54 protein-coding genes, 1 tRNA gene and 1 riboswitch (2 of these 56 running past the window's edge) are annotated in these 54730 nt (G+C 69.9%); of the genes, 27 read left to right on the top strand and 28 right to left on the bottom strand.

The genetic code is table 11. The features are described from left to right. The 3 genes in view from EDC36_RS08405 to EDC36_RS08395 are tightly spaced (at most 56 nt apart) and all read right to left on the bottom strand, a layout consistent with a single transcriptional unit that may run on beyond the window. Positions 1 to 135, bottom strand: the start of a protein-coding gene (locus EDC36_RS08405) for a type III pantothenate kinase (protein ID WP_132962810.1). It extends 708 nt beyond the left edge of the window; only the first 135 of its 843 coding nucleotides appear in the window; the start codon lies at positions 133 to 135; its stop codon lies off the left edge, out of view. A gap of 56 nt (positions 136 to 191) precedes the next feature. Continuing rightward, positions 192 to 1316 (bottom strand): MBL fold metallo-hydrolase, encoded by a 1125-nt coding sequence (locus EDC36_RS08400; protein ID WP_132962809.1) that lies wholly within the window; start codon positions 1314 to 1316, stop codon positions 192 to 194. Positions 1317 to 1344: 28 nt separating this feature from the next. Continuing rightward, a complete protein-coding gene (locus tag EDC36_RS08395; RefSeq protein ID WP_132962808.1) occupies positions 1345 to 1590 on the bottom strand; it encodes a metal-sensitive transcriptional regulator in 246 nt (81 codons plus the stop codon). 274 nt (positions 1591 to 1864) lie between these two features. On the opposite strand from EDC36_RS08395, the gene EDC36_RS08390 reads away from it, so the two are divergent. The 5 genes from EDC36_RS08390 to EDC36_RS08370 all read left to right on the top strand — a co-directional run bounded on the left by EDC36_RS08390 (position 1865) and on the right by EDC36_RS08370 (position 10064). After that, positions 1865 to 2989, top strand: coding sequence for a TRAP transporter substrate-binding protein (locus EDC36_RS08390; RefSeq protein WP_132962807.1), 1125 nt, complete (start codon positions 1865 to 1867; stop codon positions 2987 to 2989). 89 nt (positions 2990 to 3078) lie between these two features. Then, positions 3079 to 3705, top strand: coding sequence for a TRAP transporter small permease subunit (locus tag EDC36_RS08385; RefSeq protein WP_132962806.1), 627 nt, complete (start codon positions 3079 to 3081; stop codon positions 3703 to 3705). After that, positions 3705 to 5657, top strand: a complete 1953-nt coding sequence (locus EDC36_RS08380; RefSeq protein WP_132962805.1) for a TRAP transporter large permease — start codon at positions 3705 to 3707, stop codon at positions 5655 to 5657. The genes EDC36_RS08385 and EDC36_RS08380 overlap by 1 nt, the downstream gene beginning before the upstream one ends. A 122-nt stretch (positions 5658 to 5779) precedes the next feature. Further along, positions 5780 to 9085: a fused isobutyryl-CoA mutase/GTPase IcmF gene (gene icmF / locus EDC36_RS08375; protein ID WP_132962804.1), complete on the top strand. Its 3306-nt coding sequence runs from the start codon at positions 5780 to 5782 to the stop codon at positions 9083 to 9085. 49 nt (positions 9086 to 9134) lie between these two features. Next, entirely contained in the window at positions 9135 to 10064 is a 930-nt protein-coding gene (locus EDC36_RS08370) for a DMT family transporter (RefSeq protein WP_243646531.1), read from the top strand. A 27-nt stretch (positions 10065 to 10091) separates the two neighbouring features. Here EDC36_RS08370 and EDC36_RS08365 read toward each other — a convergent pair whose 3' ends face one another. Next, positions 10092 to 10730 carry a 5-formyltetrahydrofolate cyclo-ligase gene (locus EDC36_RS08365; RefSeq protein WP_132962803.1) on the bottom strand — a complete coding sequence of 213 codons (639 nt, stop codon included), beginning with the start codon at positions 10728 to 10730 and terminating at the stop codon, positions 10092 to 10094. A 10-nt stretch (positions 10731 to 10740) separates the two neighbouring features. On the opposite strand from EDC36_RS08365, the gene EDC36_RS08360 reads away from it, so the two are divergent. Both EDC36_RS08360 and EDC36_RS08355 read left to right on the top strand, forming a co-directional pair. Further along, positions 10741 to 12741, top strand: coding sequence for a lytic transglycosylase domain-containing protein (locus EDC36_RS08360; RefSeq protein ID WP_132962802.1), 2001 nt, complete (start codon positions 10741 to 10743; stop codon positions 12739 to 12741). Between the two features lie 45 nt (positions 12742 to 12786). Then, the gene (locus EDC36_RS08355; RefSeq protein WP_132962801.1) at positions 12787 to 13743 is read left to right on the top strand and encodes a complex I NDUFA9 subunit family protein; all 957 of its coding nucleotides are present in this window, start codon (positions 12787 to 12789) and stop codon (positions 13741 to 13743) included. A 163-nt stretch (positions 13744 to 13906) separates the two neighbouring features. Here the strand turns inward: EDC36_RS08355 and EDC36_RS08350 are convergent, their stop codons facing one another. Together EDC36_RS08350 and EDC36_RS08345 are read right to left on the bottom strand one after the other, a co-directional pair. Beyond that, positions 13907 to 15172 (bottom strand): OmpP1/FadL family transporter, encoded by a 1266-nt coding sequence (locus EDC36_RS08350; protein ID WP_132962800.1) that lies wholly within the window; start codon positions 15170 to 15172, stop codon positions 13907 to 13909. A gap of 39 nt (positions 15173 to 15211) precedes the next feature. Beyond that, positions 15212 to 15802 carry a DUF302 domain-containing protein gene (locus tag EDC36_RS08345; protein ID WP_243646530.1) on the bottom strand — a complete coding sequence of 197 codons (591 nt, stop codon included), beginning with the start codon at positions 15800 to 15802 and terminating at the stop codon, positions 15212 to 15214. A gap of 227 nt (positions 15803 to 16029) precedes the next feature. Between EDC36_RS08345 and EDC36_RS08340 the strand changes: the two genes are divergently transcribed. Then, on the top strand, positions 16030 to 16362 hold the full coding sequence (locus tag EDC36_RS08340) for a metal-sensitive transcriptional regulator (RefSeq protein ID WP_132962799.1): 333 nt from the start codon (positions 16030 to 16032) through the stop codon (positions 16360 to 16362). Further along, positions 16363 to 17682 (top strand): multifunctional CCA addition/repair protein, encoded by a 1320-nt coding sequence (locus EDC36_RS08335; protein ID WP_132962798.1) that lies wholly within the window; start codon positions 16363 to 16365, stop codon positions 17680 to 17682. It abuts the gene before it with no gap. 13 nt (positions 17683 to 17695) lie between these two features. Here EDC36_RS08335 and trxC read toward each other — a convergent pair whose 3' ends face one another. The 3 genes from trxC to EDC36_RS08320 form a co-directional block, all read right to left on the bottom strand. Next, entirely contained in the window at positions 17696 to 18151 is a 456-nt protein-coding gene (trxC, locus tag EDC36_RS08330) for a thioredoxin TrxC (RefSeq protein WP_132962797.1), read from the bottom strand. Between the two features lie 157 nt (positions 18152 to 18308). Then, entirely contained in the window at positions 18309 to 18503 is a 195-nt protein-coding gene (locus tag EDC36_RS08325; RefSeq protein ID WP_132962796.1) for a DUF2905 family protein, read from the bottom strand. A 25-nt stretch (positions 18504 to 18528) separates the two neighbouring features. After that, positions 18529 to 19674 (bottom strand): class I SAM-dependent methyltransferase, encoded by a 1146-nt coding sequence (locus tag EDC36_RS08320; RefSeq protein ID WP_132962795.1) that lies wholly within the window; start codon positions 19672 to 19674, stop codon positions 18529 to 18531. A 116-nt stretch (positions 19675 to 19790) separates the two neighbouring features. On the opposite strand from EDC36_RS08320, the gene EDC36_RS08315 reads away from it, so the two are divergent. From EDC36_RS08315 to EDC36_RS08295, 5 genes are read left to right on the top strand one after another with little or no spacing between them, the layout of a single operon-like run. Then, the gene (locus tag EDC36_RS08315) at positions 19791 to 20594 is read left to right on the top strand and encodes an SDR family NAD(P)-dependent oxidoreductase (protein WP_132962794.1); all 804 of its coding nucleotides are present in this window, start codon (positions 19791 to 19793) and stop codon (positions 20592 to 20594) included. Continuing rightward, a complete protein-coding gene (locus EDC36_RS08310) occupies positions 20591 to 21007 on the top strand; it encodes a dihydroneopterin aldolase (RefSeq protein WP_132962793.1) in 417 nt (138 codons plus the stop codon). Before EDC36_RS08315 ends, EDC36_RS08310 begins: the two co-directional genes overlap by 4 nt. Continuing rightward, positions 21004 to 21387, top strand: a complete 384-nt coding sequence (locus EDC36_RS08305; RefSeq protein WP_132962792.1) for a dihydroneopterin aldolase — start codon at positions 21004 to 21006, stop codon at positions 21385 to 21387. Before EDC36_RS08310 ends, EDC36_RS08305 begins: the two co-directional genes overlap by 4 nt. 33 nt (positions 21388 to 21420) lie before the next feature. After that, a complete protein-coding gene (ttcA, locus tag EDC36_RS08300; RefSeq protein ID WP_132962791.1) occupies positions 21421 to 22332 on the top strand; it encodes a tRNA 2-thiocytidine(32) synthetase TtcA in 912 nt (303 codons plus the stop codon). A gap of 2 nt (positions 22333 to 22334) precedes the next feature. Further along, a complete protein-coding gene (locus tag EDC36_RS08295) occupies positions 22335 to 22988 on the top strand; it encodes a hypothetical protein (RefSeq protein ID WP_132962790.1) in 654 nt (217 codons plus the stop codon). A 61-nt stretch (positions 22989 to 23049) separates the two neighbouring features. Here the strand turns inward: EDC36_RS08295 and EDC36_RS08290 are convergent, their stop codons facing one another. Further along, positions 23050 to 24039: a chemotaxis protein gene (locus tag EDC36_RS08290; protein ID WP_132962789.1), complete on the bottom strand. Its 990-nt coding sequence runs from the start codon at positions 24037 to 24039 to the stop codon at positions 23050 to 23052. Positions 24040 to 24126: 87 nt separating this feature from the next. On the opposite strand from EDC36_RS08290, the gene EDC36_RS08285 reads away from it, so the two are divergent. Further along, positions 24127 to 24783: a histidine phosphatase family protein gene (locus EDC36_RS08285; protein ID WP_132962788.1), complete on the top strand. Its 657-nt coding sequence runs from the start codon at positions 24127 to 24129 to the stop codon at positions 24781 to 24783. Between the two features lie 22 nt (positions 24784 to 24805). Here EDC36_RS08285 and ruvB read toward each other — a convergent pair whose 3' ends face one another. Next, complete coding sequence (gene ruvB / locus EDC36_RS08280; protein WP_132962787.1) at positions 24806 to 25876, bottom strand: Holliday junction branch migration DNA helicase RuvB; 1071 nt, start codon at positions 25874 to 25876, stop codon at positions 24806 to 24808. Between the two features lie 6 nt (positions 25877 to 25882). Beyond that, positions 25883 to 26467 (bottom strand): Holliday junction branch migration protein RuvA, encoded by a 585-nt coding sequence (gene ruvA, locus EDC36_RS08275; RefSeq protein WP_132962786.1) that lies wholly within the window; start codon positions 26465 to 26467, stop codon positions 25883 to 25885. Between the two features lie 48 nt (positions 26468 to 26515). Here ruvA and EDC36_RS08270 point away from each other — a divergent pair, with 48 nt between their 5' ends. Together EDC36_RS08270 and ybeY are read left to right on the top strand one after the other, a co-directional pair. Next, positions 26516 to 27460 carry a PhoH family protein gene (locus EDC36_RS08270; protein ID WP_132962785.1) on the top strand — a complete coding sequence of 315 codons (945 nt, stop codon included), beginning with the start codon at positions 26516 to 26518 and terminating at the stop codon, positions 27458 to 27460. Positions 27461 to 27470: 10 nt separating this feature from the next. Next, entirely contained in the window at positions 27471 to 27944 is a 474-nt protein-coding gene (gene ybeY / locus EDC36_RS08265) for an rRNA maturation RNase YbeY (RefSeq protein WP_132962784.1), read from the top strand. A gap of 270 nt (positions 27945 to 28214) precedes the next feature. Here the strand turns inward: ybeY and EDC36_RS08260 are convergent, their stop codons facing one another. After that, the gene (locus tag EDC36_RS08260; protein WP_132962783.1) at positions 28215 to 29147 is read right to left on the bottom strand and encodes a cation diffusion facilitator family transporter; all 933 of its coding nucleotides are present in this window, start codon (positions 29145 to 29147) and stop codon (positions 28215 to 28217) included. Positions 29148 to 29158: 11 nt separating this feature from the next. Further along, complete coding sequence (gene tyrS, locus EDC36_RS08255) at positions 29159 to 30418, bottom strand: tyrosine--tRNA ligase (protein WP_132962782.1); 1260 nt, start codon at positions 30416 to 30418, stop codon at positions 29159 to 29161. Between the two features lie 228 nt (positions 30419 to 30646). On the opposite strand from tyrS, the gene EDC36_RS08250 reads away from it, so the two are divergent. Together EDC36_RS08250 and EDC36_RS08245 are read left to right on the top strand one after the other, a co-directional pair. Then, positions 30647 to 31981 (top strand): M23 family metallopeptidase, encoded by a 1335-nt coding sequence (locus EDC36_RS08250; protein WP_132962781.1) that lies wholly within the window; start codon positions 30647 to 30649, stop codon positions 31979 to 31981. Beyond that, positions 31978 to 33141, top strand: a complete 1164-nt coding sequence (locus tag EDC36_RS08245; protein ID WP_132962780.1) for an anhydro-N-acetylmuramic acid kinase — start codon at positions 31978 to 31980, stop codon at positions 33139 to 33141. Before EDC36_RS08250 ends, EDC36_RS08245 begins: the two co-directional genes overlap by 4 nt. A gap of 6 nt (positions 33142 to 33147) precedes the next feature. Here the strand turns inward: EDC36_RS08245 and erpA are convergent, their stop codons facing one another. The 3 genes from erpA to rplM all read right to left on the bottom strand — a co-directional run bounded on the left by erpA (position 33148) and on the right by rplM (position 34606). Next, positions 33148 to 33528 carry an iron-sulfur cluster insertion protein ErpA gene (gene erpA / locus EDC36_RS08240; protein ID WP_132962779.1) on the bottom strand — a complete coding sequence of 127 codons (381 nt, stop codon included), beginning with the start codon at positions 33526 to 33528 and terminating at the stop codon, positions 33148 to 33150. A gap of 241 nt (positions 33529 to 33769) precedes the next feature. Then, positions 33770 to 34162 (bottom strand): 30S ribosomal protein S9, encoded by a 393-nt coding sequence (gene rpsI / locus EDC36_RS08235; RefSeq protein ID WP_132962778.1) that lies wholly within the window; start codon positions 34160 to 34162, stop codon positions 33770 to 33772. A gap of 12 nt (positions 34163 to 34174) precedes the next feature. Continuing rightward, positions 34175 to 34606, bottom strand: coding sequence for a 50S ribosomal protein L13 (gene rplM, locus EDC36_RS08230; protein WP_132962777.1), 432 nt, complete (start codon positions 34604 to 34606; stop codon positions 34175 to 34177). Positions 34607 to 34798: 192 nt separating this feature from the next. On the opposite strand from rplM, the gene EDC36_RS08225 reads away from it, so the two are divergent. Then, positions 34799 to 35722, top strand: a complete 924-nt coding sequence (locus EDC36_RS08225; RefSeq protein WP_132962776.1) for a 23S rRNA (adenine(2030)-N(6))-methyltransferase RlmJ — start codon at positions 34799 to 34801, stop codon at positions 35720 to 35722. 78 nt (positions 35723 to 35800) lie between these two features. On the opposite strand, the gene EDC36_RS08220 is transcribed toward EDC36_RS08225, so the two are convergent. The 4 genes from EDC36_RS08220 to ahcY all read right to left on the bottom strand — a co-directional run bounded on the left by EDC36_RS08220 (position 35801) and on the right by ahcY (position 40239). Further along, positions 35801 to 37072, bottom strand: coding sequence for an O-acetylhomoserine aminocarboxypropyltransferase/cysteine synthase family protein (locus EDC36_RS08220; protein ID WP_132962775.1), 1272 nt, complete (start codon positions 37070 to 37072; stop codon positions 35801 to 35803). Between the two features lie 124 nt (positions 37073 to 37196). Next, entirely contained in the window at positions 37197 to 38033 is an 837-nt protein-coding gene (metF, locus tag EDC36_RS08215; RefSeq protein ID WP_132962774.1) for a methylenetetrahydrofolate reductase [NAD(P)H], read from the bottom strand. Further along, complete coding sequence (locus EDC36_RS08210) at positions 38018 to 38785, bottom strand: TlyA family RNA methyltransferase (RefSeq protein ID WP_132962773.1); 768 nt, start codon at positions 38783 to 38785, stop codon at positions 38018 to 38020. The genes metF and EDC36_RS08210 overlap by 16 nt, the downstream gene beginning before the upstream one ends. A gap of 17 nt (positions 38786 to 38802) precedes the next feature. Then, a complete protein-coding gene (gene ahcY, locus EDC36_RS08205) occupies positions 38803 to 40239 on the bottom strand; it encodes an adenosylhomocysteinase (protein WP_132962772.1) in 1437 nt (478 codons plus the stop codon). A gap of 105 nt (positions 40240 to 40344) precedes the next feature. Continuing rightward, positions 40345 to 40431, bottom strand: a riboswitch (S-adenosyl-L-homocysteine riboswitch). Between the two features lie 50 nt (positions 40432 to 40481). On the opposite strand from ahcY, the gene EDC36_RS08200 reads away from it, so the two are divergent. Both EDC36_RS08200 and EDC36_RS08195 read left to right on the top strand, forming a co-directional pair. Next, on the top strand, positions 40482 to 41534 hold the full coding sequence (locus EDC36_RS08200; protein WP_132962771.1) for a polyprenyl synthetase family protein: 1053 nt from the start codon (positions 40482 to 40484) through the stop codon (positions 41532 to 41534). Positions 41535 to 41562: 28 nt separating this feature from the next. Beyond that, positions 41563 to 41639 (top strand) — tRNA-Pro (locus EDC36_RS08195). A 57-nt stretch (positions 41640 to 41696) separates the two neighbouring features. Here EDC36_RS08195 and EDC36_RS08190 read toward each other — a convergent pair. Next, on the bottom strand, positions 41697 to 42911 hold the full coding sequence (locus EDC36_RS08190) for an HD-GYP domain-containing protein (RefSeq protein WP_132962770.1): 1215 nt from the start codon (positions 42909 to 42911) through the stop codon (positions 41697 to 41699). Between the two features lie 126 nt (positions 42912 to 43037). Between EDC36_RS08190 and EDC36_RS08185 the strand changes: the two genes are divergently transcribed. Both EDC36_RS08185 and EDC36_RS08180 read left to right on the top strand, forming a co-directional pair. Further along, complete coding sequence (locus tag EDC36_RS08185; protein WP_132962769.1) at positions 43038 to 44309, top strand: HD-GYP domain-containing protein; 1272 nt, start codon at positions 43038 to 43040, stop codon at positions 44307 to 44309. Beyond that, complete coding sequence (locus tag EDC36_RS08180; protein WP_243646528.1) at positions 44306 to 46744, top strand: sensor domain-containing protein; 2439 nt, start codon at positions 44306 to 44308, stop codon at positions 46742 to 46744. Before EDC36_RS08185 ends, EDC36_RS08180 begins: the two co-directional genes overlap by 4 nt. Here the strand turns inward: EDC36_RS08180 and EDC36_RS08175 are convergent. Both EDC36_RS08175 and EDC36_RS08170 read right to left on the bottom strand, forming a co-directional pair. Further along, complete coding sequence (locus EDC36_RS08175; RefSeq protein WP_132962768.1) at positions 46736 to 47269, bottom strand: TlpA family protein disulfide reductase; 534 nt, start codon at positions 47267 to 47269, stop codon at positions 46736 to 46738. The two genes, EDC36_RS08180 and EDC36_RS08175, sit on opposite strands and share 9 nt — an antisense overlap. Beyond that, positions 47266 to 47874, bottom strand: a complete 609-nt coding sequence (locus EDC36_RS08170) for a hypothetical protein (RefSeq protein WP_132962767.1) — start codon at positions 47872 to 47874, stop codon at positions 47266 to 47268. Before EDC36_RS08170 ends, EDC36_RS08175 begins: the two co-directional genes overlap by 4 nt. Before the next feature lie 55 nt (positions 47875 to 47929). On the opposite strand from EDC36_RS08170, the gene mpl reads away from it, so the two are divergent. Then, a complete protein-coding gene (mpl, locus tag EDC36_RS08165; RefSeq protein WP_132962766.1) occupies positions 47930 to 49375 on the top strand; it encodes a UDP-N-acetylmuramate:L-alanyl-gamma-D-glutamyl-meso-diaminopimelate ligase in 1446 nt (481 codons plus the stop codon). On the opposite strand, the gene EDC36_RS08160 is transcribed toward mpl, so the two are convergent. The 4 genes from EDC36_RS08160 to rodA form a co-directional block, all read right to left on the bottom strand. Then, complete coding sequence (locus tag EDC36_RS08160; protein WP_132962765.1) at positions 49369 to 49689, bottom strand: hypothetical protein; 321 nt, start codon at positions 49687 to 49689, stop codon at positions 49369 to 49371. The genes mpl and EDC36_RS08160 overlap by 7 nt on opposite strands. Positions 49690 to 49802: 113 nt before the next feature. Then, positions 49803 to 50939 (bottom strand): 3-deoxy-7-phosphoheptulonate synthase, encoded by a 1137-nt coding sequence (locus tag EDC36_RS08155; RefSeq protein WP_132962764.1) that lies wholly within the window; start codon positions 50937 to 50939, stop codon positions 49803 to 49805. Positions 50940 to 51198: 259 nt separating this feature from the next. Next, positions 51199 to 52665: a metalloprotease TldD gene (tldD, locus tag EDC36_RS08150; RefSeq protein ID WP_132962763.1), complete on the bottom strand. Its 1467-nt coding sequence runs from the start codon at positions 52663 to 52665 to the stop codon at positions 51199 to 51201. A gap of 57 nt (positions 52666 to 52722) precedes the next feature. Continuing rightward, the gene (rodA, locus tag EDC36_RS08145; protein WP_132962762.1) at positions 52723 to 53880 is read right to left on the bottom strand and encodes a rod shape-determining protein RodA; all 1158 of its coding nucleotides are present in this window, start codon (positions 53878 to 53880) and stop codon (positions 52723 to 52725) included. 24 nt (positions 53881 to 53904) lie between these two features. Between rodA and EDC36_RS08140 the strand changes: the two genes are divergently transcribed. Together EDC36_RS08140 and radA are read left to right on the top strand one after the other, a co-directional pair. Next, complete coding sequence (locus tag EDC36_RS08140) at positions 53905 to 54525, top strand: YqiA/YcfP family alpha/beta fold hydrolase (protein WP_132962761.1); 621 nt, start codon at positions 53905 to 53907, stop codon at positions 54523 to 54525. A gap of 7 nt (positions 54526 to 54532) precedes the next feature. Next, a protein-coding gene (gene radA, locus EDC36_RS08135) for a DNA repair protein RadA (RefSeq protein ID WP_132962760.1) crosses the window boundary here: on the top strand, positions 54533 to 54730 show its beginning. 1212 nt of this gene lie beyond the right edge of the window; the window shows 198 of its 1410 coding nt (coding positions 1-198); its start codon is at positions 54533 to 54535; its stop codon lies off the right edge, out of view.

The following is a 54730-nucleotide window of genomic DNA, read 5'->3' as shown; positions in this document are numbered from 1 at the left end:
ATTTTCGAGGAACTGCACGCCGTGGGCCAGCAGCCGCGCCCCGGGCAGGGGGGCGTCGTACAGCGCCCACTTCAAGCGCGTGTTGCCGACGTCGAGCGCCAGCAGCGTGGAGTCATGCGGGGCCACCGGTGTCATGTGGCCATCATAAACCGGCGCGCAGCCCGGCCTGCGCCGGCTGCTGCTGGGGCCGCTCAGTTCTGCCGCCAGGGCAGGCCACGCTTGCGCCAACCGCCCAGCGCGCCGCGGTGGCCGTCGGTGTCCAAGTCGCCTTCGAACCCCTCGAGGATGTTGTACGCGGTGGCGCCCAATTCGGTGGCCCGCCGCGCCGCGGCGATCGAGCGCGCCCCGCTGCGGCACAGCATCAGCAGCGGCTTGCCTTGCGGCAGCAGCGCGCGCACCCCATCGTCGAAGCCGGGGTTGGGCTGCATGCCGGGCCACTGCTTCCACGCCAGCGCCACGGCGCCGGGCACGTAGCCGACCCACTCGCGCTCGGCGTCGGTGCGCACATCCACCAGCAGCGCCTGCCCCTGCTGCACCCAGGCCCAGGCCAGCTCCGGCGCGACGTCGCCCGCATACCCTTGCGCGGGCCGCGGGACTTCGCGCTCGGCGCCGTCGGCGTCGTGGCGCACGCCACCACGCAGGTTGGCCGGCACCGCTTCGTCGATGCGGCGCGGCTTGGGCAGGTTCAGGTTGGCCATGATGGCCACGAACTCAGCCATCGATTTGCCCGCGACGCGGGGGTTGTGCGCTTTTTCGTGGCCGATGGTGGAGTGGGTGCGGCCATGGTAGTCGTGCCCCGGCCACACGATGGCGTCGTCGGGCAGCGCGAACAGCACCTCGGTGATGCTGCGGTACAGCGCCTCGGCGTTGCCCGACTGGAAGTCCGTGCGGCCGCAGCCCCCGATCAGCAGGGTGTCACCGGTGAACACGTGCGTGCGGCCCTGCACTTGCCACACGTAACTCATGCTGCCGGCGGTGTGGCCCGGCGTGGCCAGCGCGCGCAAGCGCTGCGCGCCAAACGGCAACTCGTCGCCGTCGCGCAGCGGCTGGTGCACGGTGGCGATGCCGCACGCCGCTGGCGCCGCGGTGCGCGCGCCGGTGTGCTCGGCCAACCGCAGCGCGCTGGTGATGTGGTCGGCGTGCGCGTGCGTCTCCACCACCCAGCGCAGGCGCAGCCCGTACTCACGCAACACCTGCAGGTCGCGCTCCAGTTGCTCGTCCACCGGGTCGATGATGACGGCTTCGCGCGTGTCGGCGTCGAACAGCACGTAGGTGTAGGTGCACGAGTCGGGGTCGAACAGTTGGATCGGTCGCATGGTCACCATCGTAGCCGCTGGCGGCGCGTCAGGCAAAACGGGCCAGCAGGTCGGCCACGTCGTCAGGCGGGGTGTCGCCCTGCGCCATCACACAGCCCACCATGGCGTAAAAGGTTTTGTCCAAGGCCTTGCGGGCGGCGGCCAGTTGCTGCGCCACCTGCTCGCAGTCGGCGTCACCTTCGATCAGGCGCTGAATGCCGCGCAACTGCCCCTCGACGCGCTTGAGGCGCAACAACAAGGCTTTTTTGCGCTCGGGGTCGTGCACGGTGGTCATGGGCAGTGGTGTCAGCGTCGCGATAGATACTCCATATGGTATCCAGCGAGGCCGATCCGGTCAAGACCGATCCGGGGCGAGCACCTCGGTTTGCACGTATTTCAACGTCGGTTTGAGTTTTTGACATATCGCACCCGGTTCGCGTCACCCAGGTGACTGGATGGCCTCGGGTGATTGGTGAAAACCCGTATCCACGTCGGCCCCAATACCCCCCACGATAAGGCTTACCGGTGCAGCCGGACCACCCGTTGTTGAGACGACCAGGAGACACGCAATGACCCAGCAACAAGCTACCCCAACGAACCGCCGCCGCTTGCTCAAGGGCGCCGTCGTGGCCGCGGGCGCCATGGCCGCCCCCATGGTGGCGGTGGCCCAGACCACCACGCTGCGCTTCCAGTCCACGTGGCCGTCGAAAGATATCTTCCACGAGTACGCCAACGACTTCGCCAAGAAAGTCAACGACATGGCGGGCAACCGGCTCAAGATCGAAGTGCTGCCCGCGGGCTCGGTGGTGCCGGCGTTCCAACTGCTGGAAGCGGTATCCAAAGGCACGCTGGACGGCGGCCATGGCGTGGTGGCCTACCACTACGGCAAAAACTCGGCGCTGGCGTTGTGGGGTTCGGGGCCGGCGTTTGGCATGGACCCCAACCTGGTGCTGGCCTGGCACTACTACGGCGGCGGCAAGGCGCTGCTGGAAGAGATTTACAAAAGCCTCAACATGGAGGTGGTGTCGTTCCTGTACGGCCCCATGCCCACGCAGCCGTTCGGCTGGTTCAAAAAGCCGATCGCCAAAGTCGACGACCTCAAGGGCACCAAGTTTCGCACCGTGGGGCTGGCGGTGGACATCTACACCGAGATGGGCGCCGCGGTCAACCCGCTGCCGGGCGGCGAAATCGTGCCGGCGCTGGACCGCGGCCTGATCGACGGCGCTGAGTTCAACAACGCCTCGTCGGACCGCTTGCTGGGCTTCCCCGACGTCGTCAAACACTGCATGCTGCAAAGCTTCCACCAGTCGGGCGAGCAGTTCGAAATCCTGTTCAACAAGGGCAAGTACGACGCGCTGCCGGCGGAGCTGAAGTCGATCATCGACTACGCCGTGCAGGCCGCCAGCGCCGATTTCTCCTGGAAGGCGGCGCACCGCAACTCGCAGGACTACATCGAACTGAAGAAAGCCGGCGTCAAGTTCTACAAGACGCCCGACGCGATCCTGCGGGCTCAACTGGCGGCCTGGGACAAGGTCATCGCCAAAAAGAGCGCGGAAAACCCCATGTTCAAAAAGGTGCTTGACAGCCAGCGTGCGTTTGCCGAACGCGCCGGTGGCTGGTGGAACGACTACACGGTGGACTTCAAGATGGCGTGGAACCACTACTTCCGCGCCCGCGCAGGCGGCAAGGCCTGACGTCCCGACCGCGGGCCGCCGCGCTGGCGCGGGCGGCGGCCCGTGCGGCCCCCTTGTCACCCGATGCCGCGCCCCACTTGTCCTTGACCATGACCCCACGTTGGCTGTTGACGATCGATCGCCTCTCAGGCGTCGTGGGCCAGGCCTTTGCCTGGCTCATCGTCGTGTTGACCCTGAGCATCACCTACGAAGTGTTCGCGCGCTACGTGCTCAACGATCCCCATGACTGGTCGCTCAACGCCCAGGTGATGATGTACGGCACGCTGTTCATGATGGCCGGCGCGTACACGCTGTCCACGGGTGGGCATGTGCGGGGCGACGTGCTGTACGGTTTTTTCCGGCCACGCGCGCAGGCCGCCATCGACCTGTTGCTGTACGTGGTGTTTTACCTGCCCGGCATCGTGGCGCTGACGTGGGCCGGTTGGACCTATTTCCAAGATGCCCTGGCCATCCGTGAGCAGACCTTCTCCGCCACGCCGCTGCCGCTGTACCCGTTCAAATTCGTCATTCCGTTGGCCGGCGCCTTGCTGCTGGTGCAGGGGTTGGCCGAAATGACACGCTGCGTGCTGTGCCTGCGCCGCGGGCAGTGGCCGCCACGGTTGCACGACGTCGAGGAAGTGGACGTGGACAAGCTGCGCGCCATGGTGCACGTGGACGATGCCGCGCCGAGCACAGGTGCCAGCGCCACCCACGGCGCCGCCCAAGGAGACCGTTGATGCGCCGCGAATTGTGGTTCGGCTTCACGCTGATGGCCTTGATCGTGGCCGGCACGGGCTGGATGGTGCTCAGCGTCGACACGCTCACCAATGGGCACTACGGGCTGATCATGCTGGCGCTGGTGGTGGTGGCCATCATGCTGGGTTTTCCCACGGCGTTCACGCTGATGGGCATGGGCATCATCTTCACCTTCTTCGCCTACCACTCCGGTGGGCAAAGCGCCGCCGGCGCCGTGCGCCAGACGCTGGACCTGATGGTGCAGCGCGCGTTTTCGGTGATGAGCAACGACGTGCTGATCTCGATCCCGTTGTTCGTCTTCATGGGGTACCTGGTCGAGCGCGCCAACCTGATCGAAAAGCTGTTCAAAAGCCTGCACCTGTCGCTGGCGCGTGTGCCGGGCTCGCTGGCGGTGGCCACGTTGTTCACGTGCGCGGTGTTTGCCACCGCCACCGGCATCGTCGGCGCTGTGGTCACGCTGATGGGCTTGTTGGCGCTGCCGCAGATGCTCAAGGCTGGCTACGACGTGCGCGTGTCGGCCGGCGCCATCACCGCCGGGGGCTGCCTGGGGATCCTGATCCCGCCGTCGGTGCTGTTGATCGTCTACGGCGCCACGGCGGGCGTGTCGGTGGTTCAGCTGTACGCGGGGGCGTTCTTCCCGGGGCTGATGCTGGCGGGTCTGTACGTGCTGTACGTGATCGTGCTGGCGCGGCTGCGGCCGCACACCATGCCGCCGCTGACCCCTGAGCAGCGCCAGGTGCCGCTGCCGGCCTACGCCCAGCAGCTTGCCCGCACGTGGTCGCAGGTGGCGGTGCCGGCGCTGCTGCGCGCGCTCAAGGGGCGGCGCAACGCCACTGTGCCGACGCGCTGGATGCTGCAACAGCTCGGGGTGGCGCTGCTGCCCGCGTTGGTGTTTGCGTTGGTGGCCGCGTGGACCTGGCACCTGGACACCCGAGCGGCGGTGCAAGCGGCCGCGCCGGCACTGGGCATGCAGTCGCTGGAGGATGACAGCGCCGCGTCCACCGAGACCGACGGCGGCCTGGCCGAACCGCCCGGGGCGCAGGACGACGCGGATGACGGTGGGCTGCGCCCACCCCCAGGCAGCGACGAAGCCGCTGACGCCGACCGCGCGGTCAACCAAGGCGAGATTGCGGCGCCGGCGCGGCCCAACCCGGCGGGCGAGGCCAGCGCCGCGCGCAACCCAGCCAGCACCGGTTGGTGGGTCGGCTTCGGGGTGGGTGTGGCGGCGATGGTGGCCTTTTACGCCGTGCTCACCTGGGCCCGCTTGGAAGTTTTCAAGATGCTGCTGGGCAGCTTTTTCCCGCTGATGGTGCTGATCCTGGCGGTGCTGGGCTCGATCGTATTCGGTCTGGCCACCCCGACCGAAGCCGCGGGTGTGGGTGCCTTCGGGGGCTTTTTGCTCGCGGTGGCGTACCGCCAGTTCAACTGGGGCGTGCTCAAGGAATCGGTCTTTCTGACGGCCAAGACCACCGCCATGGTGTGCTGGCTGTTCGTCGGGTCGGCCATTTTTTCGGCGGCGTTCGCGCTGCTGGGGGGACAGGAGCTGGTCGAGCAGTGGGTGATGTCGCTCAACCTGAGCAAAACCGAGTTCCTGATCCTGAGCCAGGTGATCATCTTCATCCTCGGCTGGCCCCTGGAGTGGACCGAGATCATTGTCATCTTCATGCCGATCTTCATCCCGCTGTTGGACAACTTCGGCGTCGATCCGCTGTTTTTCGGCCTGCTGGTGGCGCTCAACCTGCAGACCGCTTTCCTGAGCCCACCGGTGGCGATGAGTGCGTTCTACCTCAAGGGGGTGGCGCCACCGCACGTGACGCTGAACCAGATCTTTGCCGGCATGCTGCCGTTCATGGGCATCCAGATCGTGGCCATCGTGTTGCTGTACCTGTTCCCCGACATCGGGCTGTGGCTGCCCAAGGTGCTGTACGGCTAACCCCGCGTGGGCCAAGAAGCGGCGGGCCGCCCACGCGGCCCGCTTTTTTCCCGCTAACATTGACGTTTACGTAAACGTCAAACTAAACTTGCGCCCCACCCCACCAGCCGCAGGAGACCGCCGTGACCCAACTGAGCGCCGACTACCAAGCCCTGGCCCAGTACCGCCCGACGCACAAGGTGCGCTTCGTCACCGCCGCCAGCTTGTTCGACGGGCACGACGCCGCCATCAACATCATGCGCCGCATCCTGCAAAGCATGGGGGCCGAGGTCATCCACCTGGGGCACAACCGGTCGGTGGACGAGATCGTCACCGCCGCGCTGCAGGAGGACGTGCAGGGCATTGCCGTCAGTTCCTACCAGGGCGGGCACATGGAGTTTTTCACCTACATGGTGGACCAGCTGCGCGCGCGCGGCGCCGGCCACGTGCTGGTGTTTGGCGGCGGCGGCGGCGTCATCGTGCCCAGCGAAATCCGCGCGCTGATGGACTACGGCGTGGCCCGGATCTACAGCCCCGAGGACGGCCAGCGCATGGGCTTGCAGGGCATGATCGGCGAGATGGTCATGCGCTGCGACCATGACCTCTCGGACTACGCGCCGCGCTCGCTGGAGGCCATTCAGGGCCACAGCGACACTGCGTGGCGGGCGCTGGCGCAACTGATCACCGCCCTGGACAACGGCCGGGCCGACCCTGCGCTGCTGCAAGCGCTGCGCGCGCAAGCCCAACAGGTGCGTGTGCCGGTGCTGGGCATCACCGGCACCGGGGGTGCGGGCAAATCGAGCCTGACCGACGAGCTGATCCGCCGCCTGCGGCTGGATCAGGACGACGCGCTGCGCGTGGCCGTCATCAGCATCGACCCCAGCCGGCGCAAAAGCGGCGGCGCGCTGCTGGGCGACCGCATCCGCATGAACGCCATCGGCCCGTGGCGGCAGGGCCCGCGTGTGTACATGCGCAGCCTGGCCACACGCGACTTCGGCAGCGAAATCTCGGCCGCGCTGCCGGACGTGATCGCCGCGTGCAAGGTGGCGGGCTTTGACCTCGTGATCGTCGAAACGTCCGGCATCGGCCAGGGCGACGCCGCGATCGTGCCGCACGTGGACGTGCCGCTGTACGTGATGACGCCGGAGTTCGGCGCGGCCAGCCAGCTCGAAAAGATCGACATGCTGGACTTTGCCGAGTTCGTCGCCATCAACAAGTTCGACCGCAAGGGCGCGCTGGACGCGCTGCGCGACGTGTCCAAGCAGGTGCAGCGCAACAAGGAGGCGTGGGGCAAGCGCCCCGAGGACATGCCGGTGTTTGGCACGATGGCGGCGCGCTTCAACGACGACGGCGTCACGGCGCTTTACCAGGCGCTCAAGGTGCGGCTGGCCGAGCTGGGGCTGCACCTGCCGCTGGGCGTGGACGGCGGACGGCTGCCGCGCGTGCACACGCGCCACAGCTCCAACCTGCACGCGATCGTGCCGCCGCAACGCAGCCGTTACCTGGCCGAAATCGCCGACACCGTGCGCGCCTACAAGCGGCGCGTGCACGAGCAAGCCCGGCTGGCGCGTGAAATCCAGCAACTGCGTGCCGCCGCGGCGATGCTGGCGGTGGACAAGCCCCACCGGCCCAAAGCCGCCGAAGCCACGCTGGACCTGGCCGCGCAGCGCGAGCAGCGCCTGCACCCCGACGCACGCAAGCTGCTGGCGCAGTGGCCCGACATGCAGAAAGCCTACGCCGGCGACGAGTACGTGGTCAAAATCCGCGACAAGGAGGTGCGCACGCGGCTGGTGCACACGACGCTGAGCGGCAACAAGATCCGCAAGGTCGTGCTGCCCAAGTACGAAGACCACGGCGAGCTGCTCAAGTGGCTGATGCTGGAAAACGTGCCCGGCAGCTTCCCGTACACCGCCGGGGTGTTTGCCTTCAAGCGCGAAAACGAAGACCCCACACGCATGTTCGCCGGCGAAGGCGACCCGTTTCGCACCAACCGCCGCTTCAAGCTGCTGTCCGAAGGGATGCCCGCCAAGCGGCTGTCGACGGCGTTTGACTCGGTGACGCTGTACGGCCACGACCCCGACCCGCGCCCGGACATCTACGGCAAGGTCGGCAACTCGGGGGTGAGCGTGGCCACGCTGGACGACATGAAGGTGCTGTACAGCGGCTTTGACCTGTGCGACCCCAGCACCAGCGTGTCGATGACCATCAACGGCCCCGCGCCGGCCATTCTGGCGATGTTTTTCAACACCGCCATCGACCAGCAGATTGACAAGTTCCGCGCCGACAACGGCCGCGAGCCCACCGACACCGAAATCGCCAAAATCAAAGAATGGGTGCTGGCCAACGTGCGCGGCACCGTGCAAGCGGACATTCTGAAGGAAGACCAGGGCCAAAACACCTGCATCTTCTCCACCGAGTTCAGCCTCAAGGTGATGGGCGACATCCAGGAGTACTTCGTCCACCACAACGTGCGCAACTTCTACTCGGTGTCGATCAGCGGCTACCACATCGCCGAAGCGGGCGCCAACCCGATCAGCCAACTGGCCTTCACGCTGGCCAACGGTTTCACCTACGTGGAAGCGTACCTGGCGCGCGGCATGCACATCGACGACTTCGCGCCCAACCTGAGCTTTTTCTTCAGCAACGGCATGGATCCCGAGTACACCGTGCTGGGCCGCGTGGCGCGGCGCATCTGGGCCGTGGCCATGCGCGACAAATACGGTGCCAACGAACGCAGCCAAAAGCTCAAGTACCACATCCAAACCAGCGGCCGCTCGTTGCACGCACAGGAAATCGCCTTCAACGACATCCGCACCACGCTGCAGGCGCTCATTGCCATCTACGACAACTGCAACAGCCTGCACACCAACGCTTACGACGAAGCCATCACCACGCCCACCGAAGACTCGGTGCGCCGCGCCATGGCCATCCAGCTCATCATCAACAAGGAGTGGGGGTTGGCCAAAAACGAAAACCCGAACCAGGGCGCGTTCATCATCGAGGAGCTGACCGAGCTCGTCGAGGAGGCGGTGCTGGCCGAGTTCGAGCGCATCGCCGAGCGCGGTGGCGTGCTGGGCGCGATGGAAACCGGCTACCAGCGCAGCAAGATCCAGGACGAGAGCATGCACTACGAGATGCTCAAGCACACCGGCGAGCTGCCCATCATCGGCGTCAACACGTTCCGCAACCCGCACGGCGACCCCATCCCCGAATCGCTGGAGCTGGCCCGCTCCACCGAGGAAGAAAAGCAGTCGCAACTGCAGCGGCTGCAGGCGTTCCACGCCCGCCACGCGCACGAGGCCCCAGCGATGCTGCAGCGCCTCAAAGACGCCGTCATCGACAACCGCAACGTTTTCGAGGTGCTGATGGACGCGGTGCGTTGCTGCTCGCTGGGGCAGATCACCCAGGCGCTGTTCGAAGTCGGCGGCCAGTACCGGCGCAACATGTGACGGCACCAGTGGCACCTGCGCCGGCAGCGCGCGCCGCTACAGTGGCGGGGTGAACCGCTCTGCCTCGACCGCCCCGGGCGCCGCGCCCGGCCATGGCAACGCCCGCAGCATCGCCGCCATGCTGGTGGCGGTAGCGTTTTTCGCGCTGATGGATGTGGTGCTCAAGCTGCTGGGGCAGCACTACCCGGCCGTCCAGGTTGCCGCGCTGCGCGGCTGGACCGCGCTGCCACTGGTGCTGGCCTACCTGGCAGCGCGGCGCAGTTGGGCGCATGTGTGGCGCGTGCGCTGGCCGCTGCACGCGCTGCGGGGCGTGCTGGCCGTGGTGATGCTGACCAGCTTCACCTGGAGCCTGCAGACGCTGCCGCTGGCCAACGCGTACACGCTGTTTTTCGTGGCGCCGCTGCTGATCACGCTGCTGGCCATTCCCCTGCTGGGCGAGCGCGTGCCGCGCGCGCACCTGGGCAGCGTGGTGGCGGGGTTGGTGGGCGTGGTCATCGCGCTGCGGCCGGTGCCAGGGGCCTTTTTGGGTTGGGCGGGGCTGGCGGTGCTGCTCAGCGCCGCGTGCTACGCGGCCTCGGTGGTGCTGGGGCGGCTGGCGTGCCGCACCGACGCCCCCGACAGCCTGGTGTGGTGGTCGATGGTGGCGCTGGCCGTGGGCGGCACCGCGTTGGCCTGGCCCCACTGGCAGCCGGTGCAGGCGCAGCACGCCGGCTTGCTGGTGGCGCTGGCCGTCACCGGTTTCATCGCGCAATTGGCCATCACCGAGGCGTTTCGCCACGGCCAAGCCAGCGCCGTGGCGCCGTTCGAATACAGCGCGCTGCTGTGGGGCGTGGCGCTGGACGCGCTGCTGTGGCGGGTGTGGCCCGACGGCTACACGCTGCTGGGCGCGGCGGTCATCGTGGCCGCGGGCCTGTACCTGCTGCGCCACGAGCGGCTGCACGCCCAGCGCGACGTGCACACCGGCACCCCCCACCCCTGAGGTTGCCCGCAGGCCGCGGACCTTGGCTCAGTCCTCCGTCACCGGCCACGCCACACCCTGATCGGTCAGGATCGCGTCCAGCGGCACATCGTGCGGCTCCGGTTGCAGCCAAGGCACGAAGGCGCAGGCGTAGGCCAGGCCCACCGTCACCGGGCGTGGCTGCAGCGCGGCCAGCGTGCGGTCGTAAAACCCGCCGCCGTACCCCAAGCGGTAGCCCGCCGGGCCATAGCCGACGCAGGGCACGAACAGCAGCGTGGGCTGCACCACCTCGGTGTCCTTGGGCTTGGGGATGCCGTAGGCGTCCTCTTCCATCGGACAGCCCGGGTACCAGACGTGAAAGCGCAGCGTCTTGGCCACCTTGTCGATGACCGGTAGCGCGATGCGACGACGCTGTCGCGCCACCCGCGCATCCTCGACGTCGGCCGCCTCCTGCCAACGGTGCAGTGCCGGCAGCGGGTCGAACTCGCCCTTGATTGGCCAGTAGGCCCCCACCACCGTGTCGTCGCGTCCGACCATCCACACCCGCATGACGCGCTGCAGGGCCTCGTTACGCGCCAGCCGGTCGCCCAAGCGCTCACGCTCGGCCACCAGTTTGCGCCGCCAATAGGCCTTGCGTTCAGCCGGGTCGTGCGGTTCAGGCTGGCGCGCGGGGTCAAGCTTGTCCATAATCACCCTCATGGCTGGCTGCTGGGTTCGCTCCATCTTAACCGCGTGCCGCGCCGCGCTCGTGGGCTTGGTGGGTGCGGTGTGGCTGGCCGCCCACGCCACGCCCCCCGATGACGACGCGGTGCGCCAGGCGCTGCTGGCGATGCGCGACGCCGCCGCCCGCGGTGACGTGGCCCGGCTGGACGCACTGCGCCCGCAGGTGCACGGTGACCTGACCGAGCCGCTGGCCGATTACTGGTGGATGCGCGCCCAGCTCGACCGTGCCAACCCCGCCGACGTACGCGCGGTGCTGCAGCGCTGGAGCGGCACCTACTGGGAAGACCGGCTGCGCAACGACTGGCTGCGCGTGCTGGGCGCGCGCGCCGATTGGGACACGCTGCTGACCGAAGCCGGCGCCTACCGCATGAACGACGACGCCGAGGTGCGCTGTTATGTGGCGCTGGCGCGGCTGGAGCGTGGCTTGGCGCCGCCGCAAGAGCTCGCCCCGGTGGTGCAGCAGGCCTGGCTGGCGCAGCGCAACGCCGAGCCAGGTTGCGCCCAGGCCGCCGGGCGGCTGATCGCCATCGGCGCGCTGCCGGCCGAGGTCGCGTGGCAGCGCGCGCGCCTGGGCGTGGAGGCCGGCCGGCTGGCGGTGGCGACCCAAGCCGTCGCGTTGCTGGAGCCGGCCTGGGTACCGGTGGTGCAACAGGCCTACAACCAGCCGCAGCGCTACCTGGACGACAAAGTGACCGCGGTGCGCCAGCGCACCAAAGAGGTCGTCACGTTGGCGCTGATCCGGCTGGCCAGCCTCGACCCCCAGGCGGCCGCGGACGAGGCCCAGCACCTGCGCTGGCGCGCCCAGCTCACGCCGCAGGAGCGCGGCTGGGTGTGGGGCGCGATTGGGCGGCGTGCCGCGCTGCGGCTGGACGGCCAAGCGCTGTCGTACTTCGAGCGCACGTGGGAGGTGGAGCTGCCGGCTGAATGGCGCGCGTGGCACGTGCGCGCGGCGCTGCGCGCGCAGGCCTGGCCCGTGGTGCTGCGCGCCATCGAGCGGTTGCCGGCGGCACGGCAGGAGGAGGCGGTGTGGACCTACTGGCGCGCGCACGCCCTGCAGGCCACCGGTCAACCCGAGCAGGCGCGCGCGCTGCTGCAGCGCGTGGCGGGGCCCGAAGGCTTTTATGAACAACTGGCGCTGGAAGCCCTGGGCCAGCCCGTGACCTTGCCCGCCACACCGCCGCCCCCCACCGCCGACGAAGCCGCCACGGTGCGCGCCAACAGCGGGCTGCAGCGGGCGCTGCGGCTCATCGAGTGGGGCCTGCGCAACGAGGGTGTGCGCGAATGGCACTACGAAGTCGCGCTGCACACGCCGGGCGGGCTGCCCGAGCGTCTGCTGCTGGCCGCGGCCGCCTGGGCGTGCGAGCGCGCCGTGTGGGACCGCTGCATCAACACCAGCAGCCGCACGCGCCAGCAGGTCGACGTGGCGCAGCGCTACCCCATGCCGCTGCGCGACCTGGTGGAGCCGCGCGCGCAGACCGTGGGGCTCGACCCCGCCTACGTCTACGGCCTGATCCGGCAGGAAAGCCGCTTCGTCACCGACGCGCGCTCCGCCGTCGGCGCCAGCGGACTGATGCAGGTCATGCCCGCCACGGCGCGCTGGACGGCGCGCAAAATCGGCCTGCAGGGCTTCGAGCCACAGCACCTGCACGACCCCAGCACCAACGTCACCATCGGCACCGCGTACCTGAAGCTGGCGCTGGACGAGTTCGAAGGCTCGATCCCGTTGGCCGCAGCGGCCTACAACGCCGGCCCGGGACGCGCGCGCCAGTGGCGTCAAGGCCCGGTGCTGCCGGCGCCCATTTGGATCGAAAATATCCCCTTCGACGAGACACGGGACTACGTCCAGCGGGTGGTGGCCAACACCGTGGTGTACGCCGCTCGGTTGACCGGGCAGCCCCAACGGCCCTCCGAGCGGCTGGCGCCGATCGGGCCGCGGCTGACCACGGCGCGCGGCTTCGACCCCAGCATGCCGTGAACGGACAGGTCCCGTGCCATCATCCCACAACGCCGTGAGGACACCATGAAGAAAGTGCTCGTGCTGGGCGGCACCGGATTCGTCGGCCGCCACGTTTGTGAACACCTCAACCGCCTGGGCGTGCGCGCCACCGTGCCCACGCGCCATCCCGAGCACGCCAAGGCCGTGCAAACGCTGCCGATGGTGGACGTCATCCACACTGACGTGCACCACGACCGCTGCCTCGAGTGTCTGCTGCGCGGCCACGATGCGGTGGTCAACCTGATCGCCATCCTGCACGGCAGCGCGCGCCAGTTCGAGCAGGTGCACGTCGCGCTGCCGCAGCGCGTCGCCGAGGCCATGCTGGCCGCCGGTGTGCCGCGGCTCGTGCACGTCAGCGCGTTGGGGGCCAACCCCCACGGCCCTTCGCGCTACCTGCGCAGCAAGGGCGAAGGCGAAGCGGCGCTGCAGGCCATGGCCTCGGCGGGGCTGCACCTGACGGTGCTGCGCCCCAGTGTCATTTTCGGGGCGGAAGACCGCTTCCTCAACCTGTTTGCCCGGCTGCAGCGCACCCTGCCGCTGGTGCCGCTGGCCGGCGCCGACGCCACGTTCCAACCGGTGTGGGTGGGCGATGTGGCCCAGGCCATCGTGACCTGCCTGCAGCGCCCCGACACCATCGGCCAAACCTACGAGGCCGTGGGTCCGCAGGTTTGGACCCTGGCGGAGCTGGTGCGGCTGGCGGGACGGCTCAGTGGCCACGAACGCGCGGTGCTCCCGCTGCCGCGGGCGCTCGGGTATTTCCAAGCGCTGCTGATGGAGCTGCTGCCGGGCGAGCCGCTGTTGACCACCGACAACCTGCGCTCGATGGAAGTGCCCAACGTGGCCAGCGGCACCTTGCCCACGCTGACCGCGCTCGGGCTGCAGCCGGCGGCGGTGGAACCGGTGGCGGCGCGTTACCTGGACGACGACGGCGCCGCCGACCCCTTGATCGGCCTGCGCCGCACCGCGCACCTGCGACGCTGAGCGCCGGCGCAGCCACGCCCCCCAAAAAAGAAGCCCGGGGTGCGGCGAGCGCCGCACCACCGGGCCGGACCCACGCGGGTTACCCCCACGCCAGAGAGAGCGCCGCGCGACATCCCCATACCGCGCGGCGTCCTGCCACCCCACCCCCCAAGGGGTGGGCGCGTCAGAACTTGCGGCTGTACTGCAGCCCGAAACCGTTTTGGTGCATGCCGATGCGCGTGCCGGTCGGGTTCATCGCGCCAGACATGAAGTCCACGCTGGGCCCCACCACGTTCTCACGCTTGCCATGCCACAGCGCGAACGTCCACTCGCTGGCCTTGTCCGGCGCGTAGGTGGCCCCGAAGGTGATGTGCTTGCGGATCACGCCTGGCGCCAGGATGTTGAACATCGCGTCCTGCGCGCGGATCGGGTTGTCGCCTTGGTTGTAGCCGGCGCGCAGCGTCCACTGCGGGTTGAGCTGCCACTGCACACCCAGCTTGACGACGTTGACGTCACGCCAGCCAAAACCGGGGCCGTCTGCCGCGCCCAGCGGTTTGCCCGCCATCACCTGGCTCAGGCTGCCGTTGGCAATCGAGGGCACGCCGCCGTAGTTGATGCGCGTGGCGTCCAGCGCCACCGTCACCGCGGGCGTCACCTGCACGGCCACGCCCACGCCAAAGTTTTCGGGGATGTCAAAGTCACCGCCGCCGGCGAACAAGCCCTTGTACTTGTCGAACTTGCTCATGCTGACCTTGGGCGAGTACGCCACCCCGACGTTGACACGGTCGCCCAGCTTGCCAAAGTACCCCAGGCGCACGCCGACGCCAGTGCTGCTGTCTTTGCCGCGGTTGCTCACGTCCCCAGGGGACTGCGACATCATCGCAAAGCCTTGGATGCCGTAGGCCTCGAAGCGCTGCAGCACCAGCAACGGCGAGATGCCCAGCGCGTGACCCTCGGCGACCTGGTACGCCAGCGTCGGCGCCACGATCAGCTGCATCAGGTCCACGCCCAGCTTGCCCTGCCCACCCAGCAGGTTGACACCGTTGGGAAACGGTGCGTACGAGGTGTTCATGCCACCGTTGCCGTACACCGTCAGCCCCAGCGCCAGGCGCTCGGACAGCTTGACGTTGTAGCCGAACTCGGGGATCAGGAACGCGGTCTTGCCGCTTTCCACCACCGGCGTTTGGCCAACGAACTGCGCATCGCGGTACGGCCGGAAAATCTCCGCCCCGACGTCCCAGCGGTTGCCCACAAACGCCGCGGCGGCCGGGTTGTTGACGCCGGCAAAGCCGTCCTGCGCCATCGCGATCGAGGCGCCCCCCATGCCTTTGGCCTTGAGTCCAAAGCCGTGCGGGAAGTAGCCGTTGGTGGCATGCGCCCACGGCGCAGCCACCAGCAGCGCGGCCAAGGCGATGGAATGGCGCACAGGCCAGCGGTTGCATGTCGTCATCGATGTCTCCTCGGTGGTTGGGGTGGGTTGGTCTCTCGGTCAGAATTCACCCTTGGCGGCGCGGTCGATGATCTGGTACATCGCTTCGCGCACGCTCCAGGCCTCCTCCTTCAGCGGCGATGGCAGCTTGCGGCCCATCTTGACCATCATGTCCATGTTGAGGGTGTACAGGTACAGCCCGTCGGGGCGTTCCACCAACGACACACGGCACGGCATGTAGGCCGACATGGCCGGACTGAAGTCCGCCATACGGCGCGCGATCGTGGGGCTGCAAAACTGGTAAATCGTCAGCACCGGTTCCTTCTTGCCCGAACGCGCTTCCAACTCCTTGGACAGCGGCAGCGTGCCAACATCGCGGATGTTGTGCTCGGTGGCCACCATCTTGATGATTTGCTCGACCTCGGCAACAGTCAGACCCGGCTTGACCTTGCGCTCCCACGTCGTGGCCACCGCGATGTCGCCTTCGCCCTCGATCCAGCGGTCCCACATCCTCATCGCCTCGGCACCGGCGCCATCCTCCAGCTTGCCGATCGTGGCCAGGGTGCCGCACCCTCCCAAGGTCAGCGTCGTCGCCAAAGCCCCCAAACCCAGCGCCACGCGGCGCCATCCTGTCGATCGTGTCAGCATCATCACGCACTCCTCGCCCCCCGGTGGGGCTTTGCGAAAAATCAAACGATGCCCGCAGCGTAAGGGGATAGAGCCCGCCATGCCATCCGGTTTTACCCTAGGGGGTAGGGTGTTTACAACACAATGCCGGCGCAAGCGCCCAGCGGCGTCGCCGACGACCACGCAAACGCCGGTTTTTTTTGGCACACTGCCGCGGTGTCCATTCGCACCCTGCCTTGGGGAACCACGATATGAGCGATCAGCCCAGCACCGGCTCTTGCAGCCCCGCCCCTCAACCCAGTGGCGCGGGCCATGGCGGCTCGCGCTACCGCAGCGAGCACCAGCGCGACGTCATCAACCGCTTGAAGCGCATCGAAGGCCAGGTGCGCGCGCTGATCGAGATGGTCGAAGCCGGGCGCCCTTGCGAGGACGTGGCGCAGCAAATGTCCGCCGCGCGCAAAGCCATGGACAAGGCATTTTTCCGCATGATGGCGTGCTCGGTGATGGAATCGGTCGCCGTGGCCGACGACGAGACGCTGCGCGAGGTCGAGCGCTCCACGCGCATCCTGGAAAAGTACGCCTGAATGCAAACCTACCTGGTGGGTGGCGCGGTGCGCGATGGCCTGCTGGGCCACTTTCACCGCGTGCACCGCCTGCCCGACGGCAGCGTGCACGCCGACCGCGACTGGGTGGTGGTGGGCGCCACACCCCAGCAGATGGTGGCGCAAGGCTACTTACCGGTCGGGCGCGACTTTCCGGTCTTTTTGCACCCGCGCACGCGCGAAGAGTACGCGCTGGCGCGCACCGAGCGCAAGACCGCGCGGGGCTACCACGGCTTTGCCTTTTACGCCGCGCCCGACGTGACGCTGGAGCAGGACTTGGCGCGGCGCGACCTCACCATCAACGCCATCGCCTTGCCCGCCGAGGCGCTGCGCCCGGATGGCAGCTTCGACCCCGACGACCCGCGGCTGGTGGACCCCTACGGTGGCCGGCGCGACCTGGCCGCCAAGGTGCTGCGGCACGTCACCCCCGCGTTTGCCGAAGACCCGGTGCGCATCCTGCGCATCGCGCGCTTCGCCGCCCGCTGGCCCGACTTCGGCATTGCGCCCGAGACGCTGGCGCTGATGCAAACGATGGTGGCGCACGGCGAGGTGGACCACCTGGTGCCCGAGCGGGTGTGGCAGGAGCTGGCCCGCGGCCTGATGGAGCAGCGCCCCAGCCGCATGTTCGAGGTGCTGCGCACCTGTGGGGCGCTGGCGCGTCTGCTGCCGGAGCTGGACCGTCTGTGGGGCGTGCCGCAACGGGCCGACCACCACCCCGAGGTCGACACCGGGGTGCACGTGATGATGGTGCTGGACATGGCCGCGCAGTTGCGCACACCGCTGGCGGTGCGCTGGGCCTGCCTGTGCCATGACCTGGGCAAGGGCACCACGCCGCCCGACGTGCTGCCGCGCCACCTCGGGCACGAAGGCCGCAGCGTGCAACTGGCGCGCGAGGTGGGCCGACGCTGGCGTGTGCCACGCGAATGCCAGGAACTGGCCGACGTGGTGGCGCGCGAACACGGCAACATCCACCGCTGCGAGGCGCTCAGCCCCGCGGCCACGCTGCGCTTGCTGCAGCGCTGCGACGCGCTGCGCCGCCCCGACCGCTTCGAGCAGGTGTTGCTGGCGTGCGAGTGCGACGCGCGCGGCCGCCTGCACCATGCCGAGCGCGCCTACCCCCAGGGCGCGCACCTGCGCCGCGCGCTGCACGCGGCGTTGGCGGTGGACACGGCCGCCATCGCGCGCGACGTGCAAGCGCGTCACCCCCAGGCGCGCGATCAAGGACTGCGCATCGGCGCGGCCATCGACCACGCGCGCCAGCAGGCCATCGCGCAGGCGCTGGGCAAGCCGACCGGGGGATGACGCGGTTGGCCACTCACCGCCGCGACGCCAGCGCCGCTTGCACCCAGCGCACGATGTCGGCTTGCCCCATCGCACCCGGCTGGCGCGCCACCTCGCGGCCGCCGACGAACAGCGCCAGCGTCGGGATGCTGCGGATGCCCAACTGCGCCGCCAACGCCTGCTCCTGCTCGGTGTTGACCTTGGCCAGGCGCACGTGCGGCTCCAGGTGGCGTGCGGCGGCCTCGAAGTGCGGCGCCATCATGCGGCATGGCCCACACCAAGGGGCCCAAAAGTCGACCAGCACCGGGATGTCGCTGCGGGTGACGTGACGCTCGAACGCCGCGGCGTCCAGCGACACCGGGTGGCCGGTGAACAGGGCCTGGTGGCAGCGCCCGCAGTCCGGCGCAGACCCGAGTTGGTCGGCGCGCACGCGGTTGGTGGTGTGGCAGTGGGGGCACACGATGTGCAGGGTGTCGGCGGTGGGGTTCATGGCGGGTTCTCCAGCGGTTCGATCGGGCGGCGCGCCCGGGGGGGCGTCAACCGGTACGCCCGTGCAGGTGGGGACGGTTGGCGCTGGCTTCAAGAGATACCCACCCGGGTAACAAGAACCAGATCGAAGGTTCTGCGGGGCCGCCGCCGCCCTGCCGTCACAACCAGCGCGCCAGCGCCGCCGCCAGCAGGCTCAGCAGCAACGTGCTGGCCAGCGGGATGAACCAGGTGCGCCCGAACAACTGAAATTCGAAATCGCCCGGCAGACGGCCCAGCCCCAGACGCCGCAACCACGGCCACAGGCCGTTGATCAGCACCAGGGCGAGCAACGTAACCAGCAGCCAGCGCAGCATCGGCGGACTCCCCGGGGTCGGGCGCTCATAACGTGTGGGTGCGGTCACCCGCCGCGAACCCCATGGGCACCCAGCCCGCGCAACAGGCCGACGGCGCCACCATGATGGCCTTGAACAGCTCGCCCATCTCGTGCTCGTGCACCAGTTTGAGCGTCATGGCACGCTCGGCCAGCGGCGCATCGTCCAGCCCGTCGAGCACGCCCGCGTTGAGCAAAAAGCGCCCCTGGCTGGTGTAGCCCAGCACCTCCAAGCCGGCGTCCTGCGCCGCCAGCGCGATGCCGGTGAAGTTGACGTGCGCGGTGATGTCCTTGGCCCCGACGTCCACCAGCGGCTCGGCGTCGGCGCGGTGGGCGCGGTGGCACATCAGCGTGCCTTGGCTGCGCTGCGGGTGGTAGTACTCGCGCTCGGGAAAGCCATAGTCGATGAACAGCGCCACACCGCGGCGCAACCGCTCGGCCAGCGAGCGCACGAACGCCTCGGCCTGGGGGTGGATCTCGGTCAGGTAATCGTGCTCGCCGTCAACCTCGACGGGCGGGCGCAGGTCGGTGGGACGGTCGGACCATACGAAGCGGCCAGCCGGCGTGTCCCAGGTCACCCCTCGTTCGTGCCATACACCCCCACGGCGGTGCAGCAACGTCACCGGCATGGCGTCCAGCACCTCGTTGCCCAGCACGACGCCCTCGATGGCCGCTGGCCAGCGCGTGTGCCAGTGCACCCGCGCGCGCCAGGGCGCCAGGCGCTGCGCCTGGCGCGCCTGCAGCCCGCCCGACACTTCCACGATGTGGTACGTCACGTGCGCCAGCCCCGCCGCGTCCAGACCGGCGAGCAACTGCGCCGCCAGCGTGCCGTCACCGGCGCCAAACTCCCACACGTCGTGGGTGCCGCTGGCCTGCAGCGCCTGCGCCACCTGCCGCGCCAGCGCCGCGCCAAAGCGCGCACTGACCAGCGGCGCGGTGACGAAGTCGCTGCCATCGTGCGGGTGGGCACCGAAGATGCGCGCGCCGCGGGCGTAGTAGCCCACCCCCGGGGCGTAGAGCGCCAGGGCCATGAAGCGCTCGAACGGCAGCCAGCCACCCGCCTCGTGCAGCGCGGCCCGCACCACCCCCGCGGCAGGGGCTTGCGCGGGGTCGGCACACGCCCCGTCGCCCTCATTCGCTATAGTCAATGGCATGTTGTGTTCATCCAGCAGTACCCGACGCTTGCGGACCGCACCAACCCCGATTGTGCGCGACAACGCCGCCGGCGGACCACCCACCCGCCACGCCCAACGGCCCACCGGGAGGCACGATGGACGCTGAGCACGAGCGCCCGCGGTGGGTGCTGATCACGGGAGCGGCCGCGCGGCTGGGACGCGAGCTGGCGCTGGCGTTCGCGCAAGCCGGTTGGTCGGCCGTCGTGCACCACCGGCACTCGCACGCCGCGGCCGAGCAGTTGGTGGCGCAGCTCCACGCGATGGGCGGGCAGGCGCTGGCCGTGCAAGCCGACCTGGCCGACGCCCACCGCACCGACCGGCTGCTGGACGAACTGCCCGACGACGTCGGCACGCACCTGTACGCGCTGATCAACAACGCCTCCGAGTTCACGCCCGACACCGGCTGGGACGAGGGACGCGAGCGGCTGCAGCGCTTGCTGGACGTCAACCTGCTGGCGCCGCTGTCACTGACGCAGCAACTGGCGCGCCGCATCCGTGCGCGGGGTCAACCCCACCCCTGGGCGTGCGCCGTGCACATCCTGGACCAGAAGGTGCACAACCTCAACCCCGACTATTACAGCTACACCCTGACCAAGCTGGCCCTGGAGCGCGCGGTGGGGCTGCAGGCCCAGGCGCTGGCGCCGTGGTTGCGGGTGTGCGGCGTGTCGCCGGGGCTGTGCTACGTCAGCGGCCCGCAAACCGAGGACAACTTCGAGCGTGCGCGCCGCGTGAATTTGCTGCGCCAGCCGCTGCAGCCGGCCGCCGTGGCCGCGGCCGTGGTGCACATGGTGCACAACCCGGCGCTGACGGGCTGCGTGCTGCCGGTGGACAACGGCCAGCACCGCCTGGGGTTGGCGCGCGACGTGATGTTCGCCGTGGACCTGGGGCTGGCGCCATGAGCACGACGTCCGCGTTGCTGGCTTTTGCCGCGCTGCGCCCCGACCTGGCCCAGCGCGGTCGGGTGCTTTCGCTGCAGGGGCTGCAACTGCCGGTGCGCATCGGGGTGCACGATTTCGAGCGCGGTGGCCCGCAACGCATGCGCTTCGACGTCGATGTGTGCGTGGACCTGCAGCGCGCGCACGCCCGCACCGACCGCTTGTCCGACACGTTCGACTACGATGCCATCCGCGACATGATCCGCCACCTGGTAACGCAACAGCACTTCGAGCTGCAAGAAACCCTGTGCGACGCCATCCTGGCGTGGCTGTTGCAGCAGCCGGGCGTGTTGGCCGCGCGCGTGCGCACCGCCAAGCCCGACGTCTACCCCGACTGCGAAGCGGTGGCCGTCGAACGCGTCGGATTGCGACCATGACCGAACCCGTGCAACACAAAATCGGCCGCCAGGTGCTGGCGCTGACCGGCCTGCGCTTTCACGCCAACCTGGGCATCCTGGCGCACGAGCGTCAGGGCCCGCAGCCCATCCAGGTGGACGCCGAGCTCAACCAAGGCTGGCAGCCGCTGCAGCCGCACGACGACGACATCCACCACGTGTTGGACTACCGCAAGGTGCGCCAGATCATCATCGACGAGTGCACCGCCGAGCATGTCAACCTGCTGGAGACGCTCATCGGCAAGCTGGCCACGCGGCTGCTGCAGTTGCCCGGCGTCATCGGGGTGCGGGTGCGCATCGCCAAGCTGGAAATCTTCGACGACTGCGAGGTCGCCATCCGCATGGAATGCGGGCAGTGGTGAGCGCCCCGGCACGGTTTGCGGGACAATGCGCGCATGGACATCGCGTTTGAAAACCGCAAGCTCGAAAAGCGCTTGTGCCGCTTGGTCGGCCAGGCCATCGACGACTACCGCATGATCGAAGATGGCGACCGCGTGATGGTGTGCCTGTCCGGCGGCAAGGACAGCTATGGCTTGCTGGACATCTTGATGCGGCTGCAGCGGCGCGCGCCGGCGCGCTTTGAGCTCATCGCGGTCAACCTGGACCAGCGCCAGCCTGGCTTTCCGGCCGACGTGCTGCCCAACTACCTGCGCACGCTGGGGGTGCCGTTCCACATCGAAACGCAGGACACCTACTCGATCGTCAAAAAGGTCATCCCCGAAGGCAAGACCATGTGCAGCCTGTGCAGCCGGCTGCGCCGTGGCATCCTGTACCGCGTGGCGCGCGAGCTGGGCGCGACCAAAATCGCGCTGGGGCACCACCGCGACGACATCCTGCAAACGCTGCTGCTCAACATGTTTTTCGGCGCCAAGCTCAAGGGCATGCCGCCCAAATTGGTCAGCGACAACGGCGAGCACGTCGTCATCCGGCCGCTGGCCTACGTGCCAGAAAAGGACCTGATCCGTTGGGCCGAGGTGCGCCAATTCCCCATCATCCCGTGCAACCTGTGCGGCAGCCAACAGCACCTGCAGCGCAAGCAGGTGGGTGACTTGCTGCGCGAGTGGGACAAGCGCTACCCTGGCCGCATCGACAACATGCTGCGCGCGCTGCAAAACGTGGTGCCCAGCCACCTGATGGACCGCGGCTTGTACGACTTTGCCGCGGTGCGCGCCACCGGCCGGCCCGAGGCGGAGGGCGATCTCGCGTTCGATGACGAGCCGCTGACCATGCCCGACGCGCACGACGCGACGGACGAGGCGCCCATGGCCGCGCGGCGCATCGTGACCCTTACCCCGCAGGACGCTTGACGATGGGCGGTTGGCGACCCTCGGTGCGCAGCGCGCTGGCCGCGGGCCTGGCGCTGGCGCTGCTGGCGCTGGGCGGTTGCGCCAGCACGCTGCGGCTGGAACACACCGTCAACAGCCAGCCCGCGTGGCGCGCCGACGCGCGGCCGGCCCCCGGCGACCGCTACGTGTTCGAGCGCCTGCCCTCACAGCGCAGCGGCGACACGGCGCGCGAGCAGGACCAGCTCGAAGCCATCGCCACCGAGGTGCTGGCCGGCCACGGCCTGCAGCGCGACGAAGCGGCCAGCGGCGCCGCCGCCAGCGCCGTGCCCTGGGGCGTGCAGCTCGTGGCGCGCTCGGTCAAGTACCCCTACGCGCCGTGGGACGCGCCCGACCTCCGTCCCGGGTGGGTGCCCTACGGGCAGGTGATGGTGGGCCGCGGCGTCGTCAGCTCGATCGGGTTGCAGTGGCACCTGCGCCCGCCGTACTACGTGCGCGAGGTCGCGCTGACCGTGCGCGACCGCCGCAGCGGTGAAGTGGTCTATGAAACCCGCGCCACCCAGGATGGCCCGTGGGCCGACACGCCGACGCTGTGGCGTGCGCTGTTGAGCGCCGCGCTGGACGGGTTTCCGCAGCCGCCCAGCGGGCCGCGGCGGGTGGTCATCGAGCAACCTCGCTAGCAAACGCTGCCAAGCCCGCCGCCGGAGCGAGGCTACCCCGCGCCGGCAGCCCCAGGCAGGGTCACGCCACCGCCAACGCCTCGCTGCCCGCCAGCACCTTGCGCAGCGTGTCGGCCAACTCCTTGGCCGCGAACTTGGCCACGTAGGCGTCGGCCCCGGCGCGTTGCACGTGTTTTTCGTTGGTGTCGCCGGTCAGCGACGAATGGATCACCACCGGCACCGCGCGCAGCAGCGGGTCGGCCTTGATGTTGCGCGTCAGCGTAAAGCCGTCCATCTCGGGCATTTCCAGGTCGCTGAGCACCACCGCCACGCGCTCGTGGATCGGCTGGCCCTTGGCGCGGCAGTCGGCCGCGATCTCTTGCAGCACGCTCCACGCCTCCTGGCCCGACTTGGTCATGATGAAGGGCAACCCCAGCGCCTTGAGCTCGGCTTCGATCATGCTGCGCGCGACGAACGAGTCGTCCGCCGCCAGCACCACCGCGCCCGGCCGCAGCCGCACCGCCGGGCCAACCTTGTCCTGCGCCACCTCGACCGCGTCGCTGGGCATGACCTTTTGCAAAATGGACTCCACGTCCAGGATCTGCACCAGCTTGGTGCCCCCCTGGCCGTCGTCGATGCGGGCGATGCTGGTCACCAAGCCACGCGCCACCGACGCCGTGTTGTCCGCCGACAGAATCTGGTTCCAGTCCAGCCGCACGATATCTTCCACCGACTCGGCCGCAAAGCCCTGGGTGGAGCGCGCGTACTCGGTCACCAGCATCAGGTTGAGGCCCGTCTCGGGCGTGCAGCCCACCACCGCCGGCAGGTCGATCACCGGGATGACCTGCCCGCGCAGGTTGACCATGCCCAGCACGTGCTGCGGCGCGCCCGCCATCGCGGTGATCTGCGGCATGGCCACGATCTCGCGAATCTTGAACACGTTGATGCCGAACAGCTCCGACTGCTCCTTGCCCGGCGCCTTGCCAAGGCGGAACAGGAGCATCTCGAACTTGTTGGAGCCGGTCAGGTTGGTGCGTTCGTCGACTTCTTTTTGAAATGCGCTGCTGCTCATGGGGCGGCCCGAAGGGGTGACGAAAAACCGGCAACCGCCGGCACGTTACCATTCTAGGCTGCGACAACAGGCCACGTAAACCCCACGATGCACGCCACCCGTATTTTGGCCATCCGCCATGGCGAGACCGCCTGGAACCGCGACGCGCGCATCCAGGGGCAACTGGACATCCCCCTCAACGACACCGGGCGCTGGCAGGCCGCGCGGGTGGCCTCGGCGCTGCGCCACGAGCCGATCACAGCCGTCTACAGCAGCGACCTGGGCCGTGCGCGCGACACCGCCGCACCGCTGGCGCAGGCGCTGGCGCTGCCCCTGCGGCTGGACGAAGGCCTGCGCGAGCGCTGCTTTGGCGCCTTCCAAGGCCGCACCTGGGCCGAGCTGGAGCAGGAGCACCCCGACGTCGTGCGCGCCTGGAAAACCCGTGTGCCGGACTACGCGCCCCCCGGCGGCGAGTCGCTGCTGGCGCTGCGCGAGCGCGTCGAAACCACCTTCGCGCGCCTGGCGGCGCAGCACCTGGGCGAGCAAATCGCCGTCGTGGCGCACGGTGGGGTGCTGGACATCCTGTACCGTGCCGCCGCCCGCGTCGACCTGCAGGCGCCACGGGCGTGGGCCATGGGCAACGCCGCCATCCACCGCGTGCTGTGGAGCCCCGACGGCGGCTTTGCGCTGCTGTCGTGGGGCGACACGCGCCACCTGGACGAGGCCGACGAAGCCGGCCCGCTGGACGAGCGCGCCGCCGCCTGACGACCTGCGCACGGGATCGGCGTTAGGGACCGCCGGTGTCGTCGAACAGGCCACCCGCCTGCGCCGGCGGCGCCACCCCCAGGTGCCGGTACGCCGCCAGCGTGGCGCAGCGCCCGCGCGGCGTGCGCTGCAAATAGCCTTGCTGGATCAGGTAGGGTTCGATGACGTCTTCGATCGTGCCCGGCTCTTCGCCGATGCTGGCGGCGATGTTGTCCAGCCCCACCGGGCCGCCGTCGAATTTGTGGATGACCGCCTCCAGCAGACGGCGGTCCATCAGGTCCAGCCCCAGCGGGTCCACATCCAGCATCGCCAGCGCCCGGCGCGCGATGTCCTGCGTGATGACGCCGCGGCCCTTGACCTCGGCGTAGTCGCGCACCCGGCGCAGCAGCCGGTTGGCGATGCGCGGCGTGCCGCGCGAGCGGCGCGCGATCTCCAGCGCCCCCTCCGGCTCGATCGGCGCACCCAGCAGCCCTGCCGAGCGCGTCACGATGCGCGCCAGCTCCTCGGCCGTGTAAAACTCCAGCCGCGCCACGATGCCGAAGCGGTCGCGCAGCGGGTTGGTCAGCATGCCCGCGCGCGTGGTCGCCCCCACCAGCGTGAACGGCTGCAGGTCCAGCTTGATCGAGCGCGCCGCCGGCCCCTCGCCGATCATGATGTCGATCTGGTAGTCCTCCAGCGCCGGGTACAGGATCTCCTCCACCACCGGCGACAGGCGGTGGATCTCGTCGATGAACAGCACGTCGTTGGGCTCGAGGTTGGTCAGCAGCGCCGCCAGATCCTTGGGCTTTTCCAGCACGGGGCCGCTGGTGACGCGCAGGTTCACCCCCAGCTCGTGCGCGATGATGTGCGACAGCGTCGTCTTGCCCAGCCCCGGCGGCCCGAACAGCAGCACGTGGTCCAGCGCCTCGCCGCGCTTTTTGGCCGCCCCGATGAAGATCTCCAACTGCTCGCGCACCTTGGCCTGCCCGACGTACTCGTCCAGGCCTTTGGGCCGCAGCGCGCGCTCCAGCGCCTCTTCGCGCGCCGACTCCGGCACCGCCGCCACCAACCGCTGGCGCGGCGCCAGACCAAAGTCATCGGTTTCGATGGTCATGCCGCCTTACCCCTTGGACAGCGCCTTGAGCGCGAGTTTGATGCCCTCGCTAACCCCCACGTCCGCCGGCAGGGCCTTGAGGGCCGCCGCCGCTTCACGTTCGCTGTAGCCCAACGCCAGCAGCGCTTGCTGGATGTCGGTGTGCGCGTCGCCCACCGGGGCGGCGGTGGCGCCGGCGTCGGCCAGGTCCGGCGCGAGTTTGCCGCGCAACTCCAGCAGCAGCCGCTCGGCGGTTTTTTTGCCGATGCCGGGGATGCGCGTCAGGCGCGCCGCCTGCTGCTGGGCCACGGCCTGCGCCAGCTCCGCCACGCTCAGGCCCGACAGCACCGCCAGCGCCGTGCGCGGCCCCACGCCACCGACCTTGATCAGCTCCCGAAAGGCGCTGCGCTCGGGCGCGCTGGCAAAGCCGTACAGGATGTGCGCGTCCTCGCGCACCACCAGGTGCGTCAACAGCACCACCGGCTGCCCCGTGGCGGGCAAGTTGCAAAAGGTGCTCATCGGCACTTCGACCTCGTAGCCCACACCGTGGCAGTCCACCACGATCATCGGGGGCTGCTTGTGCAGCAGCGTGCCGCTGAGTTGGCCTATCATGGATGCTCTTTCACACGTGCTTTGCCAGTCCAACGGGGATTATCCGCTTTGATCCTGCGCCACGCCTTCGCCCCCGCCGACAGCACCCGCCTGGCCCACCTGTGCGGGCCGCTGGATGCGCACCTGCGCACCATCGAGGCCGCGTTGCAGGTGCGCGTGCAGCACCGCAGCGGGCATTTTCGTGTCGAGGGCCGCAAGGCGGCGGCCACCCAGGCCATGGAGGTGTTGCAGGCGTTGTACGAGCTGGCGCGCGACCCCATCGCGCCGGAAACCGTGCAGTTGATGCTGGTGGGCGACGGCCCCGACGCCGCGCCCGACCCCACGGTGCCGGTGCTGCACACCCGCCGCGGCGACGTGCGCGGCCGCACCGCCAACCAGCAGCGCTACCTGGCCGCCATCGCGGCGCACGACATCACGTTTGGCATCGGGCCGGCGGGCACCGGCAAAACGTACCTGGCCGTGGCCTGCGCGGTGGACGCGCTGCAGCGCAGCGCCGTGCAACGGCTGGTGCTGACCCGCCCCGCGGTCGAGGCGGGCGAGCGGCTGGGCTTTTTGCCGGGCGACCTGGCGGCCAAAGTGGACCCGTACCTGCGGCCGCTGTTCGACGCGCTGTACGACCTGATGGGGTTCGAAGCGGTGCAAAAGGCGCTGGAGCGCCAGCAGATCGAGATCGCGCCGCTGGCCTTCATGCGCGGTCGCACGCTCAACCACGCCTTCGTGATCCTGGACGAGGCGCAAAACACCACGCCGGAGCAGATGAAGATGTTTCTGACGCGCATCGGCTTTGGCTCCAAGGCCGTGGTCACGGGCGACGTCAGCCAGATCGACCTGCCGCGCTCGCAACTGTCGGGCCTGATCGACGCCGAACGCGTGCTCAAGCGCGTGCCTGGCATTGCGTTTGCACGCCTGACCAGCGCCGACGTCGTGCGCCACCCGTTGGTGGCGCGCATCGTCGATGCCTACGAAGCCCGTCCCCCCGCCACCGCCCTGTGAAGGCCACCCCATGCCACGCGCCCTGCCGCCGCTGACATTGTCGCTGCAATTCGCCCGCTTCGAGGGGGTGGAGGCGCACCGCGCCGCGCTGCCCCGCCACCAGGTGGCACGCTGGCTGCGCCACGCGCTGCAGGGGCCGGCCGAGCTGACCGTGCGCATCGTCGACGAGGACGAAGGCCGCTCGCTCAACCGCACCTGGCGCCACAAGGACTACGCCACCAACGTGCTGACGTTCGATTACGAGCGCGCGCCGGTGGTGCTGGCCGACCTGGTGCTGTGCGCCCCGGTGGTGGCGCGCGAAGCGGCGGCGCAGGGCAAAACGTTGGCGCAGCACTACGCCCACCTGCTGGTGCACGGTGCGCTGCACGCCCAGGGCTGGGACCACGAAACCAGCGAGGCCGACGCCGAAGCGATGGAAGCGCGCGAGATCGCCATCCTGGCCGGGCTGGGCTTGCCCAACCCGTACGGCCAGCGCAGCTGTTGAGCCGGTCTCTGGATACGCCGGGACAAGCGGGGGCCGGGTGGCTCATGGCTCCCTCGCGGGCAGGCCGTAAAGCTCGCGGGCGGCCGCCCGCAAACTCGCTTCGCTCGGACATGCGGGCGGCTAGTCGCCCGCTTCGCTAACGGCCTGCGCCGCTCGTCCGCAAATCGCCGCCCGGCCCCCGCTTGCCCCGGTGTCGTCGGCCTCACCAACGCGTTGGAGGGCCGACGGGCCAAGCCGCGCCGGCTGCGGCCCAGCGCGGCGCGTGCCGCGTCAAAGCAGGTCGCGCGGGTCGTCGAAGTGCGCCTCGACGTCGCCCGGCAGCAGTTGGATCGTGGCGCGCAGCCCCGGCACTGCGCTCATCAGCGCCTGCTCGACGCTGGCGCGCAGCGCCGCCGCGCGGCGCAGGCTCCAGTCGGGCGGCAGGTGCATGTGCACGTCCACGTAGCAGCGCTGCCCGGCCTTGCGCGTGTGCAGGTGATCAAAGCGCACGATGGTGCTGCCGCCACGGCGGTGTTCGAACCCGCGCAGCACCTGCTCGATGGTGGCGCGCACCTCGGGTTCGACCGCCTGGTCCATCAGCCCCTGCCCGGCCCGCCACACCAGGCCCACGCCTTCGCGCACGATGTTGGCCGCCACCGCCAACGCCAGCACCGGGTCGAGCCACTCCCAGCCGGTCAGCGCCACCAGCGCCAGCCCACCGATGACGCCGGCCGAGGTCCACACGTCGGTGAACAGGTGGCGCGCGTCGCCCTCCAGCGCCTGCGAGCGGTGCACGCGCGCGGCGCGCAGCATCACCGCCGCCAGCAGCCCGTTGAGCACGGAGCTGGCCACCGACAGCGCCAGCCCCCAGTCGAGCTGCTGCAGCGGCTGCGGGTGCAGCAACCGGTCCACCGCGGTCCAGCCGATGGCCAGCGCCGCCACGACGATCAAAATGCCCTCGAACCCGGCGGAAAAATACTCCGCCTTGTGGTGCCCGTAGGGGTGGTCGTCGTCCGGGGGCGCGGCCGCCACCGTCACCATCCACAGGCCGAAGGTGGCGCCAGCCAGGTTGACCAGCGACTCCAGCGCGTCCGACAGCAGCCCCACCGAGCCGGTCAGCCACCACGCCCCGGTCTTGAGCGCGATGGTGGCCAGCGCCACCGCCACCGACGCCGCCAGCAAACGCTGCGGGGTCAGGCGCTGCCACAGGCCGGTGGCTGCCATCACATCCCCCTTCAGGCCAACGTGACGCGGGCGAACTTGCGCTTGCCCACCTGCACCACGTAGGTGCCGGCAGCCAGCTTGAGCGCGCGGTCGGACACCACCGCCCCGTCCACGCGCACGCCCCCGCCGTCGATGAGACGGTTGGCCTCGCTGGTGGACGGCGCCAGCCCCGCTTGCTTCAGCAGCACCCCAATGCCCAGCGGCGCGCCCTGCAGCGACACCGAGGGGATGTCGTCGGGCACACCACCGCGCGCGCGCAGGTGAAAGTCCTCCTCGGCGCGCGCGGCCGCCGCCGTGCCGTGAAAGCGCGCGGTGATCTCGCGCGCCAGTTCGAGCTTGGCCTCCTTGGGGTTGCGCCCTTGCGCCACCTGCTGCTTGAGCGCTTCGATCTCGGCCAACGGGCGCAGCGACAGCAGCGTGTACCAGCGCCACATCAGCTCGTCGCTGATCGACAGCACCTTGGCGAACATCGTGTTGGCGTCTTCGGTGATGCCGATGTAGTTGCCCTTGGACTTGGACATCTTCTCGACACCGTCGAGCCCCTCCAGCAGGGGCATGGTCAGGATGCACTGCGGCTCCTGCCCGTACTCCTGCTGCAGGTGGCGGCCCATCAGCAAGTTGAACTTCTGGTCGGTGCCGCCCAGCTCCAGGTCGGCGCGCAGCGCCACCGAATCGTAGCCTTGCATCAGCGGGTACAAAAATTCGTGGATCGAAATGGGCACCCCGGCCTTGAAGCGCTTGGTGAAATCGTCGCGCTCCATCATGCGCGCCACCGTGTACTTGGCCGCCAGTTGGATCATGCCGCGCGCGCCCAGCGCGTCGCTCCACTCGCTGTTGTAGCGGATTTCGGTGCGCGCCGGGTCCAGCACCAGGCTGGCCTGCCGGTAGTACGTTTCGGCGTTGGCCTTGATCTGCTCGGGCGTCAGCGGCGGGCGCGTGCTGTTGCGCCCGGACGGGTCGCCGATCAGGCTGGTGAAGTCGCCGATCAAAAAAATCACCTGGTGGCCAAGGTCTTGCAACTGGCGCATCTTGTTCAGCACCACCGTGTGGCCCAGGTGGATGTCGGGCGCGGTGGGATCCAGCCCCAGCTTGATGCGCAGCGGCTGCCCCGTGGCTTCGCTGCGGCGCAGCTTGCGCACCCAGTCGGCCACGGGCAACAGCTCTTCGCAGCCGCGCAGCGTCGTGGCCAGCGCGGCGTGCACAGCGTCGGAAGCGCCTTGCAGCGCCTCGGCGGCGGCCGCGTCGGCGGCCAACACTGTTGAAATATCCATGAGGGTTTACCCAGATGACGGCCGGCGGTCCCCGGCTATACTTGCGCGATCGGCCGGCGCCACGCCGCGCCGCGTGGCTGGCCCAACGGCGCCAGCTGCGTGCGCCCGATTGTAGTCGGCCACCTCCCCGTCCCCCTAAGCCGCCGTGGATGCGCGCTCCACCACGCACCCTAGGCCGCTGCGTGGGGGCTGTCACCGCACGCCCCCCGCGACGACGAGACGTTGTGCATGAAAGAAACAATCGAGTTGCTACGCCGCTGGCTGCAACGCCACCCCCGTGCCGGTGTGGCGGCGCTGGCGGTGCTGTTGATGGGCACCGGGGTCACCGCGTTTGGCACCGACTCGCTGGACACCGCGATCGAGCGGTTACCGCAGCAGCAAGTCACCGAGGCGCTGCCGCTGACCCCGGACGTTGCCGCGGCCGCCGAAGCGCCCGCGCCGTTTGTGCTGTACCGCACCGAGCTGACCCGACACGACGACACCCTGGCCACGCTGCTGCAACGCCTGGGCGTGCGCGACAGCGCCGCGGCCGAGTGGCTGCGCCGCGACGCGCGCATCGCGCAACTGTGGGGCGGCCAGGCGGGCAAGCGCGTCAGCGCCGAAGTCGACGACGACGGGCGGCTGCTGCGCCTGAGCGCGCGCTGGCTGCCCAAGACCGACGCCACGCGCTACGAACAGTTGGTCGTGCAGCGGGACGGTGCCGGGTTTGTCGTGCACCAAGATAGCCTGGCACCACAGGCCACCGTGCGGCTGGCCAGCGGCGTCATCCGCAGCTCGCTGTTTGCCGCCGCCGACGCGGCCGGTCTGCCCGACAGTGTCGCCAGCCAATTGGCTGATTTGCTGGGCGGCGAGATCGACTTTCGCCGTGACCTGCGCGCGGGCGACCGCTTCGAGGTGGTTTACGAGGCCCTGGAAGCCGACGGCGAGGTGCTGCGCTACGGCCGGCTGCTGGCAGCGCGCTTCGTCAACGCCGGGCGCGAACATGGCTTGGTGTGGTTCGAGCCGCCCTCGGGTGGGCGCGGGGCTTACTACAACTTCCGCGGCGAAAGCCTGGCACGCGCGTTTTTGCCCTCGCCGCTGGCGTTCACGCGTGTCAGCTCCGGCTATGGCATGCGCTTTCACCCGGTGTACGGTGACCGCCGCGCCCATATGGGCGTGGACTACGCCGCCCCCACCGGCACGCCGGTGCGCAGCGTGGCCGACGCGGTGGTGGCGTTCGCTGGCTGGCAGCGCGGCTACGGCAACGTCGTCATCCTGCAGCACAAAAACAACCGCAAGACGCTGTACGCACACCTGAGCCGCATCGACGTGCGTAAGGGTCAGCGCGTCGAGCAAGGGCAAACGGTCGGCGCCGTCGGTGCCACCGGCACCGCCACCGGCGCGCACCTGCACTTCGAGTACATGGTCGGCGGCCAGCACCGCGACCCACTGACCATCGCGCGCGACAACCCCAGCGGTGAGCCGCTCGAAGCGCGTCACCGCCCAGCGTTCCAGCAAACCGCCAGCGCGATGCAAAGCAAGCTCGACGCGGCGCGCTGGATCGTGCAAGCCAGCGCCGAATGAGTGCCGCGCCGCTGCGGTGCATCGGGTTGATGTCCGGCACCTCGCTGGACGGGGTGGACGGTGTCATCGTCGCGTGGGACGCCCAGGAGGGCGGCTCGGCAGGGCGCGTCGTCGCGCACGTGCATCAACCGATGCCCGAGGCGCTGCGCGCGGCGCTGCTGGCGCTGCAAACCCCGGGGCCCAACGAGCTGCACCGCGCGCAGCAAGCGGGCGTGGCGCTGGCCGAGGTGTACGCCGGGGTCGTGCATGCCCTGCTGGCCCGCAGCGCGCTGCCGGCGTCGGCCATCGCCGCCATCGGCGCACACGGCCAAACGGTACGCCACCTGCCGCCAGGTCACCCAGCGCTGGGCACCGACGAGGCCCCGTACACGCTGCAACTGCTGGCGCCGGCCTGGTTGGCCGAGCGCACCGGTATCGCGGTGGTGACCGATCTGCGCAGCCGCGACATCGCCGCGGGTGGCCAAGGCGCGCCGCTGGTGCCTGCGTTTCACCGCGCGGCCTTTGGCACGCCGGGGCAGGCGGTGGCGGTGGTCAACATCGGCGGCATCGCCAACGCCACGCTGCTGCGCGCCAACGGCACGGTAACCGGCTTCGACACCGGTCCCGGCAACGTGTTGCTGGATGGCTGGTGCCAACGCCACACGGGCCAACCCTACGACGCCGACGGTGCCTGGGGCCGCCAGGGCCACCCCGACGCGGCGCTGCTGCAAGCGCTGCTGGCCGACCCCTGGCTGGCACGCCGCGGCCCGCGCAGCACCGGGCGCGACCGCTACCACCTGGACTGGCTGGACACCGTGTTGCGCCAACACCCCGGCCTGCGCCCCGCGGATGTGCAGGCCACGCTGGCGGCGTTCACGGTGGGAACGGTGGTTCAGGCGCTGATGCACGCCGACTGGGGCCCCGACGGCCCCGGCAGCCTGCAGCGGGTGCTGGTGTGCGGCGGTGGTGCGCGCAACCGGCAGCTGATGAACGGCTTGTCCGAGCGGCTGTCGCCCGTGCCGGTGGAACCCACCGACCTGCACGGCTGGCCGGCCGAGCAGGTCGAAGCGGCGGCGTTCGCGTGGTTGGCGGCCCAGCACCTGCGCGGCGCCGCCGGCAATGTGCCCGAGGTCACGGGCGCCGCCGGCCCACGGGTGTTGGGCGCGCTGTACCCCACCTGAGCTGGCTCAGCCGACGCTGAAGCTGGAGCCGCAACCGCAGGTGGTCACCGCGTTGGGATTGCGGATGACGAACTGCGCGCCTTGCAGATCTTCCTTGTAGTCGATTTCGGCGCCCATCAGGTACTGCAGGCTCATCGCGTCGATCAACAGGGTGACGCCCCCACGCTGCATTTGCGTGTCGTCCTCGTTGACGGTTTCGTCGAACGTGAAGCCGTACTGGAACCCCGAGCAGCCACCGCCCTGCACGAACACGCGCAGCTTCAGGTCGGGGTTGCCCTCTTCGGCGATCAGCTCGGCCACCTTGGCCGCCGCCGCGTCGGTGAACACCAGCGGTGCGGGCATCTCTTGGGTGGTGTCGGGGGTGGCGGCATCGGCAACGGCGCTCATGGCAATCCTCTCGAAAATGGGTTGGGTGCAAGCTTAGCGCATCCGGGCGCGCCAGGGGGCGCACCCGGGGCGCCAAACCCCTACTGCGCGCAGTGGTTTGTGCCGCCGCTGGCGGCCCCAACCCGGCAACAAAAACGCCTGCCTCCCCGAGCGCGGGACCGGCAGGCGGTGGCGGGTCGCTGCGGCCCGGGCACGCGGCGGGGACTGCCCGCGCCACGCGCACCCAGGGCCTGGCGCCGGATCAGCGCTTGCTGAACTGCTTGGCGCGGCGGGCCTTGCGCAGACCCACTTTCTTGCGCTCGACTTCACGCGCGTCGCGCGTGACGTAGCCCGCGGCGCTCAGTTGCGGCTTGAGGCTGGGGTCGTAGTCGATCAGCGCACGCGTGATGCCGTGGCGCACCGCACCCGCTTGCCCCGACTCGCCGCCGCCGTGGACGTTGACCATGATGTCGAACGTCTCTTCATGACCCGTCAGCACCAGCGGCTGGCGCGCGATCATGATGGAGGTCTCGCGACCGAAATACTCGCGGATGTCACGACCGTTGATCGTGATCTTGCCCGAGCCCTTTTTGAGGAACACGCGGGCGACGCTGGTCTTGCGCCGGCCGGTGCCGTTGTTCCATTCACCGATCATGCTGCCGCTCCTTTAGATTTCCAGCACCTTGGGTTGCTGGGCACCATGCGGATGCTCCGGGCCGGCGTAGACCTTGAGCTTTTTGATCATGGCGTAGCCCAGCGGCCCCTTGGGCAGCATGCCCTTGACGGCCTTTTCCAGCGCGCGGCCCGGGTGCTTGGCCTGCATGTCGCGGAAATTGATCGAGCGAATGCCACCGGGGTAGCCGGTGTGGCGGTAGTAGATCTTGTCCTGGGCCTTGTTGCCCGTGACGCGGATCTTGTCGGCGTTGACGACGATGATGAAGTCGCCCGTGTCGACGTGAGGGGTGTAGATGGCCTTGTGCTTGCCGCGCAGTCGGCGTGCCACTTCGCTGGCGACACGTCCGAGCACCTTGTCGGTGGCGTCAATCACAAACCACTCATGCACCACCTCAGCGGGCTTGGCGCTGAAGGTCTTGGTCATGGTTTGGGTTCCTGTGGTTTGGCCGGCTCTTTTCCACGGTCGGAGCCGCTTCTGCTGGCGGCCTCTGAGGTGGTGTTGCTGCTTCGCCGCGGAGCCTGGCGTGGCGCTGCGAAACAGGGCATTATAGCCCATAGACGACAGCGCGCCAGCGCCACGCCGGCTGCGCGGACGCCTCGGCTACGATAGCGCACGATGTTCAGTTACCGACACGCCTTCCACGCGGGCAACCACGCCGATGTGCTCAAGCACCTGGCGCTGCTGGCCGCCCTGCAGCACCTGCAGCACAAGGACACCGGCCTGTGGCTGGTGGACACGCACGCCGGCGCCGGCCAGTACCGGCTCGACCACGACGCCGCGCAAACCTCGGGCGAGGCCGCAGCCGGCATCGGCGCGCTGTGGCGCCACGCCCAGGGGCAGGCCGACACCCCACCACCGGTGCGCGCCTACCTGGAGGCCGTGGCCGCGTGCAACCCCGACGGCGCGCTGCGCCACTACCCCGGCTCGCCAGCGCTGCTGGCGCAACGGCTGCGGCCCCAAGACCGGCTGGCCCTGTTCGAGTGGCACCCCACCGACGGAAGGCTGCTGGACCGCCAGGTGCGCGCCTGGAGCGAGCAATGGCCGCACGCCCGCATCACGCTGCGGCGCGACGACGGGCTGCGCGGCCTGCGCGCGCTGCTGCCACCACCCACGCGCCGTGCGCTGGTGCTGATCGACCCCAGCTACGAACTCAAGACCGACTACGCCGCCGTCGTGGCCACCGTGGGCGAGGCGCTGCACCGCTTCGCCCAAGGGTGCTACCTGGTGTGGTACCCGCTGATCGGGCGCGAGCAGGCGCACGCGCTGCCCAAGCGGCTGCGTGCGTTGGCGCAGCACCATGGCCGCGCCTGGTTGCAGGCCGAGCTCAACGTCGGCACGCGCCCCGACCCGCAGCGCAAGGCCGCCGCCGCACGCGGGCGCGTCACCACGGGGCTGCGCGCCAGCGGCATGCTGATCATCAACCCGCCCTACACGCTGGCCGAGCAGTTACGCACCGCGCTGCCCTGGGTGCTGGACGCGCTTCGCCAAGGCCCTGGCGCCGCGTGGCGGGTGGACGGCGGCGAGCCCCCGCGCGCCTAAGACGCCGGGTCCCCAACGCCCCCGCCCCGGCGGCTCAACCCGTGGGGGGCTGCGCCCGGCCCAAGCGGCTGCGTCCGCTCACGCGGCCGCCAGCGCCTGCTCCAAATCGGCTTTGAGGTCGTCGATGTGCTCAATGCCAACGCACAGGCGCACGGTGTCTTCGGTGACACCCGCCTTGGCCAGCTCCTCGGGCGACAGTTGCCGGTGCGTGGTGCTGGCCGGGTGGGTGGCCAGCGAGCGCACGTCGCCGATGTTGACCAGCCGCGTGAACAGTTGCAGCGCATCCAAAAAACGCTCGCCGGCCGCGCGCCCGCCTTCGATGCCAAAGGTCAGCAGCCCCGACGCGCGCCCGCCCAGGTAGCGCTGCGCCAGCGCGTGGTACGGGTCGTCGGGCAGGCCGGCGTAGCGCACCCAGCGCACCTTGGGGTGCGCGCGCAAAAACCGCGCCACCGCCAGCGTGTTGTCGCAGATGCGGTCCATGCGCAGCGGCAGCGTCTCGATGCCCTGCAGGATCAAAAAGGCGTTGAACGGCGAAATCGCCGCGCCCATGTTGCGCAGCGGCACCACGCGCGCGCGGCCGATGTAGGCCGCCGGCCCCAGCGCCTCGGTGTAGACCACGCCGTGGTAGCTGACATCCGGTTCGTTGAGGCGCTTGAAGCGCGCTTTGTGCTCGGCCCACGGGAACTTGCCCGAATCGACGATCGCGCCGCCCACGCTGGTGCCGTGGCCACCCAGGTATTTGGTGAGCGAATGCACGACGATGTCGGCGCCGTGCTCAAACGGGCGGCACAGGTAGGGGCTGGGCACGGTGTTGTCGACGATCAGCGGCACGCCGTGGCGGTGCGCGATGGCCGCCAGCGCCGCCAGGTCGGTGACGTTGCCGCGCGGGTTGCCCATCGACTCGCAGTAGATGGCCTTGGTGCGCGCGTCGATCAGCGGCTCGAAGGTTTCTGGGCGGTCGCTGTCGGCAAAGCGCACCTCGATGCCGTACTGCGGCAGCGTGTGCGCAAACAGGTTGTAGGTGCCGCCGTACAAGGCGCTGGCCGACACGATGTTGTCGCCCGCCTCCGCAATGGTCTGGATGGCGTAGGTGATGGCCGCCTGCCCCGAAGCCAGCGCGAGCGCCCCGACGCCACCTTCCAGCGCCGCCAGGCGCGCCTCCAGCACCGCCTGGGTCGGGTTCATGATGCGGGTGTAGATGTTGCCCGGCACCTTGAGGTCGAACAGGTCGGCGCCGTGCTGCGCGCTGTCGAAGGCGTAGGCCACCGTTTGGTAGATCGGCGGCACGACGGCCTTGGTGGTCGGGTCGGGTTGGTAGCCGGCGTGCACGGCCTGGGTTTCGAATCGCATGGCAGGTTCTCCTCGGCAAACCACGGGGGTCAGGGATGGCGGCGGCAACGATAGCGCAGCGTGGCCGACGTTGTCCACGAATTTCGGCTCATGTTCTTATACGCCCAAGCGTATAAACACCCGCTCACACTGGCGCCAGGCCCAAGCGGTCCAGGATCGCCAGCGTCGGCTCGGCCTGGTTCATCGTGTAAAAGTGCAGCCCCGGCGCGCCGGCGCGCAGCAACCGCTCGCACAGCGCGCTGACCACGTCCAGGCCAAACGCGCGGATCGAGGCCGTATCGTCGCCGTAGCCCTGCAGCCGCAGCCGGATCCAGCGCGGGATTTCGGCGCCGCAGGCATCGGAAAACCGCATCAACTGCGTGGCGTTGGTGATGGGCATGATGCCGGGCACGATGGGCACGGTCACACCCGCCGCGCGCGCTTCGTCGACGAAGCGCAGGTAGGCGTCGGCGTTGAAAAAATACTGCGTGATGGCGCCGTCGGCCCCGGCGGCGACCTTGGCGGCGAACGCCTGCAGGTCGGCCTCGGGCGAGCGCGCCTGGGGGTGCATTTCGGGGTACGCCGCCACCTCGATGTGAAAGGCGGCGCCAAACTCCGCGCGGATGAACGCCACCAGGTCGCGCGCGTAGGTGAATTCCCCCCCCAGGCCGTAGCCGCTGGGCAGGTCGCCGCGCAGCGCCACCAGGCGGCGCACGCCCAGGCGCTGCAGCTCGGCCAGTTGCGCGCGCACGCGCTGGCGCGTCGCGCCAATGCACGAAAAGTGCGCCGCGGCGTCCACGCCTTCGGCCAGGATCTCGGCCACCGTGGTGAACGTGCCCTCCTGCGTGGAGCCGCCGGCGCCGTAGGTGACCGAGCAAAACTGCGGCCGCGCGGCGTACAGCCGCTGCCGCGCGGCGCGCAGCTTGGCCGCGCCTTCGGGCGTCTTGGGCGGGAAAAACTCAAAACTCAATGGGCAAGCCATGCCAAAAACTCCCGGTTGCCATCGCCACCGGCGATGGGGCTGTCAAAGTAGTCGCGCAGCCGCAAGCCCAGCGCCGCAGCCGCCGCTTCGATGCGCTGGCGCACCCGCGCCCAGGCCGCCGGGTCGCGCACCACGCCACCCTTGCCGATGTCGGCCGGCTGCAGCTCGAACTGGGGCTTGACCAGCATCAGCATGTCGCCGCCGGGCGCCAGCAGCGGCACCAGCGCCGGCCACACCAGCGTTTGCGAGATGAAGGACAGGTCCCCGACGATGAGGTCAAACGGTGGCGCCGCCGCCGCACCGCCCAGCGCACGCAACCGCTCGGGGGTGAGCTCGCGCGCGTTGCAACCTTCGATGGCGATGACGCGCGCGTCGGCGCGCAGCCGCGGGTGCAACTGGCCGTGGCCAACCTCCACCCCGACCACGCACGCAGCGCCGTACTGCAGCAGGCAGTCGGTGAACCCGCCGGTGCTTTGGCCGACGTCGAGGCACCGCCGCCCAGCCACCGCCACGCCGGTGCGCTGCAGCGCGGCGGCCAGCTTGAGCCCCGCACGCGACACGTAGCGCACCTCGGCGTCGTCGGCCACGCGCAGCTCGGCGTGCGCAGGCAGCGCCTCGCCGGCTTTGCGCACCGTGCGCCACGCCGCGGCGACCTCGGGCCGCCACTGCACCGCGCCGGCGTCGATGAGCCGCTGCGCCGCCGAGCGCGACGCCACCAGGCCGCGCTGCACGAGCTGCTGGTCTGCCCGCATCGCGCCCGCGCCGGCCCTCAGTAGCGGTAGGTGTCGGGCTTGTACGGCCCCTCTTTAGGCACGCCGATGTAGGCGGCCTGCTCGTCGGTCAGCTCGGTCAGCATGGCGCCGAGTTTTTTGAGTTGCAGCCGCGCCACCTTTTCGTCCAGGTGCTTGGGCAGCACATAGACCTTGCCCTTTTCGTAGTAGTCGCGATGGGTGAACAGCTCGATTTGCGCGATGGTCTGGTTGGCAAACGAGCTGCTCATCACGTAGCTCGGGTGGCCGGTGGCGCAGCCCAGGTTGACCAGCCGCCCCTTGGCCAGCAGGATGATGCGTTTGCCGTCGGGGAAGATCACGTGGTCCACCTGCGGTTTGATCTCCTCCCACGTGCACTTGGCCTCCAGCGCCGCGACGTCGATCTCGTTGTCGAAGTGGCCGATGTTGCACACGATGGCCTGGTCTTTCATGCGGGCCATGTGCTCGTAGGTGATGACGTGCTTGTTGCCGGTGGCGGTGACAAAGATGTCGGCCTTGTCGGCGGCGTAGTCCATCGTGACGACCTTGTAGCCTTCCATCGCCGCCTGCAGCGCGCAGATGGGGTCGATCTCGGTCACCCACACCTGGGCCGAGAGCGCCCGCAGCGCCTGCGCGCTGCCCTTGCCGACGTCGCCGTAGCCGCACACGACGGCGATCTTGCCGGCGACCATCACGTCGGTGGCGCGCTTGATGCCGTCCACCAGCGACTCACGGCAGCCGTACAGGTTGTCGAACTTGCTCTTGGTGACGCTGTCGTTGACGTTGATGGCGCGAAACATCAGCTCGCCGCGCGCGGCCATCTGCTGCAGCCGCTTGACGCCGGTGGTGGTCTCCTCGGTCACGCCGATGATGCGCGCGGCCTTGCGGCTGTACCACGTCGGATCCTGCGCCAGGCGCTGGCGGATGGCCGCAAACAGCACGCGCTCTTCTTCGCTGGTGGGGTGGTCCAGCACCGACGCATCGCGTTCGGCCCGGCAACCCAGGTGCATCAGCAGCGTGGCGTCACCGCCGTCGTCCAGGATCATGTTGGGGCCTTCGTCGGGCGCGCCCGCGGGGCCGAACTCAAAAATGCGGTGCGTGTAGTCCCAGTACTGCTGCAGCGTTTCGCCCTTGAAGGCAAACACCGGCGTGCCGGCGGCGGCGATGGCGGCGGCGGCGTGGTCCTGGGTAGAAAAGATGTTGCACGAGGCCCAGCGCACCTGCGCGCCCAGCGCCTGCAGCGTCTCGATCAACACCGCGGTCTGGATCGTCATGTGCAGGCTGCCGGCGATGCGCGCGCCCTTGAGCGGCTGGCTGGCGGCGTACTCCTCGCGGATCGCCATCAGCCCCGGCATTTCGGTTTCGGCGATGCGGATTTCCTTGCGGCCCCAGTCGGCCAGGCCGAGGTCGGCCACCACGCAGTCGGTGGGCAGCGGGGTGTTGAGCGGTGCGTTCATGCGGTGACTCCTTCGCGTCGAGGGCCACCGGTGCGTGGGCGCGGGGATCAAGCTCACACCACGCGCCGGTGGGGTGAGCGTCGTTGGCAACAAAACCGCCGCCCCGGCGGGTGGGCGCGGTCGGTCGTCCGTCGAGCCTCGCGCCACCGGCTTGGCGGAACCGGCCACGGCGCTGCAACGCTCCTCGCGGAACGACGTGCATTATAGGGTGGGCCGGGCGCGCACGCTTTCTATAATCGGGCATGCGCCATCCGGCGCTGTCGCCCCCTTTGGACCCACGCACCATCTTGGACACCGTCGCCCCCGCCCCCACCGCCACACCGGCGTTGCAGCTCGTGGCCGCCGACATGCAAGCGGTGGACACCGTCATTCAGCAACGGCTGGGCAGCGACGTGCCGCTGGTGGGGCAGGTGGCGCACTACATCGTGGGCGCGGGCGGCAAGCGGGTACGCCCGGCCTTGCTGCTGCTGATGTGCGCGGCGCTGGGCTGCGCCGACCCGCGGCGCCACACGCTGGCGGCGGTGGTGGAGTTCATCCACACCGCCACGCTGCTGCACGACGACGTGGTGGACGAGTCCACGCTGCGGCGCGGGCGCGACACCGCCAACCAGGTGTTTGGCAACGCCGCCAGCGTGTTGGTGGGTGACTTTTTGTACTCGCGCGCGTTCCAGATGATGGTGGACTGCGGCGACATGCGCATCATGCGCGTGCTGGCCGACGCCACCAACGTCATCGCCGAGGGCGAGGTGCTGCAGTTGATGAACATGCACGACGCGCACCTGGACGAGGCCGCGTACCTGCGCGTCATCCGGGCCAAGACGGCCAAGCTGTTCGAAGCCAGCACCCGTATCGCGGCGCTGCTGGCCGACGCCGATGCCGACACCGAGGCGGTCTGCGCCGAGTACGGCCAGGCGCTGGGGGCGGCGTTTCAGATCGTCGACGACGTGCTCGACTACGAAGGCGATGCCGCCGAACTCGGCAAAAACCTCGGCGACGACCTGCGCGAGGGCAAGGTGACGCTGCCCATCATCTGCACGCTGCGGCGTTGCCACGCCGACGAGGCCGCGCTGATTCGGCAGGCCATCGAAACCGGCGGCAGCCAGCAGCTGAGCGAGATTTTGCGCATCGTGCGCGCCAGCGGCGGGCTCGACGAAGCGCGCGCCTGGGCCGCGCGCGAGGCCGAGCGCGCCATCGCCGCCGCACGCGCGCTGCCCACCGGCGGCGCGCCCGAGCGCGAGCGGCACCAAAAAGCTCTGGTACAATTAGCGGCTCAGCTGCTGACGCGCCGCGCCTGAGGCGCATCGCACCGCCAGCAGCAGGCCTCGGGGTGTAGCTTAGCCTGGTAGAGCGCTACGTTCGGGACGTAGAGGCCGGAGGTTCGAATCCTCTCACCCCGACCATCGACCCATGCACCATCGCCCAAGCCCCTGCGTCAGGGGCTTTTTTGTTGGAGCGCCTCAAAGGCGCGCGAGCAAACGGTCGGGGTTGACGCGCACCTTCACCTGCTGCGGCGCCACACTGCCACGCACCGCCCAGGCGGGCTGTTCGGTGTCGCGCAGCGGCGGTTCGCCACGCGGCAGCCCGTCGCGGCCGATCAGCGCAAACACAAGCGGCGTGTTGGCTCGGCGCCCGCGGCGGGCCACCACGCCCAGCTCGCCGCTGGCCAGCTCCACGTAGCTGCCCGGTACGTACAAGCCCACCGTTTTGACCAACGCCGTGCCCAACGGCGTGGGCACGCCGCTGGCGTCCAGCGCCACGTCGCGGGCCGCGCGCGGCGGCGGCAAGCCGGGGCGGTGCACGCGCGGGCTCAGGCGCGCCACGTACACATCCGCCAGGCGCAGCAGCTGCGCTTCGCGCGAGGGGTCGGCCACGCCGCGCGGGTACCCGCCGCCGCCGCTGACCTCGTGGTGGTCACGCACCAACGCCAGCCACAGCGGGTCGCTGACCCCGAGGCGGCGCAGCAGCCCTTCCCCGCGCTCGGGGTGCGCCAGCACGGCGCGGCGCTGCTCGCCGTGCAGCGGTCCTTCTTGCCGCGCCAGGTCGTCGTGCAGCCGCGCCATGCCCACGTTCATCGACAGCGCGGCGCGGCGCAGGCTCTGCAGCGTCGCCTCGGGCCAACGCAGCGTGTGGTGCGCGGTCAACTCCGCCACCACGGCGCAGGTCAGCGCATGGCTGGCGCTGTAGCCCAGCTCCGGGTTGAGCAGCATCTGCACCAACACAAAGAGCACGTCGTCCGCGCCGTGCTGGCGCACCAGCGCTTGCAGGCGCTGGTCCACGCGCACGAACCGCCCGCTCCAATCCTGCAGCTGCTCCCCTTGGTGCAGCAGCAGCGTCAGCGCCGCGTGCAGGTCGGCCAGCGCTTCGGTCAGGGGGCGCTGGTCCTCGTCGATCGCGGCCGGGGGCTCGAACGCCATCGGCCGCGCCACGCCGGCGATGGCCTGCAGCGGCTGGTTGCTGCGCAACGCGCGGTCCAGCGCCGCCGTGTAGTGAAAGCGCCAGACCTCGTGGTCTTCGCGCCGGATCATCGGCGCGTGCATGCGCAGCCACTCGCGGTGGTGTTCGTCGCGGATGATGGCGCCCTTGCGCAGCAGCAGCTGGCCGCGCGCGTCCCAGACGTTGACGGGCAGCGGCTCACCCAGGGTGATCTCGTCGATCGGCAATGGCACGTACATGGTGGCGGGCTTTCCCAGGCGCGACTGTAGCGCAGCGCCCCTCGACGCAAAGCCTGCATCATCGCCGCAAAGCCACGATTCATGGCGATAATGCCTCACCATGCCGTTCGATGGGAACTTCATCCGATGACCGACGCCGCGCTGCCCGTGATCGCCGTCGACGAGCTGCGCGTCGGCCACTACGTGCTGCTCGACCTGGGGTGGATGGACCACCCGTTCGCACGCAACAACTTCCGCATCGAATCGACGCGCCAGATCGAAACCATCCGTGCCCTGGGTCTGACGCGGGTGCGCATCGACCCGGCCCGCAGCGACCCCGAAAGCGACCCCGAACCGCCGTCCGCCCAGCCCGGCGCGGACACGCCGGACGCCGCCACCCCGGAGCGCGGCGCCGACCCGCGCCGCTTGGCCTTGGCGGCGCAGCGGCGCGCGCTGCAGCAGTGCGAACGCCGCTACCACGAGGGCACGCGACGCTACAAAGCCCTCGCGGACGAGGTGGAGCGCGCACCGCAGGCCGCAGGCGCGCAGGCGCGGGCGTTGGTCCATGAGCTGGTGGGCGAGCTGGGTGCCCAGGCCGAATCGGCGATCCGGCTGCTGGGCGACGTCCAGGGTGACCGTGGCGCCCAGCACGCGATGAACGTGACGGTGTTGGCGCTGCTGCTGGGGCGCGCGCTGGGCTTCGATGCGCCGGCGTTGCAGGCGTTGGGGCAAGCGGCGCTGCTGCACGACATCGGCAAGCTGCGGCTGCCGGAGGTTGTGCGGCACAAGGACGACGCGTTCACGCCGGCGCAGCTCAAGGCCTACCAATCCCACCCGGACGAAGGGGCCGCGCTGGTGCGCGCCATGGGGCTGGACGAGGCGGTGGCGCAGGCGGTGGCGCAACACCACGAAGCCGCCGACGGCAGTGGCTTTCCGCACGGCCACGCGGCCGAGGCGCTGCTGCCCGCCGCCCACGTGCTGGCGTTGATCAACCGCTACGACCGTCTGTGCAACCCCCACCACCCGGCCAAGGCGCTCACGCCCCACGAGGCCTTGGCCCTGCTGTTCGCGCGTCACAAAGCGCAGTTCGACGCGCGCACGCTGGCCGCCTTCATCCGCATGATCGGGGTGTACCCGCCGGGCTCGATCGTGCAGCTCAGCGACGGGCGCTACGCCACCGTGCAGGCGGTCAACGCCAGCCGGCCGCTCAAGCCCCGCGTGCTGGTGCACGACCCCGCGGTGCCGCGCAGCGAGGCGCTGCTGCTGGACCTGCAGGCGCAGCCGCAGCTGTCGATCCAGCGCAGCCTGCGGCCCGACCAACTGCCGCGCGCGGCGCTGGACTACCTGGAGCCACGCGCCCGCTACTGCTACTTTTTTGAGCGTGCGCTCGATGCCCAGGCCGGGGAGGAACAACCGTGAGCCACCTGCACTGGGTCGCCATCACGGAAGGGCTGCTGGAGTCCGTGTGGGTGGTCGACCCCGAAACGCTGCACATCCTCGCCGTCAACGAAGCCGCGCTGCGCCTGTTGGGCGCGCGGCGCGACGAGGTGGTGGGCAGCCCCGTGCACCGCTGGGCCAGCGACCTGCAAGACCACGTGTACTGGGACGAGTGGCGCCGCGGTGTGGTGCAGACGCTGGAGTCCGAGGCGATGCTGGTGCGCCGCGATGGCGAACTGCTGCGCGTGCAGCGGCGCATCGGCCCGGTGCGCCCCGCCGACGGCGCGACCGTGGTGCTGGTGGCGATGCAGGACCTGACCGAATACCAACGCACCCAGCAGCGCCTGGAGGAACTGCTGGCCGAGCTGCGCGCGGTGCTGGAGTCGTCGTCCGACGGCATCCTGGTGTGCGACCTGGACGGGCGGGTGCGGGCGTTCAACCGTGCGTTTGCGCAGATGTGGGCCTTGCCCACCACGCTGCTGACGACGCCCGACGATCCGGCGCTGCTGCGGCATTTGGCGGCCAGCGTCAGCGACGCCAGCGCGTTTCAGGCGCGCTTGAGCGAGCTGCAACGCGCCCCGCTGATGGAAGCGCACGACATCGTGCTGCTGCGCAGCGGCCGCATGCTGGAGCGCGCCTCGCGCCCGCAACTGGCGCGTGGGCGCCCGATTGGCCGCATCCACGTGTACCGCGACGTCACCGAGCGCGCCGCCATCGACGCCAAGCTGCGCCTGGCGGCCAAGGTGTTCGAGTCCAGCCTGGACGCCATCGTCGTCACCGACCCCGAGCGACGCATCGTCGCGTGCAACCCCGCGGCGCTGCGGCTGACCGACCGGGCCAACGACGACCCCGCCGGCCAGCCGGTGGCCACGCTGCTCGACGCCCCCAACCGCCCCGGCTGGGAGGCGGAGGTGGCGGCGGCGCTGGCCGAGCGCGGCTACTGGGAAGGCGAGCTGTGGCTGCGGCGCGCGCACGCGCCCGCCGTGGCGCTGCTGGTGTCGTGGGTGCTGCTGCGCGACGCGCAGGGGCAGCCGCTCAACACCGTGCTGTTCGCCAAGGACCTGTCGGAAAAGCTCGAGGCCCAGCGCCGCATCGAGCAGCTGGCCTACCACGACCCGCTCACCGGCCTGCCCAACCGGCTGCTGCTGGGCGAGCGCGTCGCCCACGCGGTGCGGCTGGCGCAGCGCAGCGGGCGTGGCTTTGCGGTGCTGTTTTTGGACCTGGACCGCTTCAAGGGCATCAACGACTCGCTCGGGCACGCCTTTGGCGACCGTGTGCTGGTCGAGGTGGCGCAGCGCCTGCAGCGCTGCTTGCGGCAAACCGACACGCTGGCGCGGCTGGGGGGTGACGAGTTCGTCATCCACCTACACGACGCCGACCGCAGCGCCGCCGAGCGCACCGCGCAGCGCATCATCGACGCGGTGGCGCGCCCGGTGACGATCGACGAGATGCAGTTCACGCTGTCGTGCAGCATCGGCATCGCCATGTACCCGCACGACGGCACCACGCTGGACGAGCTGATCCAGTGCGCCGACACGGCGATGTACCAGGTCAAGGAGCGTGGCAAAGGGCACTGGCGCTTTTACCAGGCCGAGATGAACGCGCACCTGCTGGCGCGCATCCAGACCGACCACGCGATGCGCCTGGGGTTGCAGCACGGCGAATTCGAGCTGCACTACCAGCCGCGCGTGGACCTGCGCAGCGGCCGCGTGACGGCGTGCGAGGCCCTGCTGCGCTGGCACCGCCCCGGCCATGGGCTGGTGCTGCCGGGGGCCTTCATCGGCGTGGCGGAGGAAACGGGCCTGATCGCGCAGCTTGGGCAGTGGGTGCTGGAGCAGGCGGTGGCGCAGGCGCGCCGCTGGGCCGACGCCGGGCGCCCTGCGCAGGTGGCGGTCAACGTCTCGGCGCTGCAGTTCGAGCAGACCCAATTCGTGCAGGACGTGGCCGATACGCTGCAGCGACACGGGCTGCCCGCCGGCCTGCTGGAGCTGGAGCTGACCGAATCGATCCTGGTGCGCGACGCCGAGGAAGCGCTGGCCAAGCTGCAGGCGCTGGCCCAGCTTGGCATCACGCTGTCGCTGGACGACTTTGGCACCGGGTATTCGAGCTTGACGTACCTAAAGCGTTTTGCGCTGCACCGACTCAAAATCGACCGCAGCTTCGTGCTGGCGCTGCACGAGGACGGCCAGGCCGACGCCGCCATCGTCGCGGCGATCGTGCAAATGGGGCACGCGCTGGGCATGGAGGTGGTGGCCGAGGGGGTCGAGCACGCGCCGCAACTGCAGCGGCTGCAGGCGCTGGGCTGCGACCACTTTCAGGGCTTTTGGTACGCGCGGCCGTTGCCGGTGGCCGAGGTCGAAGCGCACCTGGGTCGCACGGTGACGCTGCCCGGTGCGGCACCCGCCCCCTCAGCCTGACCCGAGGGCCGCCACCCACGCCTGCAGGTCGTCGGCCTTGACCTGCCCGAGCTTGCGCGCATGCACGCGCCCCGCCGCGTCGAACACGACACTGAACGGCAGCGCGCCGGTGGCGTTGCCCAACTGCTTGGCCAGCTCCGTGCCGCCCAGGCCCGCCAGCCCCACCGGCAGCGTCAGCGGCATGCGCTGCAAAAAGGTGCGCACGCTGCTGGGCTGGTCGATGGCCAGCGCCAGCACGCGCCAGCCGCTGGCGCGCCGCTCGTCGTAAAAGCGCTGCAGCAGCGGCAGCTCTTCCACGCACGGCGGGCACCAGGTGGCCCAAAAGTTGAGCAGCAGCGGACCGCCGCGCAGCGCCTCGGCACGCACTTCGTCGCCCGCGGGCGTGGGCCAACGCCCGGCCCAAAACGCCGCCGCGGCCGCGTCGGCCGCCGGCTCCAGCCGCAACCGCCACGCGGCCACGCCGGCGCCGGCCAGCGCCGCCAGCGCCCCCACACCCACCATCCAGCCCCGCCGCGTGCCGCTCATGCCTGGGCTCCTTCGGCGTCGGCGTGCAGCAGCGCCTGCAGCTCGGCCGCCGTGCCGCGCGGGGTGCGCCCCAGCGCATCGGCCAGGCGCGCCCCACGTTGCGCTGCGGTGTCGTTGACCCACAGGTGCACGGTCACCCAGTCCTGCAGCGCCTCGCAGCGCTGCGCGACGCTGAGCACCTCCACCTCGCGTCCGTGCAACCCGCGCGCGCGCTGCGCGTCGTAGCGCACGCCGGCGTTGATCAGGGCGATCTCCACCGCTTTGGGGTCGTCGCTGAACAACTGCAGGTGCACGTCCGAGCGCCGCGTCGCGGTGCCGTGCCACACCGCCCCGCCCACCAGCGGCTCGAACGCCGCCAGGCGCTGCATCCACTGCAGCGCCACGCCGCGCAGCGCGTGCAGCTCGGCCGGCTGGGTGTCGGCGTGGAAGATGGCCAGGTGCTCGCGGATGGCGGCGTCCAGGGTCGCCGCGTCGGGCAGCGGCGTGCGCGCGGGCAGCCCCAGGCGCTGCAGCGCGCGCTGGCAGGCCGCGCGTGCCTCCAGGCCTTCGTCCACCATGTGGGCGGCGGCCAAGGCGGCGATTTCGTGTTGCAGGGCGGCAGGCATGCCGGCATTGTCGGCGATTCGCGGCCATGGCGCAGCGGCCCGCGATAATGCGCCCATGCACATCCACATTTTGGGCATCTGCGGCACCTTCATGGGTGGTCTGGCGGCGCTGGCGCGCGAGGCCGGCCACCGCGTCACCGGTTGCGACGCCGGCATCTACCCCCCGATGAGCGAGCAGTTGCAGGCGCTGGGCATCGAGATGATCGAAGGCTACGGGGCCGATCAGCTCGCGCTGCGCCCCGATGTCTTCGTCGTCGGCAACGTGGTCAGCCGCGCCCGGCTGCCCGACGGCCGCCCCAAGTTCCCGTTGATGGAAGCGATTCTGGACACCGGCGCACGCTACACCAGCGGCCCGCAGTGGCTGGCCGAGCACGTGCTGCACGGTCGCCACGTGCTGGCGGTGGCCGGCACCCACGGCAAGACCACCACCACCGCGATGCTGGCCTGGATCCTGACCTGCGCCGGGCACAACCCCGGCTTTTTGGTCGGCGGGGTGCCGCTGGACTTTGGCGTCTCGGCGCGGCTGGGGCGCGGGCCGTCGCCAGGGCAGCGCCCACCGTTCGTCATCGAAGCCGACGAGTACGACACGGCGTTTTTCGACAAGCGCAGCAAGTTCGTGCACTACCGTCCCCGCACCGCCGTGCTCAACAACCTGGAGTTCGACCACGCCGACATCTTCGACGACCTGGCGGCCATCGAGCGGCAATTCCACCACCTGCTGCGCACGGTGCCGGCCAGCGGCCGCGTGGTGGCCAACGGGCTGGAAGAGAGCCTGACGCGCGTGCTGCACCAGGGGCTGTGGAGCGAGCTGCGCACCTTCGGCGCCGCCGACAGCGACTACACGGCCGAGGGCGAGCCGCACGACTTTGCCGTGCTGCGCCGTGGCACGCCGGTGGCGCGCGTGCGCTGGGGCCTTGCCGGCGTGCACAACCAGCTCAACGCGCTGGCGGCCATCGCCGCGGCCGAGCACGTCGGCGTCGAGCCGGGTCAGGCGGCCGAAGCGCTGGCCGCTTTTCAGGGGGTGCGGCGGCGGCTGGAGGTGCGCGCGCGGGTCGCGCTGGGCGACGGGATCGTCACCGTGTACGACGACTTTGCGCACCACCCGACGGCGATGCGCACCACGCTGGAGGGCCTGCGCCAGCGGCTCGACGCGCAGGGGCGCGGGCACGAGCGCATCGTGGCCATTTTCGAGCCACGCTCCAACACGATGAAGCTGGGCACGATGAAAGCCCAGTTGCCTTGGGCCCTGGAGCCGGCCGCGCTGGCGTTTTGCCACGCCGGCGGCCTGGGCTGGGACGCCGCCGCAGCGCTGGCCCCGCTGGGCGCGCGCGCGCAGGTGGCGCCCGACATCGACACGTTGGTGGCGCAGGTGGTGGCCGCCGTGCGCCCGGGCGACCACCTGCTGTGCATGAGCAACGGCGGCTTTGGCGGCGTGCACGACAAGCTGGCCACGGCGCTGAGCGCCGCCGCCCACGCGCCCGGCGCCGCGGCGCTTCAGTAACCGACCGTCAGCGCGGGCACGTCCACCTTGACGATGGGCTTGGCCAACAGGCTGCTGGCCGCGCGCGCGTACACCATCGCCCAAGCCCGGTGCTCGGGCTGGGCGAAGCGCTCCTCGCCCACCGCTTGGGCGATGGCCAGCACCTTATCAGCGGTCAGCACCTTGCCGGTCAGGCGCAGCGGCTCACAACCCAACGCGGTGAACTGCTCGTCCAGCCACTGCCGCGCCAGCTCGTGCGGCATCGGCTGCACTTCGTCGAGGTCGAACGTGTACTCCCGCCCGGGGCCAAAGGAAACGATGACGTGGTTGCGCATGGTCCAGCCTTGCTGTGGGGGCGGGGTGCCACGCGGCACGCGCCTGCGTTGCCCCCGCAGCCCCCATGGTACACCGCGGCGGCGCCGCTGTGCGGCCGGCGCGCCCGCCCGCGTCAGCCGCGCTGCCGCCGGCGCTGCGCCACCGCCGCGGCCAGCGTGTCCAGCACCTGCACCGAGGTGTCCCAGTCGATGCAAGCGTCGGTGATGCTCTGGCCGTAGGCCAGCTTGGCCGGATCGTCCTTGCCCGGGGTGAACTTTTGCGCGCCGCCGCACAGGTGGCTTTCCACCATCACCCCAAAAATGCGCTGCGAACCGGACGCGATCTGCGCGGCCACGTCGCGCGCCACGTCCACCTGGCGTTCGTGCTGCTTTTGGCTGTTGCCGTGGCTGCAGTCCACCATCACGCGCGCGGGCAGCTTGGCGTCGGCCAACTGCTGGCAGGCGATGGCCACGCTGTCGGCGTCGTAGTTGGGCAGCTTGCCGCCGCGCAGGATGACGTGGCAGTCGGGGTTGCCTTTGGTGCGTACGATGGCCACCTGGCCGTTTTTGTGCACCGACAGGAAGTGGTGCGGCCGGCTCGCCGCCAGGATGGCGTCGGTGGCGATGCGGATGTTGCCGTCGGTGCCGTTTTTGAAGCCGATGGGCGCGCTCAGCCCCGAGGCCAGCTCGCGGTGCACCTGGCTTTCGGTGGTGCGCGCGCCGATCGCCCCCCACGAGATCAGGTCGGCGATGTACTGCGGGCTGATGACGTCGAGGAATTCGCTCGCCGCGGGCAAGCCCAGCCGGTTGATTTCGATCAGCAACTGGCGCGCGATGCGCAGCCCCTCGTCGATGCGGAAGCTCTCGTCGAGGTACGGGTCGTTGATCAACCCCTTCCAGCCCACCGTGGTGCGGGGCTTTTCGAAGTACACCCGCATGATGATCTCGAGCGTGTCCGCATGGCGGTCGCGCTGCTCTTTCAGCCGCCGGGCGTACTCCATGGCCGCGGCGGGGTCGTGGATCGAGCACGGCCCGATGATGACCAACAGGCGGTCGTCCTTGCCGTGCAGGATTTGGTGGACGGCGCGGCGCGTGTGCGTGATGAGCTTTTCGATCGCGGTGCCCCGAATCGGAAAAAAGCGGATCAGGTGCTCGGGCGGCGGCAGCACGGTGATGTCCTCGATGCGTTGATCGTCGGTCTGGCTGGTGCGGTCGGCCGGGTGCGCGTACCACGCGTCGCTCAAGCTGGGTTTGGCGGGGCTCGGGCTCATGATCGGGACTCCTTGCATCGTGCGGATGGGGGCAAAAAAAAAACCGCCGGTGTTGCCACCGACGGTTGGGGAGGGTTGGATGCGCGCTTTACTGGGGGCGACTTCCGTCCTCTCGACCGCCGGTGGGGCCAGAGAACCAAAAGTAGCCAAAGTAAAAGCTGCGCCGTTGCATGACACTCAATGTAGCACAGTTTGTCGGACACGCGGCTGACAGCCAGCCGACGCGCGTGGCATCGGCGCAACAGCCGCGGTCGCAGCCTTAGACGGTGCCGCCCACCGTCAGGCCGTCGATGCGCAGCGTGGGCTGCCCCACGCCCACAGGGACGCTTTGGCCTTCCTTGCCGCAGGTGCCGATGCCAGCGTCGAGCTGCAGGTCACGCCCGATCATGCGCACGCGCTTGAGCGCTTCGGGGCCGCTGCCGATCAGCGTGGCGCCCTTGACCGGGTAGGCCAAGCGGCCGTTTTCGATCCACCACGCGCTGCTGGCCGAAAAAACGAACTGACCACTGGTGATGTCCACCTGCCCACCGCCAAAGTGCGTCGCGTACAGGCCACGCTTGACGCTGGCGATGATTTCCTGCGGATCGTGCGGGCCCGCCAGCATGTAGGTGTTGGTCATGCGCGGCATGGGCAGGTGGGCGTAACTTTCGCGCCGGCCGTTGCCGGTGGCGGTCACGCCCATCAGGCGCGCGTTGAGGCGGTCCTGCATGTAGCCACGCAACACGCCGTCTTCGATCAGCACGTTGCATTGGGTGGGCTCGCCCTCGTCGTCGATGTTGAGCGAGCCGCGTCGCCCCGCCAGCGTGCCGTCGTCCAGCACGGTCACGCCCTTGGCCGCCACGCGCTGGCCGATGCGCCCGCTGAAGGCGCTGGAGCCTTTGCGGTTGAAGTCCCCCTCCAGACCGTGGCCGACCGCCTCGTGCAGCAGCACACCGGGCCAGCCCGGGCCCAGCACCACGGTGAGCTCGCCTGCCGGTGCGGGGCGTGACTCCAGGTTGGTCAGCGCCGCGCCCACGGCCTCGTCCACGTACTGCGTCAGCAGCGCGTCGTCGAAGCGCTCCAGGCCCCAGCGCCCGCCACCGCCCGCGGAGCCGACCTCGCGCCGTTGGCCCTGCTGCGCGATCACCGTCAGCGACAGGCGCACCAGCGGACGCACGTCGGCGGCCAGCACGCCGTCGGCGCGCGCCACCAGCACCACGTCGTACTCCGCGGCCAGCCCGGCCATCACCTGCACCACGCGCGGGTCGCGTGCACGCGCCATGCGCTCCAGCCGCTCCAGCAACGCCACCTTGGCCGCGCTGTCCAGCGTGCCGATGGGGTCGTGCGCCTCGTACAACTGGCGCGACGGCGCCACGCGACGGCGCCGGCGGCGCAGGTCGGCCTGCTGCGCAGCGCCCACGCGGCCGATGGCGCGCACGCTATCGGCGGCTTCGCGCAGCGCCGCCCAGCTCAGGTCGTCGGCGTACGCAAACGCGGTCTTGTCGCCGCTGATGGCGCGCACCCCCACGCCTTGGTCGATGCTGAAGCTGCCGGTCTTGACAATGCCTTCCTCCAGGCTCCAGCCTTCGCTGCGCGTGTACTGGAAGTACAGGTCCGCGTCATCGACACCGGGCCCCATGATGCGCGCCAACGCCCGGCGCAGGTGGGTTTCGTCCAATCCGTAGGGTTCGAGCAGCAACGTGCGCGCCGTGGCCAGGCGCTGCAGGGTCGGTTCAACGGCGATCATGCGCCGCATTGTAGGCAGGCCCCGTCCACCCTGCCACCGCCAGGGCCGCGGGGCGCGTCAGGTAGGCACCAGGCGCTTGTGCCGCCCCACCGACAGCATCAGCCCCAGGCTGGCACCCAGCGCCACCATGGCGGTGCCACCGTAACTGACGAACGGCAGCGGCACCCCCACCACCGGCAGCAGCCCGCTGACCATGCCGATGTTGACGAACGCATAGACGAACTGCACCAGAATCAACGCCCCGGCCAGCAGCCGGCCAAACAGGGTCGACGCTTCCATGGCCAGCACCAGGCCGCGCCAGATGAACACGCCGTACGCGGTCAGCAGCACCAGCACCCCCACCAGGCCGAACTCCTCGGCCAAGGCGGCGAAGATGAAGTCCGTGCTGCGTTCGGGCACGAAGTCCAGGTGGGTTTGCGTGCCCTGCATGAAGCCTTTGCCCCACACCCCTCCGGAGCCGATGGCGATGAGCCCCTGCAAAATGTGAAAGCCCTTGCCCAGCGGATCGCGCGTCGGGTCCAGCAGCGTGCACACGCGCTGACGCTGGTACTCGTGCAGCACCACCCAGTCCACCCCGGGCGCGCACCACTGCGGCTCCATCACCACCAGCACGCCCACCCCGAGGGCGCCCAGCAGCAGCGGCGGCACGATCAGCGCCCAGCTCAGGCCTGCGAAATAGATCACGAACAGCCCCGAGGCCAGCACCAGCAACGCCGTGCCCAAGTCCGGCTGCAACATGATCAAGCCCACGGGCAGCGCCAGCAACCCGGCGGCCACGGCAAAGTCCAGCGCCCGCAGCCGCCCCTCGCGCCGCTGGAACCACCACGCCAACATCAGCGGCATGGCGATTTTCATCAGCTCGCTGGGCTGAAGCGTGATCACCCCGAGGTCCAGCCAGCGCTGCGCACCCTTGCGCGTCACGCCCACCAGCTCCACCGCCACCAGCAGCAGCACCCCCACCACGTAGGCCGGCACCGCCAACGCCTGCAGGCGCTGCGGCGGCACTTGGGCCACCACCACCATCACCACCGCACCGATCAGCAGGTTGCGCAGGTGATCCTGCACGCGGCCTTCGATGTCGAACGCCACCGACAGCATGACCAGTTGCCCCAGCAGCGCCAGCAGCGCCACCGACAGCAGAAACGGCCCATCGAAGCCCCGCACCCACGGGGCCAGGCGGGTCCACAACGGCGGTTTTTGGATCACGACGGCCATGGCGGCTGCATTATCCTGTGCGCCATGGCCACCACCCTCGACACCCCGGCAGCGCCTTGGCCGGCGTGCAGCCACGTGCTGTACCTGCACGGCTTTCGCTCCTCGCCGCGCTCGTTCAAGGCGCAACGGCTGCAGGCTCACCTGCGCGCGCACCACCCCCACGTGACGTGGGCCTGCCCCGCGTTGCCCCCCAGCCCGGCCCAGGCGTGGGCGCTCATCGAGCGCGCCGTGGCCGACTGGCCCGTTGACACGATGGCCGTGGTAGGCTCATCACTGGGTGGGTTTTACGCCACCCGGCTGGCGTGGGCCCGGGGCTGCCGCGCGGTGCTGATCAACCCCGCGGTGGACCCCGCGCGCGACCTGGCGCGCCACATCGGCGAGCACCCACTCTGGCACGACCCCACCGAGCGCATCCACTTTCAGCCCGCCTACGTGGAGGAGCTACGCCGGTTGACCGTGGGGGCGCTGCCGCACCCCGAACGGGTGCTGCTGATCGCCGCCACCGGCGACGAGGTGCTGGACTGGCGCGAGATGGTGGCGCGCTACCCCGGCAGCGCGCACCGCATCGTGCCTGGCAGCGACCACGGGCTGTCGGACTTCGACGAGCACCTGCCGGCGCTGCTGCGCCACCTGGGCCTGGAGTGACGCCGCCATGGCCAAGGACAAAACTCAGTACAGTTGCAGCGCCTGCGGCGGCTCCACGCCCCGCTGGCACGGACGCTGCCCGCACTGCGGGGCTTGGAACACGCTGGTGGAGGTGTTGGCCCCCGCAAGCATCGCAGCCCAAGGTGGCCTGGGCGCGCTGCGGCAGGGGCTGGCCGCCACCGGAACGCTGGCGCGGCTGGCCGAC

The organism is Tepidimonas ignava, from assembly GCF_004342625.1.
GTDB classification, from domain to species: Bacteria; Pseudomonadota; Gammaproteobacteria; order Burkholderiales; family Burkholderiaceae_C; genus Tepidimonas; species Tepidimonas ignava.
This window is presented reverse-complemented; position numbering and strand designations above follow the sequence as displayed.

Coding starts and splice junctions, on each gene's coding strand:
- ttcA (WP_132962791.1), top strand. CDS start 21,421: ATGGACATCGCGTTTGAAAACCGCAAGCTCGAAAAGCGCTTGTGCCGC.
- EDC36_RS08325 (WP_132962796.1), bottom strand. CDS start 18,503: ATGCTGCGCTGGCTGCTGGTTACGTTGCTCGCCCTGGTGCTGATCAAC.
- ybeY (WP_132962784.1), top strand. CDS start 27,471: ATGCCACGCGCCCTGCCGCCGCTGACATTGTCGCTGCAATTCGCCCGC.
- EDC36_RS08350 (WP_132962800.1), bottom strand. CDS start 15,172: ATGACGACATGCAACCGCTGGCCTGTGCGCCATTCCATCGCCTTGGCC.
- EDC36_RS08335 (WP_132962798.1), top strand. CDS start 16,363: ATGCAAACCTACCTGGTGGGTGGCGCGGTGCGCGATGGCCTGCTGGGC.
- metF (WP_132962774.1), bottom strand. CDS start 38,033: ATGGCTTGCCCATTGAGTTTTGAGTTTTTCCCGCCCAAGACGCCCGAA.
- EDC36_RS08245 (WP_132962780.1), top strand. CDS start 31,978: ATGAGTGCCGCGCCGCTGCGGTGCATCGGGTTGATGTCCGGCACCTCG.
- EDC36_RS08220 (WP_132962775.1), bottom strand. CDS start 37,072: ATGCGATTCGAAACCCAGGCCGTGCACGCCGGCTACCAACCCGACCCG.
- EDC36_RS08190 (WP_132962770.1), bottom strand. CDS start 42,911: ATGTACGTGCCATTGCCGATCGACGAGATCACCCTGGGTGAGCCGCTG.
- EDC36_RS08225 (WP_132962776.1), top strand. CDS start 34,799: ATGTTCAGTTACCGACACGCCTTCCACGCGGGCAACCACGCCGATGTG.
- EDC36_RS08355 (WP_132962801.1), top strand. CDS start 12,787: ATGAAGAAAGTGCTCGTGCTGGGCGGCACCGGATTCGTCGGCCGCCAC.
- EDC36_RS08315 (WP_132962794.1), top strand. CDS start 19,791: ATGGACGCTGAGCACGAGCGCCCGCGGTGGGTGCTGATCACGGGAGCG.
- EDC36_RS08260 (WP_132962783.1), bottom strand. CDS start 29,147: ATGGCAGCCACCGGCCTGTGGCAGCGCCTGACCCCGCAGCGTTTGCTG.
- tyrS (WP_132962782.1), bottom strand. CDS start 30,418: ATGGATATTTCAACAGTGTTGGCCGCCGACGCGGCCGCCGCCGAGGCG.
- EDC36_RS08340 (WP_132962799.1), top strand. CDS start 16,030: ATGAGCGATCAGCCCAGCACCGGCTCTTGCAGCCCCGCCCCTCAACCC.
- ruvB (WP_132962787.1), bottom strand. CDS start 25,876: ATGACCATCGAAACCGATGACTTTGGTCTGGCGCCGCGCCAGCGGTTG.
- EDC36_RS08170 (WP_132962767.1), bottom strand. CDS start 47,874: ATGCCTGCCGCCCTGCAACACGAAATCGCCGCCTTGGCCGCCGCCCAC.
- EDC36_RS08320 (WP_132962795.1), bottom strand. CDS start 19,674: ATGCCATTGACTATAGCGAATGAGGGCGACGGGGCGTGTGCCGACCCC.
- EDC36_RS08305 (WP_132962792.1), top strand. CDS start 21,004: ATGACCGAACCCGTGCAACACAAAATCGGCCGCCAGGTGCTGGCGCTG.
- EDC36_RS08400 (WP_132962809.1), bottom strand. CDS start 1,316: ATGCGACCGATCCAACTGTTCGACCCCGACTCGTGCACCTACACCTAC.
- EDC36_RS08200 (WP_132962771.1), top strand. CDS start 40,482: ATGCGCCATCCGGCGCTGTCGCCCCCTTTGGACCCACGCACCATCTTG.
- trxC (WP_132962797.1), bottom strand. CDS start 18,151: ATGAACCCCACCGCCGACACCCTGCACATCGTGTGCCCCCACTGCCAC.
- ahcY (WP_132962772.1), bottom strand. CDS start 40,239: ATGAACGCACCGCTCAACACCCCGCTGCCCACCGACTGCGTGGTGGCC.
- EDC36_RS08385 (WP_132962806.1), top strand. CDS start 3,079: ATGACCCCACGTTGGCTGTTGACGATCGATCGCCTCTCAGGCGTCGTG.
- EDC36_RS08160 (WP_132962765.1), bottom strand. CDS start 49,689: ATGCGCAACCACGTCATCGTTTCCTTTGGCCCCGGGCGGGAGTACACG.
- EDC36_RS08155 (WP_132962764.1), bottom strand. CDS start 50,939: ATGAGCCCGAGCCCCGCCAAACCCAGCTTGAGCGACGCGTGGTACGCG.
- rplM (WP_132962777.1), bottom strand. CDS start 34,606: ATGACCAAGACCTTCAGCGCCAAGCCCGCTGAGGTGGTGCATGAGTGG.
- rpsI (WP_132962778.1), bottom strand. CDS start 34,162: ATGATCGGTGAATGGAACAACGGCACCGGCCGGCGCAAGACCAGCGTC.
- EDC36_RS08210 (WP_132962773.1), bottom strand. CDS start 38,785: ATGCGGGCAGACCAGCAGCTCGTGCAGCGCGGCCTGGTGGCGTCGCGC.
- mpl (WP_132962766.1), top strand. CDS start 47,930: ATGCACATCCACATTTTGGGCATCTGCGGCACCTTCATGGGTGGTCTG.
- EDC36_RS08140 (WP_132962761.1), top strand. CDS start 53,905: ATGGCCACCACCCTCGACACCCCGGCAGCGCCTTGGCCGGCGTGCAGC.
- EDC36_RS08290 (WP_132962789.1), bottom strand. CDS start 24,039: ATGAGCAGCAGCGCATTTCAAAAAGAAGTCGACGAACGCACCAACCTG.
- erpA (WP_132962779.1), bottom strand. CDS start 33,528: ATGAGCGCCGTTGCCGATGCCGCCACCCCCGACACCACCCAAGAGATG.
- EDC36_RS08380 (WP_132962805.1), top strand. CDS start 3,705: ATGCGCCGCGAATTGTGGTTCGGCTTCACGCTGATGGCCTTGATCGTG.
- EDC36_RS08295 (WP_132962790.1), top strand. CDS start 22,335: ATGGGCGGTTGGCGACCCTCGGTGCGCAGCGCGCTGGCCGCGGGCCTG.
- EDC36_RS08345 (WP_243646530.1), bottom strand. CDS start 15,802: ATGATGCTGACACGATCGACAGGATGGCGCCGCGTGGCGCTGGGTTTG.
- EDC36_RS08175 (WP_132962768.1), bottom strand. CDS start 47,269: ATGAGCGGCACGCGGCGGGGCTGGATGGTGGGTGTGGGGGCGCTGGCG.
- EDC36_RS08285 (WP_132962788.1), top strand. CDS start 24,127: ATGCACGCCACCCGTATTTTGGCCATCCGCCATGGCGAGACCGCCTGG.
- EDC36_RS08360 (WP_132962802.1), top strand. CDS start 10,741: ATGGCTGGCTGCTGGGTTCGCTCCATCTTAACCGCGTGCCGCGCCGCG.
- EDC36_RS08395 (WP_132962808.1), bottom strand. CDS start 1,590: ATGACCACCGTGCACGACCCCGAGCGCAAAAAAGCCTTGTTGTTGCGC.
- EDC36_RS08390 (WP_132962807.1), top strand. CDS start 1,865: ATGACCCAGCAACAAGCTACCCCAACGAACCGCCGCCGCTTGCTCAAG.
- ruvA (WP_132962786.1), bottom strand. CDS start 26,467: ATGATAGGCCAACTCAGCGGCACGCTGCTGCACAAGCAGCCCCCGATG.
- rodA (WP_132962762.1), bottom strand. CDS start 53,880: ATGGCCGTCGTGATCCAAAAACCGCCGTTGTGGACCCGCCTGGCCCCG.
- EDC36_RS08185 (WP_132962769.1), top strand. CDS start 43,038: ATGACCGACGCCGCGCTGCCCGTGATCGCCGTCGACGAGCTGCGCGTC.
- EDC36_RS08310 (WP_132962793.1), top strand. CDS start 20,591: ATGAGCACGACGTCCGCGTTGCTGGCTTTTGCCGCGCTGCGCCCCGAC.
- EDC36_RS08365 (WP_132962803.1), bottom strand. CDS start 10,730: ATGGACAAGCTTGACCCCGCGCGCCAGCCTGAACCGCACGACCCGGCT.
- EDC36_RS08250 (WP_132962781.1), top strand. CDS start 30,647: ATGAAAGAAACAATCGAGTTGCTACGCCGCTGGCTGCAACGCCACCCC.
- tldD (WP_132962763.1), bottom strand. CDS start 52,665: ATGATCGCCGTTGAACCGACCCTGCAGCGCCTGGCCACGGCGCGCACG.